This window comes from Agrobacterium sp. SORGH_AS 787, from assembly GCF_030819035.1.
Classification (GTDB): Bacteria; Pseudomonadota; Alphaproteobacteria; order Rhizobiales; family Rhizobiaceae; genus Agrobacterium; species Agrobacterium larrymoorei_B.
In genome coordinates this window covers 1,005,001-1,062,209 of sequence record NZ_JAUTBG010000002.1, presented here as the reverse complement: position 1 = coordinate 1,062,209, position 57,209 = coordinate 1,005,001, and the positions used below count along the sequence as shown (strand labels likewise).

Sequence of the window (57,209 nt, the reverse complement as noted above, 5' to 3'; positions counted from 1 at the left end):
CTTGATTTCTGTGGCTATCATCGGCGGTGCAGGCGTCATAGGCAGCAAGCTAAAGTTGACATTCGACCGCGTAGGCACGGAGCTTACGAACTCCAAAGCCGCTACTGGCGGCTGATACGCTGCGGAGACCGATTTTCACTATGCATTGGAAAGTGCCGTCCTCTGGGCGGCATTCTTCCTAAATGAGAGTTAGCTGATAACTCGGGGTAAGACATGATCACTGCTTCCATCTTCCTTGTCGTCCCGTTGTGCCTCGCGTTTGCGGCGCTTACTGATCTTTTTTCGATGACGATCCCCAACCGAGTTTCGGTCATTCTGTTAAGTGCCTTTCTTGTAGTGGGACCCGCGTCAGGTATGGATTTGCAGGTTTTCGCACTAAGTCTCGCAGCGGGGCTGACCGTTTTCCTGACTTGTTTCATCCTGTTCGCGTTTAACACCATGGGAGGTGGAGATGCCAAGCTTCTCACCTCGTGCGCCGTCTGGTTTGGCTTCAATCACTCTTTATTCGAATTTTTGATCGCGGTTGCACTCGTTGGAGGCATGTTGACGCTTTGCATCGTTATTCTACGATCGCGCGCCGAAGAGATAATGGCAACGGGGCTTCCGATTCCGGACTCGTTGTTAGTTGCCAAAAAGGTGCCTTATGGTATCGCAATTGCGATCGCAGGTTTACTGACCTACCCCGAAGCACCGATCGTACAGGCCGCAATGCGCGCCGTACTTTGAAGCGAGAGCCCAAAAGCGCTATTTAAACTTACTAATACAGCACATTAATTTCCGATTAACCCAAAACAACCACCTCTTATTAACCATAATTACACCAATGGCGGGCCATCCTCTGGGGCAGAGAATCTACCTCATAGGCCTAACATGAAGTCCTCGCGTGTCGTTATCCTTTCCGTTGCCGTTGTGGCTGCTGGTCTTGCGGGCCTTCTGGCCATGCAGATTTCTGCGCCGCAAGCGGTGGTGGAACAGGCATCAGCCATTATCCAGAAAGAGCCAACTGTCAGCGTTCTGGTATCCGCGGTCAACCTACCGGTAGGAAGCCGCTTGGATGCAAGTTCCGTACGGTGGGCGCGATGGCCACAAGGCAGCGTCAATGACAGTTATGTCACCGAGGAAAAGCGACCCGATGCGATCGCCGAGTTAACAGGGGCGATCGTTCGCCTCCCGCTTTTCGAAGGCGAGCCTCTTCGCTCCGAAAAAGTGGTTGATTCCAGCACGCGGATCATGTCGTCGCTTCTTCCCGCTGGAAAACGGGCTGTTTCTACCGAAATATCGGTTGCTACCGGTGCGGGCGGCTTCGTTCTTCCCAATGACCGCGTCGACGTCATTATGGTGCGCAAAAACGAGAGCGGCGGTTTCCTAACCGAAAACGTCCTCAACAATGTTCGCGTTCTGGCGATCGACCAGCAGATCAAGGAAGGGCCTGACGGTACGCCGTCTGTCATCGGTGCCACCGCGACACTGGAGCTGACGCCTGAACAGGCCAAGATCATCACCGTCGCACACCAGATGGCGGATCGCCTCACCTTGTCGCTCCGCTCCGTTGCGGATGTGCAGGATAGCGACACCGCATCTGCAGACTATCTACTCAACGGCGGATCCGGCCGACCGGCGATCCAGGTCATCAAGTCTGGCTCGATTGTGCGTGAAAATGAGGGAGCTGCACAATGAGCAAGACGAAATCGATCCGAGATGGCCTGAAGGCTTCGCTCATTGGAGGCATAGCCTTCAGCATAGGCTTTGCAGGCGTTCCCGGCGCATCGCCATTTGGTGTTGGCACGACAGATGCGCTGGCCCAGAGCGCCAGCATTCTTCGGATCTCTGAAAGCGGAACAGGCGTGCGCAAGCGCGTGAAGCTCGGGTTGAACAAAGCATTGGTGGTCGATCTGCCACAGGATGCGCATGACATTCTGGTGGCCGATCCGAGCATGGCAGATGCGGTAACCCGCACGTCGCGTCGTATTTATCTCTTCGGCAAGTCGGTCGGCCAGACCAACATTTTCATCTTCGGCGCCCACGGCGAGGAGATCGTCAGTCTTGATCTTGAGGTTGAGCGCGACATTACGGGCCTTGAGGCCAATCTGCGCCGCTTCATTCCGGAATCGGATATCCGGGTTGAGATCGTATCGGACAACATTGTTCTTTCAGGCAGTGTTCGTACGCCGCAGGATTCCGCACGCGCGGTTCAGCTCGCAACGGCCTTCCTCCAAGGCGGTGAAGCAACAACCCGCAACATCACAGCGAGCAGCGAAAGCAACGGCGATGGTGCCGTGGCGATCTTCGCGGAAAACCGCCAGAAATCATCTATCGTCAACATGCTGACGATCGAGGGCGAGGATCAGGTTACGCTGAAGGTGACGGTTGCGGAAGTCAGTCGCCAGGTTCTCAAGCAGCTTGGCTTCAACGGCTCTATTAGCGGCTCCGGCTCGGACTTTGGTGGCGCGGTCTCTTTCTCCAATCCGGCCAACCTCGGTAACGCGCTGGCGATCGGCGGTTCTGGAAATATCGGAGGCGCCATCGGCAAGGTCGCCTTATCCAGCTATTTCAATGCCATGGAACAGGCGGGGGTCATGCGCACGCTCGCCGAACCGAGCCTGACTGCGATTTCCGGCGAACAGGCAAAGTTCTATGTCGGCGGCGACTTCCGCCTCGCAGGGGTTCAGAACGTCACCTTCGACGACAATAATGTGCCAACCGTGACGCGGCAGACCGATACGGTGGAATATGGCATCGAGTTGAATTTCCGGCCGGTCGTGCTGTCTCCAGGCCGCATCAGCCTGAAAATCGAGACCAACGTATCCGAGCCGACCTATGAAGGCAACGTCGTGTCCGGCAACGGCAACACGTCCCGCGTTCCGGGCAGCACCTATCTCTCTATTCGCAAGCGCGAAGCGTCCACGAGCGTGGAATTGCCATCGGGCGGTTCGATCGTGATCGCAGGTCTCGTGCAGGACAATGTCCGCCAGGCGATGTCCGGCCTCCCAGGCGCGTCCAAGGTTCCAATCCTCGGCACACTATTCCGCAGCAAGGATTTCATTCGTAACGAGACTGAGTTGGTCATCATTGCCACGCCCTATCTGGTGCGGCCTGTCGCACGCAATCAGATCGCGCGGCCCGATGACAATTTCAGCCCGGAAAACGACTCCGCGACGTTTTTCATGAACCGGGTGAACAAGGTCTACGGCAACAACAGACAGCAGGTTCAGGCACAGCCGTATCAGGGCTCGGTGGGATTTATCTACAAATGACGAAAACGCACCCTATGACGAATTCTGTTTCTTACTTGCGCCTCGGTCACCTCGTCTGCGTGCTTGCTGCCGTCGCCGCACTGCAGGGATGTGCCCGCGACCCACAGACCACAGGCGCCATCCCGGACGACTATCGCACGCGCCACCCGATCACTCTGTCCGAAGCGCAGCATTCGCTGGATATTCCGGTCTCTCCGGCAGACAACAAGCTGCCCGGTGAGATGGCCGACAATGTGAAAGGCTTCGTTCAGAACTACGTGGCGAGCTCCACCAGCATCGTTCAAATGCAGGTGCCCACGGGCTCTGCCAATGCCGCTTCCGCGTCCCTGATCAAACGCCAGATTCGGTCGGTCCTGACCTCGTCAGGCATCCCTGCCAATAAGATCGTCGAAGTTCCCTATGGTGCATCGCCCTATGGGGATGCGGCACCCATACGCCTCTCCTACGTAGCCGTGACTGCCATGACAGGCCAGTGCGGCCAATGGCCTGAGGACTTGAACAGCAACACCACTTCCAACAAGAACTGGTACAATTTCGGCTGCGCGTCCCAAAGCAATCTGGCGGCACAGATTGCCAATCCCATGGATCTCGTCGGCCCCCGCGGCATGAGCCCGATCGACGCCGAAAGGCGCTCGGTGGTGCTCGGCAAGTATCGTGCCGGCAAGAACACAGCAACCACGAATGACTGAGACGCGCCTTTCAGCTTGAGCGACAGGATCTGATATGAACCCGGTGAACTACGATATTCGGCACAGTAACGCAGATGTGCCAGTCGCCGAAGACACGCTCCGTCCCGGCGAGCTGGAGAGCGTCCGTCCTCTGCCGCGCATCTCGATCCACGCCTTCTGCGAAAGCGAGGCGATGCATCGGACGATGGAGAGGCTGGCAGCCGATCGCCGGATGAATAAGGTTAGCATGCGGGTGACCAACGGGGAGATTGAAGCGGCTGCCAGAACGTTTTCGTCCACCGCCACGCCTAATCTCGTCATCCTCGAAACACACCGTGATCCATCGACGCTCCTCACAGATCTCGCACCTCTTGCAGAGGTCTGCGATCCGTCGACGCGCGTCATCATCATCGGACGCCACAACGACATCGCGCTTTACCGAGACCTGATGCGCAATGGTATTTCCGAGTACCTCGTTTCGCCGATCAAGATGTCGGACCTGATGGCGTCGATTTCTGCAATCTTCGTCGATCCGGAAGCCGAGCCGCTTGGCCGCAGCATTGCCTTCATCGGCGCGAAGGGCGGTGTTGGGTCGTCCGCCATCGCGCATAACTGCGCCTTTGGGATATCGAGCCTGTTCTCGACAGAGACTATTCTCGCGGACCTCGACCTTCCCTTTGGAACGGTCAATATCGACTTCGATCAGGATCCGGCCCAAGGGATTGCCGAGGCGGTCTTTGCACCGGATCGGCTCGACGAGGTCTTTCTCGATCGTCTACTGACGAAATGCTCCGAAAACCTCTCGATTCTGGCAGCACCCTCGCTTCTCGATCGCGCCTATGATTTTGATAGAGCCGCTTTCCAGCCGCTGTTGGAACTGCTGCGGAGGAGCGCGCCGATTGCCGTATTGGACATGCCGCATGTCTGGTCTGACTGGACGCAGGCAGTGCTGGCGGAGGCAGATGAGGTGGTGATCACCGCTGTTCCGGACCTAGCCAACCTCAGGAACACCAAGAACCTTCTTGACGCGTTGAAGAAACTGCGACCGAACGACAAGGTGCCACACCTGCTTCTCAACCAAGTGGGTATGGCCAAGCGTCCCGAGATCGAGCCTTCCGACTTTTTCGGACCGTTGGAAATTGAACCTCTTGCCATCATTCCGTTCGATGTCCAGCTATTTGGTTCCGCATCGAACAGCGGACGAATGATCAGTGAGATCGATGCCAAGTCGCCGATAGCAGAAACCTTCTCCCAGCTTTCGCATGTGCTGACAGGCCGATCATCGGCCCGCAAGGCGAAACGACCGGGGCTGGGCAAGTTCATGGAAATTCTCAAACGCAAATAAACGTGGATTGCTCCACGAGACGATAGACCGGAAGACAAGAGATGTTTGGAAAACGTGGCGGCGAAGGCTTCGGACGAAGCGCAAACAGTGGACGACCGGCTTTGCCGACCGCCCGTCCGGCTGTCATGAACGCGCCGCCTGTGATGGATGAACCTAGTCCATCAGAAACCATCTTGTTGCAGCCACCTGCACCGAAGCCGTCCGCGGTTCAAAAAGATACCGGCGGCCAACCACGCAAGCGCCTGCGAACGGAAGAGTACTATCAAACCAAGGCGCAAGTCTTCTCGGCCTTGATCGACACCATCGATCTGTCGCAGCTTTCCAAACTCGATGGAGAGAGCGCGCGCGAAGAAATCCGCGATATCGTCAACGATATCATCACCATCAAAAGCTTCGCAATGTCGATCTCCGAGCAGGAAGAACTGCTGGAAGATATCTGCAACGATGTGCTGGGCTATGGTCCTCTGGAGCCGCTCCTGGCCCGTGACGACATTGCCGATATCATGGTCAACGGTGCCGGGCAGACCTTTATCGAAGTCAACGGCAAGACGATCGAGTCCGATATCCGCTTTCGCGACAACGCGCAGCTTCTGTCTATCTGCCAACGCATCGTCAGCCAGGTCGGCCGTCGCGTCGATGAATCGAGTCCAATCTGCGATGCACGCCTCCCGGATGGCTCCCGTGTCAACGTGATCGCGCCACCGCTCTCCATCGATGGGCCCGCGCTGACGATCCGCAAGTTCAAGAAGGACAAGCTCACGCTTGATCAACTCGTGCGGTTCGGCGCTATCACGCCGGAAGGCGCTGTCCTTCTGCAGATCATCGGTCGCGTGCGCTGTAATGTCGTGATTTCCGGCGGTACCGGTTCAGGTAAGACGACCCTTCTCAACTGCCTCACGAGCTACATCGACCGCGACGAGCGCGTGATCACCTGCGAAGATACGGCCGAACTTCAGCTCCAGCAGCCCCATGTCGTACGTCTCGAAACCCGCCCGCCGAACATCGAAGGCGAAGGCGAGATCACCATGCGTGACCTGATCAAGAACTGCCTGCGTATGCGACCAGAACGCATCATCGTCGGCGAAGTCCGTGGACCGGAGGTCTTCGATCTCCTGCAAGCGATGAATACCGGTCACGACGGCTCGATGGGGACCATCCATGCCAACACGCCCCGCGAGTGCCTGAGCCGAATGGAATCGATGATTGCCATGGGCGGCTATACGTTGCCGGCAAAGACCGTGCGTGAAATCATCGCTTCATCCGTCGATGTCGTCATTCAGGCCGCGCGCCTTCGCGACGGCTCCAGACGAATTACCCAGGTGACGGAAGTCGTCGGTATGGAAGGTGATGTGATCATCACGCAAGACCTCTTCAAATATGAGATCGAGGGAGAGGACGCCAACGGACGCTTGATCGGCCGGCACGTGTCCACCGGCATCACCAAGCCGCATTTTCACGATCGGGTTCGCTATTTCAACGAGGAACAGCGTCTTGCTGCGGCCTTGGAGGCGATGGAGCGCAACAGCCAATGACCATGACAATGTTGCTCCTCATCGTTCTCGTCGCCATTTCGGCTGGCTCACTCGCCTATGTTTTCCTGTTTCCGCAGATCGAGACAGAGAAAAAGACTGCGACCCGCGTCAAGCGCGTGAAGGCGGCTGAAACCGACCGCGTCGACATGAAAGCTGCCCGCGATCGGCTTCAGGAAACCACCAAGCGTCGCAAGTCGACGCAGGACATGCTGAAGGAGTTGGAGAAAAAGCAGAACGAGAAGTCCAAAAAGCACAACAGCGCCAGCGTGAAGAGCCTGCTTTTTCAGGCCGATCTGTCGATCTCACCCTCCAGACTCTATCTCATCAGCGTCGGTCTTTCGGTTTTCGCGGTATTGGTTGCGCTGCTTTACGACATGCCGCTTCTCGTGGCGCTCGGCATCGGCTTTATCGGCGTTGTCGGTGCTCCGCGTTGGGTTCTACGCTTCTTGGTGAAACGTCGTCAGACCAAGTTTCTGGAGGAATTTCCAAACGCGCTCGACGTGATGTGCCGCTCGATTCGCTCAGGCCTTCCGCTCAACGAGGCGGTGCGGCTTATTGCCTCCGACGGTCAGGAGCCGGTGAAGACGGAGTTCAAGCGCATCGTCGATTCCCAGCAAGTCGGTATGTCGCTTCCAGAAGCCATCGAGCGCATGACGCTGACGATGCCGCTGCCTGAGGTGAACTTCTTTGGAATTGTTATCGCGATGCAGGCGCAGGCGGGTGGCAACCTCTCCGAGACGCTTGGTAATCTTTCGAAGGTGCTGCGCGACCGGCGGAAGATGAAAGCCAAGGTCAACGCGCTGTCGATGGAAGCCAAGGCCTCAGCCGTCATCATCGGGGCCCTTCCCTTCATCGTGTCTTTTCTGGTCTATCTCACATCGCCGGACTATCTGGTGGTGCTGTTTACCGACCCGCGGGGTCACCTCATCCTAGGCTGCTCAGCGGTGTGGATGTCGATCGGCATTGTCATAATGCGCAACATGATCAACTTCGAGATTTGAGGCCGTTCCATGTTCGATAATATCATGTCCAGCCTCCTCAATCTGCATCTGATCGTCGCCGTTCTCGTGGCCGTGGCGGCCTTCTCCACCATTTACACATTGGCGATGCCCTATCTAAACCGCGCGGATCTCAATAGGCGTACGAAAGCGGTTTCGACAGAACGTGAGCGGATGCGAACGCGCGAACGTGAGCGGATGGATGGTGCGAACAAGGCCGGCAGAGCGAGCCTTCGGGCCACCCAGAGCAAATCCGCCACGAAGATCGTAGAGCGCTTCAACCTGCGGGAAGCGCTGGTGGATGCCAATACGATGAACAAGCTGAAAGCAGCAGGTTTTCGTTCGCAGAACGCGTTGAACACATTTCTTGCAGCCCGTTTCATTCTACCCTTCATGTTTCTCACCGTCGCAGCATTCTGGGTCTATGGCCTGAACAACCTTGCTAACTACAGCGCTCTTGTCCGCCTTATGGCCGTTCTGCTGTTTGGCTATATCGGCTTCTACGCACCAAATATCTATATCTCGAACCGCATCACCAAGCGCCAAAAGTCGATCAAACGGAACTGGCCGGATGCGCTGGACCTGATGCTCATCTGCGTCGAGTCCGGTACCACCATGGAAATCGCCATGCGTCGCGTGGCAGATGAGATGACCGAGCAGTCTCCGGAGCTTGCGGAGGAAATGGTGCTGACGGTTGCCGAACTGTCCTTTCTGCAGGATCGCCGAGTCGCGCTGGAGAATCTGGGATTGCGCACCCAGTTGGATGGCGTGAAGAACGTCGTTCAAGCCCTCATCCAGGCAGAACGCTATGGTACGCCGCTCTCCCAGGCTTTGCGTGTTCTGGCGCAGGAAGGTCGTGACGAGCGCATGAACGAGGCCGAGAAAAAGGCAGCCGCCTTGCCGCCCAAGCTCACCGTGCCGATGATTCTGTTTTTCCTGCCTGTGCTGGTTGCGGTCATTCTTGGACCCGCTGGCATTCGCGTCGCAGACTCGTTCTGATCACGACTCTGCTGACGGCAGTAGATTTTCTTTTCTCGAAATCGAAGATGATAGGCAGCAATGCTGCGGAACATGGCTCCGCTGTCGCTAAGAGGATGGAAAAATCGCCGCTTAACGGACTTCCGTCTTCTTGTTCTTGTCGGAAAGCTGCGACCAGGCATTTTGCTGAGACAGCATACCGCGCAGATAGGCCAGATTGGCCTGCGCCTGCTGTGGTGACAATTCCTGCGTAGCGATGCGCTGAGCTTCGTCGAAGCGCCCCTGAAGTCCGACGACAAGCGCCAAGTTCTGGCGGATACGGCTATCGGCACCCGGCTGTGCTGCGGCGGAGCGCAGATAAGTTTCTGCAGTGCGCGGATCGTTTTGCAGGACGTAGGACATACCAAGATTCGAGAGGATACTTGGATCGTTGGGTTTCAGGTCGAGTGCCTGACGATATTTCGTTCGGGCTTCATTCGAGCGGCCTAGCTGATCCAGAACCGCACCCTCTGCAGAATAGAGGCGCCAATCCGGCCTATCAGGGGTCTGCGCACGCTGGATCGTGTTGAGCGCCTGCTCCAGTTGACCGGCGGCAGCCTGGGATTTGCCATAGGCCGCAAGAACCTCGCGATCCGCCGGATAGGCGATCGCCACCTGCTGCATGACCGCAAGCGCCTGAGTGTTCTTACCCGTCATCATCAGGATGTTGGCGTAGTTCAGGCCGGTATTGCGATCCTTGGGATTGCGGGCATAGGATGCGCCAACCGACGCTTCCGCCTGACGCAGCTGATCCATGTTCATCTGATCGTAGGAATGCGACACCGCAGGAGAAATCGAGCCCGTTGACATACGGTCAGGACGGTTCGTGGAGCAGGCCGTGAGGCTGAGTGCCAGAACCGCGGCACAGACACCCCGAAGGAGGATGCGCTTTTCGGCATGATGTGAGGAAATCGCAATCATGATATCGCCCCGGCCCTGTGATCGGATATTTCATCGACGCAGCGTGCACTACGCAACTTTCGCTCCAGCAATAATCTGTTAACCCTAACAGAGTGTTAATTTGCCCGCCTCAGCCGTTTACGAAAGCAGACCATGGTCCCCTATCAATTTATCGAGCGCGCCACTCCCTTCAGTTCAAAGCCGGGAGAAACGCTTCCCGTCTTTGCGGTGACACCCGCCCATATCGATCAGGGCGCCATCGATCCGATCGCTCTCGACTGGGCAAAGAAGGCAGGTTTCAAAGCGGACGCGGGAGCAATCCTCTTGATCCCGTCGGCGGAAGGCGCGCTGGGCGGCGCACTGCTTGGGCTCGGCACCAACCCTTCGGAGCTTCCCTTCATCACAGGAAAGCTGGCGCGTGAACTTCCAGAAGGCGACTGGCATATCGAGACAGCACCGCTCACCGTCAATCGGCTGGCGCTTGGATTCGGTCTCGGTGCCTATCGCTTCGAGAAGTACCGGGCCGCCACAAACAAGGGCCCAAAGCTTCTCATTCCCCGCGACGCTGAAGATGCCGAGATCAAGCGTGTTCTGGCCGGTGTCTATCTGGCGCGCGATCTGATCAATGTTCCCGCCAATGACATGGGACCTGATGAGCTGGAGATCGCTTTTCGCAGTCTGGCGGCCCATTATAAGGCGCAGGTCTCCGTCATCGCCGGTGACGATCTCTTGAAGGAAAACTTCCCGCTGGTGCATGCGGTTGGACGCGCCAGCGCCAGCGTGCCACGTCTGCTCGAAATGTCATGGGGCAAGGCAGGCCACCCTCGCCTGACACTCGTCGGCAAGGGTGTGTGCTTCGATACCGGCGGCCTCGATATCAAGCCCTCCTCCTCGATGGCGCTGATGAAGAAGGATATGGGCGGTGCGGCCAATGTGCTTGGTCTTGCCTTGATGATCATGGATGCGCGCCTGCCCATCGATCTGCGTGTGATCGTTCCGGCGGTGGAAAACTCCATCTCCGCCAATGCCTTCCGCCCGGGTGACATTTACAAGAGCCGCAAGGGCCTGACCGTCCAGATCGACAATACCGATGCCGAGGGTCGACTGATTCTTGCCGATGCGCTGGCCTATGCCGACGAGGACGCGCCCGACCTGATGATCGACATGGCGACACTAACGGGGGCCGCGCGCGTGGCCCTCGGGCCTGATCTTCCGCCCTTCTTTACCGATGACGAAGATCTCGCCCACAGCATCGCAGAGGCTGGCATCGACACCGACGATCCGCTCTGGCGCCTGCCGCTCTACATGGGTTACGACAAGGATATTCGTTCCCGTGCTGCCGATATCACCAACGCGCCTTCGGGCGGCATGGCTGGCTCGATCACCGCAGCACTCTTCCTCAAGCGCTTTGTTACCGCCACGAAGAAATGGGTGCATTTCGATATCTACGGATGGTCGCTCAGCGAGCGCCCGCACACCTCGATCGGCGGCGAAGCACAGGCGATCCGCGCCCTGTTCCACTATATCTCCCGCCGCTTTGTGAAGACATGAGCGGGCACAGTTTCATCCTCGCCGCTCAAGGCGAGGATGGCCGGGCCGGCTTAGACTGCGATTCTTGAACGCGCTTACACCAGGACCTTCTGATCCTTGCGGTCTTCCTGGCCAAAGAACTTCAAATAGCGTTGCACCTCGTCGGTCTCGCCGGTCGCCTTTTGCGGATTGTCGGACAGCTTGACCGCGGGGCGGCCATTGGCGTCGCTGACCTTGCAGACCACCGAGATCGGCTTCAGGCCCTCGATCGTTTTCGGCGCACAACCGGCAAAATCGTTGGTGAGGTTGGTGCCCCAGCCGAAGCTCATGCGCACCCGCCCCTCGAAATGTTTGTAGGTGTCGATAATGGCATCGACATCCAGACCGTCAGAGAAGATGAGAAGCTTTTTCTTCGGGTCGCGGCCCATCTTTTTCCACCACTCGATGATCTTTTCGCCGCCTTCGATCGGCGGCGCGCTATCCGGTCTGAAGCCCGTCCAATCCGCCACCCATTCCGGCGCATTGCGCAGGAAGGCCGCCGTGCCGAAGGCGTCCGGCAGGACGATCAAAAGATTGCCACCATAGAGCCGGTTCCAGTCCTTCATCACCTGATAGGGTGCCGCAGCCAAATCTTCGTCGTTCTGCGCCAGAGCCGCGACGACCATCGGCAGTTCATGCGCATTGGTGCCGACGGCTTCGAGATCGGAATCCATCGCCAGCAAGACATTGCTCGTTCCCGTAAAGGCCGGGCCGATGCCTTCCTTCAAGGCTTCGACGCACCAACGCTGCCACAGGAAGCTGTGCCGGCGCCGCGTGCCGAAATCGGAGATGCGCAGGCCAGGAAGTTCGCGCAAGCGCTCGACCTTCGCCCACATCTTGGCCTTGGCACGGGCATAGAGCACGTCCAGGGTGAAATAGCCGAGTGAACGCATGGCGCTTCGTGAGCGCAGTTCGTTGACGATGGCGAGTGCTGGAATTTCCCATAGCGTGGTATCCATCCAGCGACCGTGGAAGTTCAGCTCATACTGGCCGTCGCGCTTGAAGAGCTCATATTCGGGCAATTGATAGCTGGAGAGCCAGGAGAGAAACTCCGGTTCGAAAATCTGCGAGCGGCCATAGAATGTGTTACCGGCAAGCCAGATCGTTTCCTTCTTCGTCAGCCGAAGACTGCGCGCATGATCGAGCTGTTCACGCAGTTCGACCTCGTCGATCTCCTCAGCAAGCCGCACCGTCTTTGTTCGATTGATCAGGGAGAAAGTCGCGTTGACGTCCGGATAAAGCTTCCAGATCATCTGCAACATCAACAGCTTGTAGAAATCCGTGTCGATCAGGCTGCGGATGATGGGATCAAGCTTCCAGGTGTGGTTGTGAACACGGGTCGCTATGTCTGTCTTCGTCATTGCTGCTGCTATCCCCCACGCCGAACCTATGCATGAGACAGGTCCGGCATCGCCGCGCATTTTTTAAAGGTCATGAACCTTGTGGGTCAAAGACTTATCTGAAAAGCGCATGGCAAGTCCAGACCGGTTGATGCAGGTACGGTACGCGCGAAAGCTCAAGCAATTTTAGAAGTCGGTGGCGGGCGGGTTGATGCCGGGATACCAATCCTTCGATGTCGGCACTCTGGTGCCGAAGAAAGACGTGCCTGAGGAGTCGGAGCAGCGATAGCCTTGAACAGGCAGGCCATCGCTACCGAAGAGATCGCGATAAGGGCCGTTCGGGGTGCTGGATTCAACCACTGTCGAATGGCAGCGATAGCGCTCCTGCGGCCGCAGCGTCTTCGGGTCCTTCACGCCAGGCAGATTGGCATAGGCGTCGGGGGCAGGCAGATAACCGTCCTTATAGACGATTTGCGCCACGCCTGCCTGGGGCACTGTCAAGACTGCAAGGCACAAGGTCAGGCCGGCAAGGGCACGTCTCAGGCTTCTCATCATGTCGCATCCCAATGCAAGATGACGTTCATATAGGCAGAGCCTGCGTGATCCGCAGGATACCTTTTAAAACGTTTTCGTGAGCGATTACGGACGGCGGTAGGCTGTCGGCCTATCATAGAGCCAGCCAATACGCTGAATTGCCTCGTCCAGATTTTCGCGTGCGACATTCATCGTATGGCCGTTGGCGTGCAATAGCGTCCTGTCGTCCTCCATGATGCCGACATGGCCCTTCCAGAAGACGAGGTCGCCGCGACGAAGTTCGTCGCGTTCGATCTCATGTCCCAATGACCTCACCTGCATGTCCGTGTCGCGCAACGCAAATTTGCCTGTCATGGCCATGGACAGCTGAACGAGGCCGGAGCAATCGATGCCAAAGCCGGAGCGGCCACCCCAGAGATAGGGCGTTTCGAGAAAGCGCAGCGCCACCGCGACGTAATCATCGGAGACATGCTGGTCGACGGGTAGACAATGGGCGGCAATCACGCCCTCGCCTTTTGCCGTCATCAGGTAGCGCGTCCCGCGCGTCTCCTCTTCGCCGACGAATGTCACGCGGCTGCCCATGGAAAGGGCCGCAACGGGCGGCTTTCTAAGTTCAGCGGCGGGATAGAGAAAGGTGCGGGGAGCGATGACGATATGGGTTGTCGCTTCCACAGCGCCCACCGCAGCATCTGGAACGTAGCCGACATAACCATCAACCTCGGCCTGCACGAAAGCCCAACCGTCGGCGCTATCGAAAACACGGATCGGCTCGCCGAGCAGCAGTTCGGTATCGATGCTAGAGGCCATCTCCGGCCTTGGGCGAAGCCCGATGACGGGAAGGGCGACCTGCGCTGGTTCGCCAGTAATGAAACGCTGTGCCTCGACCCTGCCTTCAAGTTTCGCATCCGCGATATCGGCGCGAAAGACGTTCAGTCGGCGGTCAAGCGTTTCGGCGGATGTCATGGTCGTTCGGTCCTGTTTCAAAAGGTCTATCTGACGTTCATCGAACGGCAATGCGGCAACTTTCGAGCACTAAGCTTTTCGTGCTTCATCAATAATCAGATCGCCGAATTTTTCCAGATAAAGCGCGCCAGCGACGGTGCGTTTGATCACCACATTGCGGCGGTCCTTCTCATCGCGCTCACGATCCACCAGACCCATCACGCCCATGCTGTCGAGCGCGCGCGTGATCACAGGCTTGGTGACGCCGAGCACACTCGCCAAGCCGCGCACGGTGTGCGGCGGGGGCACCAGATAGATTTGCAGAAGAATTGCCGTCTGCCTCAGGGTCAGGTCAGGTGCATTGTCCTCTACTTGCGCCAGCGCGACGCGGTGCCACAAGCCAAGCGCCTGACTTGGCGACAATTCGACTGGCACGTTGGACCTCTCCATTCTTTGAAAAATCGCACATATCATCGCGCCAAGCGGTGAATAAAAACGAAACCGCCGCCATCGAAGTTTTTTCTTCGACATGGCGGCGGTCTGTATCTGCTCTTTTTGAGCTTTCACGTCCCCTCTGGACTTGCAGACCAAGGATGCAGGAAGCGTGCCAACTCGCGGTTTCGACAATCTGGCCGCTTTGCACCGCTGATTCGCATCTGTCCCGCGGGGCTGCGGAGGATTTTTTAAGCGCTGCGCAAAATTAAGATGCATTGACCCTCTCCCCTTCGAGGCAGAGGGTCTTGTGCTTCGTCAGACTTTGGAACCAGGCGCGGCACCGGCTTCGCGGACCTTTTCCTGCTTGTTGTAGCGGATGGAGGACCAGAGCGCGATGCCGATGAGCGTCGCGCCGCCGAGACCGGTGATGACCTCCGGAATGTGGACGAGGCTTTGCGTGTACATGATCACCGAAAGGATCAGGATCGCGTAGAACGCGCCGTGCTCGAGGTAGCGGTATTCTGCGAGCGTGCCCTTCTCCACCAGCATGATGGTCATGGAGCGCACATACATCGCGCCGATGCCAAGACCGATGGCGATGATGAAGAGGTTCGACGTCAAGGCGAAGGCGCCGATAACACCGTCAAAGGAGAAGCTGGCATCCAGAACTTCGAGGTATAGAAACGCACCGAAGCCGCCCTTCGCCGCGCCTTCCAGCATCTGCTGGCTACGATCGAGAACACCGCCTAGGACTTCGACGAGAAGGAAGGTCAAGAGACCCCAGATCGCCGAGGTGAAGAACACATTGGCTGCTTCCGGACCCAGACCGGGATTGGTGCTGTTGCTGATGATGCGGGTGAAGATCAGCATGATGATGAGCACGAAGGCGATCTCGATGCCCTTGATCGAGGAATAGGTGGCAATCTTTTCCTCGAACCAGCGGACCCAGTGAACATCCTTCTCATGATCGAAGAAGAAGCTGAGGCCAACCATCATCAGGAAGGTACCGCCAAAGGCCGCAATCGGCAGATGCGCGTCATGCATGATCTGGGCGTAGCGATCAGGCTCGGTCGCTGCCATCACCATAGCCGTCCAGGGGCCGACATTGGCGGCGATGACGACGATGAGAAGCGGGAAAACAATACGCATGCCGAAAACGGCAATCAAAATACCCCAGGTGAGGAAGCGATGCTGCCATTCCGGCGTCATGTCCTTCAACTTGTTGGCATTGACGATGGCGTTATCGAACGAAAGCGAGATTTCCAGCACGGCGAGAACCGCGCAGATGAAGAAGATCGTGGCGGTGCCACTGACAGTGCCGGTCATCTCCCAGCCGAGATAGCCGCCTAGAAGCAGGCCGACCACCGTGACGATGAAGGCCCATTTGAAATAGGACAGCGTGGATTGCGTGGTCGGGGTCATCAGAAAGCCCCCGCAACATTTTGAGAGCAGGACATGTGCATGGCGTCGCGCGTCAGCACAGAATGCGTGGTCAGATTTTTCATGGGTGTTCATCCGCCGGCGTCATAAGCAGGCGGTACCGACATCGCGAGAGCGCCGTAAAACTCTCGCCAGAGGGGCCCGGCACCAAGGTTTATCCTGCCCGATGTCAGGGGCAGCATGTCACTCTAGTCTCCCAACTTCGTGATTTCGTCAAGGTTAAAGTTGTTTTTTAGCCTGTAGTTGGCCCCTCGCCGGCTCGACTCTCCCTGCTTTATATCTCCCAGGTTGTATCTGGGCGCGAAGCCATCGATACAGCGTGCGCCGAAGGATCAGACCAGATCTTCGATGGGCTGAACTGCGGTCTTTGCCTGTTTACGCTTCACGGCATTTTCGCGGAAGAAGATGTAGAGCCCTGAGAGAACGATCAATCCGGCGCCAATGACGATGCTGAGCTGCGGCACATCGCCGAAGATCAGCCAGCCGAAGATGACGGCCCATAGCAGCAACGTATATTGTAAAGGCGCGACGGTCGCCGCGTCGGCGAGTTTGAGCGCGCGGTTGACGAGCACATGTGCGGTCATTGCCACGATGCCGAGAAGAGCAAGCAGCGACAGGTCAAAGCCTGATTGTATCGGGATCCAGCCGGACGGCGCCACGAGAATGGCAACAATACCCGCAAGACCCGCCCCGATGATCTGCCAGAAGGCCAGCACGGTGTCGGGCGTGTTGCGAAGCTGCCGGCCGGACAGCATCATGAAGGCGAAGGCGGCACTTCCAAGGATCGAAAAGAAGGCTGCACTGGTCAACGAGGCCGAGCTCGGCTTCAATGCGATTAGGACACCGACGAAGCCGATGCCGATCGCCGTCCACCGCCGCCACCCGACTTTCTCACCGAGAAGAAAGGGCGAGAGTGCGGCCACATAGATTGGTGCTGCCAGCCAATACGTCATGACGTCGGCAAGGGGGAGTGCTGCGACGGCGAAGTAGAAGCAGAAAAGTTCTGCTGTGGAGAAGAAGACGCGCGCCGCCTGCAGACCGGGGCGCTCGACATTCACCAGCTTCGATAGCCCTGCCTTCCAGACGATCGGCAGCAGGATCACGACAGCCGCGATGCTACGCACGGCGATGACCTGACCGAGGCTGTAGGTAGAGACGAGAAACTTGCCCATCGCATCGTTGAGCGCGAAGAGCAGCATGCCGAAAAGCATGACCGCGACGCCGAGACCCGTCGGCGAAAGCTGGCGAAGAAAATGTGGCATGTGTCTGAACTCCCTGACCGCAATGACTCGGCGAGCTTGTTCTCCGAGTCAAGGTCGTCCGGCGTCTATATTAGCTTCATCTATGTGCGTCAGACGGACAAAAGCTGCCGCATCGTGTGCTGGAAGCGACCTGCGATTTCATCACGGCGGATATGTGCGCCGTCGCGCACCACCGGCTTGCCGCCGATCCACACGTCACACGGCTTGACGAGGTTGCCGAAAATCCAACCATCGAGAATGTCGTCACCTTGGAGATAGGGAGCCGCATCTACGTTCAAGGACGCAAAATCCGCAGCCTTGCCTGCTGCAATCCCCGCCTTCACACCCAAAGCCTTCGCGCCACCCGTCAAGGCACCATCGAACAAGGTGCGGCCCGTGGAGCCATTGGACGGAGCAATCACATTGCGCGCTCTGTGGGCCAGACGTTGGGAATATTCAAGTTGACGCAGTTCTTCGCCGACGCCGATCAGCACGTTGCTGTCGGAGCCGATGCCGAAGGTGCCGCCGTGCTTGAGGAATTCAACGGCGGAAAAGGTACCATCCCCGAGATTGGCTTCCGTGATCGGGCAGAGACCGGCAATCGCGCCCTTTTCGGCAATGCCGCGCGTTTCCGCTTCCGTCATATGCGTTGCATGGATGAGGCACCAGCGATCCGTAACCTCCGCATTCTCCAGCAGCCATTCCACGGGACGCCTTCCCGACCAGGCCACGCAGTCTTCGACCTCCTTCACCTGCTCGGCAATGTGGATGTGAAGCGGCGCATCGGGCGCCAGTTGCGCGGCAAAGCTCAGCTCTTCGGGCGTGACAGCGCGCAAGCTGTGCGGGGCGACACCCACGACGCTGTCCGGCAGACCTGAAACGGCCCGACGGCAACCATCCAAGAGACGGGCGAAACTGTCGGGCGAGTTGATGAAGCGGCGCTGGCCTTCCACGGGCTGCTGACCGCCGAAACCGGAATGGGCGTAGAGAACCGGCAGCAATGTCAGAGAAATGCTGGTTTGTGATGCGGCGGCGGCGATCCGTTCGGCCAGCTCAGCAATGTTGGCATAATGAGCGCCATCCTTGTCGTGATGGAGATAATGGAACTCACCCACACGACCGAAACCGGCCTCCAGCATTTCCATGTAAAGCTGGGCTGCCACCGCTTCCACCTGCTCCGGCGTCATCGACAGCGCGAAGCGGTACATCAGCGTGCGCCAGCTCCAGAAACTGTCTTCCGTCGCACCGCGCCGTTCCACCATGCCTGCCATGGCGCGCTGAAAAGCGTGGCTGTGAAGGTTGTGCATAGCAGGAACAATGACGGCGTGACGCTCGTCACCGGCGACCGGCTCCACACCCTGCGTGACCGACGCCACCTTGCCATCCGCGATCTCGATGCGAACATTGTTCGCCCAACCCGTCGGTAACAAAGCGGTTTCAGCATGGATGAACATGTCGGCTCCTCAATTTCATCGAACAGGCTCTTGCCTCTACCTCTATTATGTATATACATATTGATCAGAAGGGAAGGAAAAACTGATGACAAACCGGAATTCCACCTCAGACGGCAACGGCATTTCGCTCTGGCGAAACGCCCGCATTGCAACGCTTGATCCTTCCCTCGACGGCCTCGGCATTATCGAGGGCGGCGCGATTGCCGTAAGAGACGGACGAATCGCCTTTGTCGGCCCCGAGTCCGAACTTCCTTCAGACCTGACCGCCGAGGCAGAGGCCATCGATTGCGAAGGCCGCTGGATGACGCCGGCGTTGATCGACTGCCACACCCATCTGGTCTTCGGCGGCAACCGCGCCATGGAATTCGAGATGCGCCTGAACGGCGCAAGCTATGAAGAGATCGCCAAGGCCGGCGGCGGGATCGTCTCCTCCGTGCGCGACACCCGCGCCAGAAGTGAAGACGAACTGGTGGCGGAAGCCCTTCCGCGCCTCGACACGCTGCTTGCCGAAGGCATTTCCACCATCGAAATCAAATCCGGCTACGGTCTCGATATCGAGACGGAACTGAAAATGCTCCGCGTCGCGCGCAGGCTGGAGACATTGCGCCCGGTTCGCATCCTGACCAGCTATCTCGCCGCCCATGCGACACCCGCCGAGTACAAGGGGCGAAATGCGGATTACATAGCCGACGTTGTATTGCCTGGTATGGAGCGTGCGCACGGCGAAGGACTGGTCGATGCGGTCGATGGCTTCTGCGAAGGCATTGCTTTTTCCGTCGACGAGATGCGCACCGTCTTCGATAAGGCCAAAGCGCTCAGTCTGCCAATCAAGCTTCATGCAGAACAGCTTTCTAATCTCCAAGGCGCAGAACTGGCCGCCTCCTATGGCGCGCTTTCGGCCGATCATCTGGAATATCTGGATGAACAAGGCGCCAAGGCTCTTGCGGCATCCGGCACGGTTGCCGTTCTTCTGCCAGGCGCTTTTTACGCGTTGCGCGAAACAAAGCTTCCGCCGATGCAGGCTCTGCGCGACGCGGGCGCAGACATTGCGCTTGCGACAGACTGCAATCCCGGCACCTCGCCGCTGACATCGCTGTTGCTCACCATGAATATGGGAGCGACACTCTTTCGCATGACGGTGGATGAGTGCCTGACTGCCACGACCCGCAATGCCGCCAAGGCGCTCGGTGTTCTTGCCGAAACCGGCACGCTCGAAGTTGGCAAATCCGCCGATCTCGCCATCTGGAATATCGAACGCCCGGCGGAGCTCGTCTATCGCATCGGCTTCAATCCGCTTCACGCACGCATCTTCAAGGGACGGACGATCTGAACCATGACCATCACTCTTCATCCGGGCGCAGTGCCACTTGCCGATCTCGCGACAATCTATTGGGAGAATGGTGCCGCCAAGCTTCATCCCTCCTTCGATGCAGGTATCGAGAAGGCGGCGAAGCGCATCGCTGATATTGCCGCCGGCAATGCGCCGGTCTATGGCATCAATACCGGCTTCGGCAAGCTGGCCTCGATCAAGATCGATGCCGCAGATGTCGCGACCCTCCAGCGGAATCTGATCCTCTCCCATTGCTGCGGCGTCGGCGCGCCTTTGCCGGAAAATGTCGTGCGGCTGATCATGGCGCTGAAGCTGATTTCGCTCGGGCGCGGCGCGTCCGGCGTGCGGCTTGAACTGGTGCGGCTGATCGAGGCGATGCTCGAAAAAGGCGTTATTCCGCTGATCCCGGAAAAGGGCTCGGTCGGCGCGTCGGGCGATCTCGCACCGCTTGCCCATATGGCCGCAGTGATGATGGGCGAAGGCGAAGCCTTTTTCGGTGGCGAGCAGATGCCAGCCCGCGACGCGCTGGCGAAGGCCGGTTTGACGCCTGTGGTGCTGGCGGCCAAGGAAGGTCTCGCGCTGATCAATGGCACGCAGACATCGACGGCGCTGGCGCTGGCCGGCCTCTTCCGCGCTCACCGCGCGGCTCAGGCAGCGCTCATTACCGGCGCGTTGTCCACCGATGCGGCCATGGGGTCTTCGGCACCCTTCCATCCGGATATTCACACGCTTCGTGGTCACAAGGGCCAGATCGACGCCGGTGCAGCCCTTCGGCAGTTGCTGGAAGGATCGGAAATCCGTTTCAGCCACATTGAAGGCGACGAGCGCGTACAGGATCCCTATTGCATTCGCTGCCAGCCACAGGTCGATGGCGCGTGCCTCGATCTTCTGAGACAGGTGGCGAAGACGCTGGAAATCGAAGCCAATGCGGTGACGGACAATCCGCTGGTTCTTTCCGATAATTCCGTCGTCTCCGGCGGCAATTTCCATGCAGAGCCGGTGGCCTTTGCCGCCGACCAGACCGCGCTTGCCATCTGCGAAATCGGCGCGATCGCCCAGCGTCGTATCGCGCTTCTGGTCGATCCGGCCCTTTCCTATGGTCTGCCGGCTTTTCTCTCCAAGAAGCCCGGCCTGAACTCCGGCATGATGATCGCCGAAGTGACGTCGGCTGCGCTGATGAGCGAGAACAAGCAGATGTCGCATCCGGCTTCCGTTGATTCCACGCCGACCTCCGCCAATCAGGAGGACCATGTCTCCATGGCCTGCCACGGCGCGCGCCGCCTGCTTCCGATGACGGACAATCTTTTTGCCATCCTTGGCATCGAAGCGCTGTCCGCTGTGCAGGGTGTCGAGTTGCGTGGTCCGTTGAAAACGAGCCCTGAATTGCAGAAGGCCATATCGGTGCTGCGCGCCGCGATCCCATCTCTGGAAGAAGACCGCTACATGGCGCCCGATCTGAAAGCCGCATCCGATCTGATCGCCACCGGCGCGCTGGTCGATGCAATTTCGGACGGCATTCTGCCGAAGCTGGAGGCGTAAGATGTCAGTCGTCGATATCCATCAGGGTCGCTCGCCCGTCATTCTCGGTCTGCCGCACACTGGCACAGACGTTCCGGCGGACATCTGGGAGCGGCTGAACGACAATGGCCGACTGCTGGCGGACACGGACTGGCACATTCACGAGCTTTATGGCGGTCTGGTCTCCGACGCGACGACGGTGCGCGCCACCTTCCACCGCTATGTGATAGACGCCAATCGCGATCCTTCCGGCACAAGCCTTTACCCGGGCCAGAACACGACGGGTCTCGTTCCAGAAACGGATTTCGATGGCGAGGCGATCTGGAAAGAGGGTGAGGCGCCGACGGAAGAGGATATCGCTTACCGGCTTCAGCATTTCCATGCACCTTATCATGCAGCGCTTGCAGCGGAAATCGAACGGGTAAAGGCGATCCATGGCGTTGCCATTCTCTATGATTGCCATTCCATCCGCTCGCATATTCCCTTCCTCTTCGAGGGCAAGCTGCCGGATTTCAACATCGGGACGGATATGGGCAAGACCTGCGATCCGGCCGTGGAGGCGATTGCCGTCGATGTAACGACTGCGGCTCAAGGCTACACCTCGATCCTCAACGGCCGCTTCAAGGGTGGCTGGACGACACGCCATTACGGCCAGCCCGATCAGGGTATGCATGCGATCCAGATGGAACTTGCGCAGTCTACCCATCTCAAAACCGAGTCGCCGCCCTTCGCCTATGATGCTGACAAGGCCGCGACGCTCCGCACCCATCTCAAGACCATTCTGACGCGCATGGAAGATTTTGCGCTGAACTTCAGAAAATAAAGGGGAAAGATCATGACAAACCCGCGTCATAACGAACGAGAGGTCCGCGCACCGCAGGGTCCGGAACTGAATGCCAAGAGCTGGATGACCGAAGCGCCGCTGCGCATGTTGATGAACAATCTGGACCCGGATGTGGCCGAGCGCCCACATGAACTTGTGGTCTATGGCGGCATTGGCCGCGCCGCGCGCACCTGGGAAGATTTTGACCGGATCGTCGCCACGCTGAAGGACCTCAACGAAGACGAGACGCTGCTGGTCCAATCCGGCAAGCCTGTCGGCGTGTTTCGCACCCATAAGGATGCGCCGCGCGTGCTGATCGCCAACTCCAACCTCGTGCCACACTGGGCGACCTGGGAGCATTTCAACGAGCTGGACCGCAAGGGCCTTGCCATGTACGGCCAGATGACAGCGGGTTCGTGGATTTACATCGGCACGCAGGGCATCGTTCAGGGCACCTACGAAACCTTCGTGGAAGCCGGGCGCCAGCATTTCAGCGGCAACCTCACGGGCAAGTGGATCCTCACCGGTGGTCTTGGCGGCATGGGTGGCGCACAGCCGCTCGCCGCCGTCATGGCAGGCGCCTGCTGCCTTGCGGTTGAATGCGACGAGACCCGCGTCGATTTTCGCCTGCGCACCCGCTACCTCGATGCCAAGGCGCATACGCTGGATGAAGCGCTCGCGCTGATCGACCAGTGGACCAAGGCGGGCGAAGCGAAATCCGTCGGTCTGATCGGCAATGCCGCCGATATCTTCCCGGAACTCGTCAAGCGAATGAAGGCAGGCGGCGCACGTCCCGATATCGTCACCGACCAGACCTCGGCCCATGATCCGATCCACGGCTACCTGCCGTCCGGCTGGAGCGTCGCCGAGTGGCGCGCCAAGCAGGAGAGCGATCCGAAGGCTGTCGAAGTCGCAGCACGCGCTTCGATGAAGACGCAGGTTCAGGCCATGGTGGACTTCTGGAATGCCGGTGTCCCAACGCTCGACTACGGCAACAATATCCGCCAGGTCGCGAAGGAAGAAGGTTTTGAAAATGCCTTCGCCTTCCCCGGTTTCGTGCCTGCCTATATTCGCCCGCTCTTTTGCCGCGGCATCGGTCCGTTCCGCTGGGCGGCCCTTTCGGGTGATCCGGAAGACATTTACAGGACCGACGCCAAGGTGAAGGAACTGCTGCCGGACAACAAGCACCTGCACAATTGGCTGGACATGGCGCGCGAGCGCATCGCCTTCCAGGGTCTGCCGGCACGCATTTGCTGGGTTGGTCTTGGCGATCGTCATCGCCTGGCGCTTGCCTTCAACGAGATGGTGAAGAATGGCGAGCTGAAAGCCCCCGTCGTTATCGGCCGCGACCACCTCGATTCCGGTTCCGTTGCCTCACCGAACCGCGAGACCGAAGCAATGAAAGACGGATCGGATGCCGTGTCCGACTGGCCGCTGTTGAACGCGCTACTTAACACCGCATCAGGTGCCACCTGGGTGTCGCTGCACCACGGCGGCGGCGTCGGCATGGGCTTTTCCCAGCATTCGGGTGTCGTCATCTGCGCCGATGGTACCGATGACGCGGCACGCCGCCTTGAGCGCGTGCTTTGGAACGATCCGGCCACGGGCGTCATGCGTCACGCGGATGCCGGTTACGACATCGCGCTCGATTGCGCCAAGGAAAAGGGCCTTCGCCTGCCCGGCATTCTGGGCAACTGAGCGATGAAGCGGCTCGCTGCCCGCGACTACAAGCGCATGCCGTGGAAGAACGGCAAGGGAGAGACGGTGGAAATCGCCGTCTTTCCGCCGGGCGCATCCGTGGATGACTTCGAGTGGCGGATCAGCATGGCAAGTGTCGTCAATGACGGCGCTTTCTCGCTGTTTCCGGAGATTGATCGAACGCTATCCATTCTGTCCGGGCACGGCATGGCGCTCACCATCGATGCGGCGGCACCGGTTCTTTTGACGATGGAAAGCGATCCGCTTCGTTTTGCCGCCGATGTTCCTGTCGACGCAACGCTTGTGGATGGCGCGATCACCGATCTCAACGTCATGACGCGTCGCGGGCGGTTTGCGCATAGCGTTGAGCGACGCGCCAGTTCGTTCTCGGTCCGTGGCTGTGAACGTGGGGAGACGGTGTATCTTCTGGCGACGGGCCCCGTTACGTTCACCAGTGCGGGCGAGACGGTGAAGCTAGAGGCGATGGATTGCGTGCTCGTTGGGGAAGATGCCAGCGTTACGGCTGGGAATATCGCCTGCTATGAAATACGACTTCAAGGGGATGCTTAGCGCTCGACTAAGAGATGAGCTCAAGCGACACTCTGCTTGAAGATGACGGCCAACTTCCCTCTTAGCCGCCATCCTCGGCCTTGAGCCGAGGATCCATAAGCCATTAACGCCGTTGGGAAAAATGGATCCTCGGGTCAAGCCTGAGGATGACCCGAGGGAGAGTTTGGGGCCACCAAAAGAAAGGCCCCGCGCGAACGGGGCCTCCATCTTTCACACTAAAAACCGCATCACTTCATCGTCGGCATGACGAATTCAGCACCCGACTTGATGCCCGACGGCCAGCGGGCGGTGATCGTCTTGGTCTTGGTCCAGAACTTGATCGAATCCGTGCCATGCTGGTTGAGGTCGCCGAAGCTGGACGCTTTCCAGCCGCCGAAGGAGTGGTAAGCGAGCGGAACCGGGATCGGAACGTTGACGCCGATCATGCCGATATTGATGCGCGAGGCAAAGTCGCGGGCGGCATCGCCGTCGCGGGTGAAGATGGCGACACCGTTGCCGTATTCGTGCTTCATCGGCAGGTCGAGCGCTTCTTCATAATTCTGGGCGCGGACGACGGAGAGGACCGGTCCGAAGATTTCCTGCCTGTAGATATCCATATCCGGCGTGACGTGGTCGAACAGGCAACCGCCGACGAAGTAACCATTCTCATAGCCCTGAAGCTTGAAATCGCGACCGTCGACCAGAAGCTTTGCGCCCTGCTCCACACCACTGTCGATCAAGCCCTTCACGCGCGTTTGCGCTTCCTTGGTGACGAGCGGGCCCATGTCAGCCTTGTCATCGGTGTAAGGACCAATCTTCAAGGCTTCGATCTGCGGGATGAGCTTTTCAACCAAGCGATTGGCAGTCTCTTCACCCACCGGTACAGCAACCGAAACGGCCATGCAGCGCTCGCCAGCCGAGCCGTAACCGGCACCCATCAGCGCGTTGACGGCCTGATCGAGATCGGCATCCGGCATGATGATCATGTGGTTCTTCGCGCCGCCGAAGCACTGGGCGCGCTTACCGTTCATGGCAGCGGTTCCATAGACGTAGCGGGCGATCGGCGTGGAACCGACGAAGGAGACGGCGCCGATATCCGGGTTGGTCAAAAGACCATCAACCGCGCTCTTGTCACCATTGATGACGTTGAGGATGCCGGCGGGTAGACCTGCTTCGATCATCAATTCGGCAAGACGGATCGGCAAAGATGGATCACGCTCGGAGGGCTTGAGGATGAAGGCGTTGCCGCAGGCGATGGCGGGAGCGAACATCCACATGGGGATCATGGCAGGGAAGTTGAACGGCGTGATGCCCGCGCCAATGCCGACAGGCTGGCGGATGGAATACATGTCGATCGCCGGGCCTGCACCTTCGGTAAACTCGCCCTTTGCGAGATGCGGAATGCCGCAAACGAACTCGCAGACTTCCAGACCGCGAATGATGTCGCCCTTGGAATCCTCGACCGTCTTGCCGTGCTCGCTGGAAAGAAGCACCGCCAGTTCATCCATGTGCTTGTTGAGCAGTTCAACGAACTTGAAGAACACGCGGGCGCGGCGCTGGGGATTGGTCGCTGCCCATTTCGGCTGCGCGGCCTTGGCGCTCTGCACCGCTGCGAGAATTTCCGCGTCGCTTGCCAGAGCCACCGTTGCCTGCACTTCGCCGGTTGCCGGGTTGAAGACATTCGATGTGCGGCCACTCGTGCCTGCCACGCGCTTGCCGTCAATGAAATGGCCGATCTCGTTCATGGTGTCCTCCAAAGATCTTTTAGATGCTGCACCATCCTGTTTTGAGTTGCACAAATCAATGGTCAGGAATACGCATCCGTTGTGCATAAATAGACACAAGGCGCAGCGATGGACTGGGACGATGTGCGAATTTTTCTCAGTGTGGCGCGGAGCGGGCAGTTCCTCGCAGCTGCGAAACTGCTCGGCGTCAATCATGCGACGCTAAGCCGCCGGGTCACCGCGCTGGAGGCAGCGCTTGGGTGTCAGCTGTTTCTTCGAACCACCACGGGATGTGTGTTGACCGAAGACGGTAGCCGCTTTCTGGTGGCTGCCGAGCGGATGGAGACGGAAATGCTTTCGGTGCAGGCAGCGCTTGGCCAGGGTGTCGCGTCGATTAGCGGCACCGTGCGCATCGGCGCGCCGGATGGCTTTGGGGTTTCCTTCCTCGCGCCGCGGCTCGGAGAACTGACGGCGCGGCATCCCGAACTCAAAATCGAGCTTGTACCCATCCCGCGCTCCTTTTCACTCTCCCAACGCGAGGCCGACATTGCGATCACGATCGAGCGACCCGAACAGGGGCGGCTGGTCTTTTCCAAACTGACGGATTACTCGCTCGGGCTCTATGCGGCGAAGAGCTATCTGGAGCAGCACCCATTTCCTGACAGCGTCGAGGCGCTGAGGCAGCACCGGCGTATTGGCTATGTCGAGGATCTGATTTTCTCCCCGTCGCTCAATTTTACCGAAGAGATCATGCGGGACTGGGATCCGAGCTTTGCGGTCTCGAGTGCAATCGGGCAGACGGAGGCCGTCCGCTCCGGCGCGGGCATCGGCATCCTGCACGATTACATCGCCCGAGACGATCCTGCTCTGGTTCGTCTTCTTCCGCACATGTCCATTCGACGCTCCTACTGGACGGCTTATCACGAAAATGCCCGGCAGCTAGCGCGCGTCAGAACGGTGGTGCAGTTTCTCCAGGATATCGTGGCGAAGGAGCGCCGTAGCTTTTTGTGACCGCGGTGTTATCGAGCAGGCAGGTAATCCTGAACGAGGGCGAGCAAAGCAGAGCCCGCCTCTTCGATCTCGCCACTATTGTCGATTGTCGTCACATCGACATCGTCGCAGAGCACTTCAACCTTACGATCGAGCCGGCCCATGATTTCGGCCATGCTCTCACGCCCACGGTTGGCGAGCCTCGCAGAGAGGATTTCCGGCCGGGCCGTGACCACAACCACCTTCAATGACGGGAAAGCACTTCTGAAATGCGGCAGCGCCGAGCGCGAGCCGTTGGCGACCGCCACGCCACCGTGCTTCAAATGCTCTTTGACTGAGGTGGGAATGCCGTAATGGAGGCCATGGGCACTCCATGACACACAAAATTCGCCGGCTAGCTTTTTCCGCTCAAAAGCGTCTTCGGTACAGCCCTGATGGTTCTCACCACCCGCATCGCTGTCTCGGGTGATGACACGGCGAACGAAATGCACATCGGGATTATCCCGCAGGTGTTCTGCTGCATAATCGATGAGCGTATCCTTGCCGGCGCCACTCGGGCCGACGACGACGATCATCGTTCCGAGCAGGTTAAGGCCTGGTGACGGTGCGTCAGACGATGTGAGGCTCATGCGACACGTTTTCCCTGTCGCCAGACGCTACGCACCACCGGCACGCCGCTTTCGCGACGAACCCGCACGAGATCGGCGCGCAGGCCCTCGGCAATGGAACCGCGATCCGTCAGGCCCACCGTCTTTGCGGGCGTTGCCGTGACCATGGACAGAGCCTTGGGAAGGGTGATGCCTTCCACCTGATCGGCCAGCAGGAAGGGCGCATAGAGCAGGCTGAAGGGTACGTAGTCCGACGACAGCACATCGAGAACGCCGAGTTCGGCGAGATCGCGTGCAGCAATATTGCCGGAATGGGATTTTCCGCGAACGATGTTCGGGGCGCCCATCAGCACGCTCATGCCAGCGGTGTGGGACGCCTTGGCGGCTTCGACGCTGGTCGGGAATTCGGCAAGACGCACGCCGTGGACGATGGCCTCCTCAACATGGGCTTCCGTCGCATCGTCATGGCTGGCAACGGTGATGCCGCGTTCGGCGCAGCGGGCCGACAGATAATCACGGTGCTTGCCGGAGAATTTTTGCGAGGCGGAAACGCGTCGATCGACAAAGGCCTTGAAGGCTTCGTCGCTCAAGCCACGCTTCTTTTGATAGAACATGACGTACTGATCCATCGTCTGGAACTGACGCTGGCCCGGGGAATGGTCCATCAGCGAGATCAGCCGCACATGCGGATCGTTTTCGAAGTCTTCGAAATGCTCCAGCACGTCGGCGGAGGCGACTTCGCAGCGCAGATGCAGCAGGTGATCGGAGCGAAGACGATCTTCACCCTTGGCTTTTTCGATGGCATTGGCCATGTCGCGCATTTCGCCGCGCGCAAAGCCGCCATCCTCGTCCGAGCCAAGACGCAGGCAATCGAAAACGGTTGTGATGCCTGACGATGCGACCTGCGCATCATGCGCCTGAATGGCGGCGATCTTGTCCCAGGTCACACCCGGGCGCGGGGAATAATGCTGCTCCAGATGGTCGGTGTGCAGTTCGACGAGGCCGGGAATCAGATAGTCGCCGCCGAAATCTTCGCCCGTTTTCGATTCACCCTCGCTGATATCGGCAATCACGCCATCGCGGATCAGGACGGAGCCTTGGACGACATCGTCGGACAGCACGATGCGCGCATTGGATAGGACATGTTCAGCCATTTCGGACATCTTTCGTATTGGGAGCAGCCAGTGGCTGCCAGCTATGAACGGTGAAGGCCTCACCCCGCTGCTTTTCAACGAAAAGGCCAAGGCCGGAAATCGTCAGCGGGCGATGAATGAAGCCGGTAAATGTCTTGGTGAGAATATCCGCCATCTCTTGCCTGCGCCCTTCACTCACCGGCCCAGTCAGGGTCATGTGGAAGCGAAAATCGTCCATGACGTAAGGATAGCCCCACCGATGAAGATTGGCGCGCTGGCTTTCGCTCAGCGTTTCGGGCTTGCGACGGGCGATGTCGCGCTCGGAAAGCGGCGCGCGGAAAGGTTCGAAATGCGTCACCACCTCGGCGGTGAAATCCTGAAGCGGTTGATGGAGTGTGGCAGGAACCAAGGCGAAGAATGGCCCGAGAGAACCGATGACGATTTCGGGAATATCGAAGGCGACTTGTGAGGCTGCGAAAGCTGAAAATGCCTCCAACAGTTCTGCTTCGCTTCTGTCTTCGGCAAGTTCGAAGGGCGCTTTCAGCGTGGCGTGAAAACCATAGCGCCTTGGATCTTCGGTGACACCTGCGAAGTCGGCATAGTCGTCTAACACCTCGTCAGAAAAGGCGTTGCGCCCCAGCCACCGCGATGCCGTCTCAGTGAGCGGATCGGTGGCGGGAGGCGTAAAATAGATTGCGTAGCGCACGGGGTCGCACTTTCAAACGTCATGAAAACAGCGGAAGCGCCATTTGAGACGACTCGTCTCGGCCCCGCAAGGTCAGATGTGCGGGGTAGACCTTTTCCATGACAGAATGATGATATCGGGAGAGAAATTCGCCGGATATCAGTCTCATATTTAATGGTGCGTTTTACCGATGAGGCGAGAGCGGATCGCATTCGACATATTGTCGAACAGGAAGACGACGATGAGGATCAGCAGCACCATATAGGCGACCTTGTCCCAGTCCTGATTGGTGCGCATGGCCTCCAGCAATTTGAGACCGATACCGCCTGCGCCGACCGCACCGATAACGGTGGCCGAGCGCGTGTTGCTTTCCCAGAAATAGAGAGACTGCGAGATGAATACCGGCAGCACCTGCGGAATGACGCCGTAGCGATTGACGATGACCGGCGAGGCGCCGACCGACTTCACGCCCTCACGCTGCTTATCATCAACATTCTCCAGCGCCTCGGCATAAACCTTTCCGAGCGCGCCTGTATCGGTGAAGAAGATCGCCGCGATGCCGGGGATCGGTCCGGGACCAAAGCTCCGGGTAAAGAACAGCGCCCAGATCAGCATGTCGATGGAGCGCAGGAAATCGAAGAGCCGCTTCATGCCCCAATTCGCCGCCTTATTGGCAGTGATGTTACGAGCGGCGATAAATGCCAGAGGGAAAGCGAAGAGCGTTCCGAGAAGTGTGCCAAGGAAGGCCATGACGAGCGTCTGCAACAGCTTGGAGAGAATATCCTCATGCTGCCAGGCATCGTTGCCCAGGAAGTCATCGACCATTTTGGAGATGTTGGACTGCGCTGGATCGACGCGGGGTTGCCAGAGGGCGAGCGAGGCGAGTTCCCCCCAGCTCTTACCCCAGAACTGCGAGCGTGTGTCGAAGAAGAAATTGGCCCAACCGAGGAAGCGGCGCTGGACGTAAAGTTGCGAGGTGCGGATTTCCGCCTGACCGGCAAACCCATATTCGACAACAACCTTGTTTTCGTCCTGACGGATCTGCACGGGCGATCCCGCGGGGGCTGTGACGCGGTCTGCGCCTATTGTCACCGGATAGAGCTTGCCGTCGATATAAACATCGGCCTGCGTTGGCGTGATATCGATTCGGTTCTGCTGGCCGCCATAGATCACGCTATATCCGCCATCCGGCAGCGGCTGCAACCAGCTGATACTGGCGTTAGCGGGATACTGTCCGCGGCTCGTCCATTGCGGCACGACCTTGCCATCCGCGAAACGAAGGCGCGGCTGGGCGCGCCAGGAATACCAGTCCTGAATGTAGCTGGAAGCGCGGTCCCATCGGCCATTCATCAAGGCCGGACCGACATTGAAGGCGAAGAAGCAGATGATGAGATAGGCGACGGCTGCGACAAGGCCGAGAAACAGTCCGTAGCGGCGCAAAAAGCTCTGCTGGAAGACCTGCGGATATTGCGAAAGAAGACGTTCGCGATCGGCACCATTGATGACAATGCTGGTGGACATCAGGCCGCTCCCCGTCCGAATTCAAAGGATTGATGGCCGATCAGCCTGCGGCGCAGCCAGCCGGAAAACTGGTCAACGGCGATGATGGTGATCAGCAGCATGATGATGATGGCATAGGTTTTTGCGGCGTGATCGTTGCCGATCGCCAGGCGGAAGACCTCGCCGATGCCACCGCCACCGACAGCACCGATGATGGTGGAAGCGCGCACATTGATTTCGGCGCGCAGCAACGCATAGGAGACGAAATTCGGCAGAACCTGTGGCACGATGGCAAAGCGCACGCGCTCCAGCCAGTTGGCACCCGATGCCCGCAACCCCTCATCCGGCTTCATATCGGCATTTTCGACGACTTCAAAGAAAAGCTTTCCGAGCGCGCCAACGGTGTGGATGGTGATGGCAACGATGGCGGCAATAGGGCCGAGCGAAAGAATGGCGGTCAGCAATCCGGCGACGACGATCTCGGGAAAGGCGCGCATCACTTCCATCAGGCGTCTCACGACAAAACGCACGGCACCGGCGCCAACGAGATTGGTGGAGGCGAAAAAGCACAGCATGAAGGCGAAGGCGGTACCGATCAGCGTCGAAACCAGCGCGATGTTCAGCGTGATCATCAGCTGATAGAAAAAATGCGGAATATAAAACCCGTCGCCGATATAGACCCGCTCCGAGACATAGTCGTATTTCAGCGAGCCATCGGCATAGGGTGACGGCAGGTCGAACATGGCGCGAACGACTTCCATCGGACTGTTCGGCAGGAAGGTCTTCATAAAATCGAAGAAATAGGGCAGCCGCTCGAAAAACTTGCCGGAATTGGCGCTGTTGGCGAAATCGAGCGAAGCAAAAAGCAGCGCGAGAAAGACGACAATGGCGATGCCGGTGTAGATACGCCGCGTGACCAGCTGTTGCTGGTAGTGCTGCATGACCTTCTTCGAGGCCTCGCTCAACGTATCTGGCGTGATTGGCGTGCTGGCCATATCTTTGTGTTCCTTGCCAGAGCATGTGGGTGACGATGCGTTCACCGCTGCTCTCATTCACCGTTTCAGCGGCATCGCTCAGGAAGCGTGCGGCTTTCCCGGACATGCGCTTTAAAAAACGGCGGCGTCTTTCTGACGCCGCCGTCCCTTGCGATTGCTGGCAATCAGCCGCCGATCACGGCCTTACGGGCGTCAACGATCGTCTGGTAGAAGGACGGATCGACCTTGATGTATTCCTTGTTCTTGCCCTGCGTGAAGCCCTGGAAGCAGGCTAGGTCCTTCTTGGGCAGGTCGAGGAAGAAAGCTTCGATCTTCTGCTTCATCGGCTCACCAACCTTGTTGGCAACCATCAGCGGGCCGTTCGGGATCAGCGGCGACTTCCAGACTTCGACGATATCGTCCATATCGAGGTTGCCCTTGGCGACCATCTGGTGAAGATTGCCGGAGCTGTAGCCTTCTTCCCACTTGCCAACGCCGGAGCCGAAGGTGGTGCCGACATCGAACTTCTTGTCGAGGACGGCGAGAACGAGGTTCTCGTGACCGCCACCAAAGCCGGTTTCAGAGAAGTATTCCTTGACCGGCTTGCCGGTTTCCTTCGGCAGGGCGACGTTCGGGATGAGGTAGCCGGAGGTGGAGTCCGGATCGGCAAAGCCGAGCTTCTTGCCCTTGGCATCTGCGAGCGTCTTGATGCCGGAATCCTTGCGGGCAACCATGATCGTGTAATAGCCGCTGGAGCCGTCAGCGCCGGTATAGGTCAGGATCGGATCGACAGCCTTCGGGTCCTGAATAGCGATCTTGGCGTAGGACGACGCGCCCATGGAAGCGATATCGATGGTGCCGCCGAGCAGACCCTGGATGACGCCGTTATAGTCCGGCGACGGGAAGAGCTGAACCTGCTCAACACCGGTTGCAGCCTTCAGACCATCGGCGACGCACTGTGCGTTGCGCAGCTGGTCGTTGGAGTTTTCGCCGCCATCGAGGCCGATACGCAGAACCTTGACGTCCTGAGCCAGAGCCGAACCGGCCAGAAGGCCAAGTGCGACCGCCGAAAGAAGAGCTTTCTTCAACATGGATTTATCTCCGTTTTTCCGGCGAGCCGGAGTTTGATACGACATGGAATGTGGTATTGGGCGCCCCTGACGCGGGCGGATCGATGCTGTGCAGTCCTTACAGTCCAGCCATGGAAAGAGGCTTGGGAGCAGAAGCTTCAGGACCGGCAGATGGGTGTTGGGCGCGCGCAGTCAGCTCCGCGCCTTCAATGGTGATGCTGGTCGACGTCATGGTTTCGTCGATGCCGGCACCTTGAGAATCGGTGCCGTAGATTTCCTTGACCGCGCGGGCATCGAGCTCGGCGGGTGTGCCGTCGAAGACGACGCGACCGGCTGCCATGCCGATGATGCGCTCACAATAATTGCGCGCCGTATCGAGCGTATGAAGGTTGGTGATGACGGTAATGCCTTCGCGCTCATTGATATCGCGCAGCGCGTCCATGACGATCTTGGCATTGAGCGGATCGAGCGAAGCAATGGGCTCGTCGGCAAGCAGCATGCGCGGCGATTGCATCAGCGCACGTGCGATCGCCACACGCTGCTGCTGGCCACCCGACAGCGTGCCCGCGGGCTGCATCGCCACATGCTCGATCCCCAGACGCTCAAGCGCTGAAATCGCCATCAACCGCTCTTCGGTGGTGAAGATGCTGAGCAGGCTCAAGACCGTGGAGCGGTGATTGAGACGGCCGAGCATGACATTGGTCAAAACGTCGAGACGGGGAACGAGGTTGAACTGCTGGAAGATCATGGCGCAATCGCGCTGCCAGCGGCGCAAGGCGGCGCCACGAAGCGAGGAAACCTCGAGATCGCCGAAATGAATGGAGCCGGATGTCGGATCGACCAGACGGTTGATCATCCGCAGCAGGGTGGATTTGCCCGCACCCGAACGTCCAATGACGCCGACCATCTGGCCCTGGGGAATGTCGAGCGTCACGCTGTCCACGGCGGTCGATTTGCCGAAGCGGCGCGTTACCTGCTTGAGTTGAAAAGTCATAGGCCAAATCCAGTCTCGTTATTTCGGATTCGGCCTATCAGGGATGCGTGAAGCACGAATGTCAGTTTGATGAAGAAATTGTTACAAGGCTGACGTTAGGGAGATCCGCGCCCTTATCCGTCATACTTGGCGAGAAACGCGTCCGCTTCGAGCGACCGGAAATCATCGAGAGCGGCGCGAAGCCTCGCGTGATCCCAATCCCACCAGGCCAGCCGGTCCATGCGCTCGCCGACCTCTTCCGAAAAGCGGCGACGGATCAGCTTTGCAGGGACGCCGCCGACAATGGTGTAGGGCGCGACGTCCTTCGAAACCACGGCACCGGCCCCGACGACGGCGCCATTGCCGATGGTGACGCCGGGCAGGATGGTCGCGCCGTGTCCGATCCAGACATCGTGGCCGATGACGACGCGTCTGGCGCGTCTTGCCGCGAAAAACTCCGTCTCGTCCTCCGCATCGTCCCAATAATTATGGGCGCGATAGGTGAAGTGGTGCAGCGTTGCCCGCGACATGGGATGATTGGTGGCGTTGATGCGCACCGAGGCGGCGATGTTGACGAACTTGCCGATGGTGGCGCACCAGACGGCACCGTCCTGCATGATGTAGGAGTAATCGTCCATCTCCACCTCTTCGATACGGCAGCGCTCCGACACTTCGGTGTAACGGCCGAGCTTGGAGTTTGTGACGCGGGCGGTTTCGTGGATGACGGGTTCAAGGCCGACTTTGACACTCATGCTGCAATCTTTCTGGGCGAGAACTGCGAAACGTCGAGAATGCGGTCGGCGACGGCCTCACGCACTTCCTCATCGTGGAAAATGCCGAGCAGCGCTGTCCCTTCGGCTTTCTTTTGCCGGATCATTTCCACCACCACCTTGCGGTTGGCGGCATCGAGCGACGCCGTCGGTTCGTCCAGCAGCAGGATGGCATGGTCGGTGATGAAGCCGCGCGCGATGTTGACGCGCTGCTGTTCGCCGCCGGAAAAGGTCGCGGGCGGAAGAGACCATAATTCACGCGGCAGGTTGAGCTTCGACAGCAACTCCCCTGCCCGTTCGCGTGCTTCTTCAACCGGTACTTTGCGGGCGAGCAGCGGTTCGGCGACGACATCGACAGCGGCGACGCGCGGAACGGTGCGCAGGAACTGGCTGACATAGCCAAGGCTGCGGTGACGGACTTCCAGAACGGTGCGGGGTGCGGCGCTGCCGATATCGACCATCTGCCCCTCATGCTTGATGAGGATCTGGCCGCTGTCGATGGCATAGTTGCCGTAGAGCATCTTGAGGATCGAACTTTTGCCGATCCCCGAAGGCCCACCAAGCACGACGCATTCGCCCGCCTGGACGGAGAAGTTCACATTGCGCACGACGGGCAGTTCGATCCCGTCACGCAGATGCATGGTGAAGCTTTTGAAGACTTCCGAAACGATGAGAGGGGTCGGCATGTCACACCTGCAGGATCGAGGAAACGAGGAGCTGGGTATAGGGCTCGCGCGGGTCATCCAGCACGCGGTCGGTCAAGCCATGCTCGATGACGTTGCCACCCTTCATCACCATCATGCGGTGCGACAGGAGGCGCGCCACCGCGAGGTCGTGGGTGACGACGATGACGGAAAGGCCGAGATCGTTGACGAGACCGCGAACGAGATCGAGAAGCCTCGCCTGGACCGAGACATCCAGACCGCCGGTCGGCTCGTCCATGAAGACGAGGCGCGGCGAGGTGACGAGATTGCGGGCGATCTGCAGGCGCTGGCGCATGCCGCCGGAAAAGGCGCGCGGCTGGTCATCGATGCGATCGGTGCCGATCTCGACCCGCTCCAGCCATTCGCTGGCGGTGTTGCGGATATTGCCGTAATGCCGGTTGCCCACCGCCATCAGCCGTTCACCGACATTGGCACCGGCAGACACCGTCATGCGCAGGCCATCAGCCGGATTCTGGTGAACGAAGCCCCAGTCGGTACGCATCAGGAAACGGCGTTCGGCTTCTCCCATATGGTAGAGATCGCGCAAAGAACCATCGCGCATGCGGTATTCGACGCTGCCTGTGGTCGGCATCAGCCGGGTGGAGATGCAGTTCAGCAGCGTGGTCTTGCCGGAGCCGGATTCACCGACGATCGCAAGAACCTCTCCCGGCCAAAGATCGAAGGAGACGTTGCGGCACCCGGCACGGTCGCCATAATATTTGGAAACATCACGGACTTTCAACAGGGGTTGGTCGCTCATTCTGCGGCCTCCTTCACTTCATCGGCCAGCAGATGGCCACGATGGCCATGGGCGCGGCGGTCTTCGCAATGATCGGTATCCGAGCAGACGAACATGCGCCCGCCCCGATCGTCTAGGATGACTTCATCGAGATAGACGTTGTCTGCGCCGCAAAGCGCACAGGGCTTGTCAAAGGCCTGGATCTCGAAGGGGTGATCGTCGAAATCGAGGCTGACGACTTCGGTATAGGGCGGCACCGCATAGATGCGCTTTTCGCGTCCGGCCCCGAAAAGCTGCAGGGCTTCCGACATGTGCATTTTCGGATTGTCGAATTTCGGCGTGGGCGACGGGTCCATGACGTATCGGCCTGCGACCTTCACCGGATAGGCATAGGTCTTGGAAATGCGACCATTATGGGCAATGTCCTCATAGAGCCGCACATGCATCAGGCCATATTCTTCCAGCGCGTGCATGACGCGGGTCTCGGTCTCGCGCGGCTCGAGGAAGCGCAGAGGCTCAGGGATCGGCACCTGGTAGACCAGGACCTGACCTTCCGTCAGCGTTTCTTCTGGAACGCGGTGACGGGTCTGGATGACGGTGGCATCCTTGGTATGGGTGGTGACGGCGACGTTGGCGACCTTCTGGAAGAAGGCGCGGATGGAGACGGCATTGGTCGTATCATCCGCCCCCTGGTCGATGACTTTCAGCACATCATCAGGCCCGAGGATCGACGCTGTCACCTGCACACCGCCCGTTCCCCAGCCATAGGGCATGGGCATTTCGCGTGAGGCGAACGGCACCTGGTATCCAGGTATGGCAATGGCCTTCAGAATGGCGCGGCGGATCATCTGCTTGGTCTGTTCGTCCAGATAGGCGAAATTGTACGTTGCGAGACCTTCATCGCCAAAGTTCTCTTCAAATGAAACTTCTTCAAGCATCGTGCGTTGTCCTTCCGTAAGTCACAACGGATGTCAGGAGTAAATGATCATGGAGATCGGAATCCTCATTGCGCTGTTCTTCACTGTATTTGCAGCTTCCAGCGTATTTTGCGCTTACTGGTTCAACGAGCAGCGCTAAAACCACGTCTTTATTCAGCCGCATCGTTCAACCAACTTTCATCTGAGCTTTGCGCAGCCTCGAAATCGGCGCGCATCTTTCGGACAAGACCAAGTTCAGCTTGGAAATCGACATAGTGCGGGAGTTTCAGATGCTCCACGAAGCCCGTCGCCTGAACATTGTCCGCATGGGAAATCACGAATTCTTCGTCTTGCGCCGGTGCGGTTCTATCCTCACCGAATTCATCTGCGCGTAACGCACGGTCCACCAGCGACATCGCCATGGCTTTCCGCTCGCTTTGGCCGAAAATGAGACCGTAACCGCGGGTGAACTGCGGCGGTGCCTTGGCCGAACCCTTGAACTGGTTGACCATCTGGCATTCGGTGACCTGGATATCGCCGATGGAGACGGCGAAACCCAGTTCCGGGATATCCAGCTCGACTTCAACCTCGCCAATTCTCACTTCGCCGACAAAGGGGTGGTTGCGACCGTAACCACGTTGCGTTGAATAGGCTAATGCGAGGAGGAAGCCTTCATCGCCACGGGCGAGCGACTGCAGCCGCAGATCCCGCGCCATGGGAAACTCCATTGGCTCGCGCGTCAGATCGCCGGGGATATGGTCTTCCGGCATCTCGCCATCGCTCTCGATCAGGCCTTCTTCGGCCAGAATTTCCGAAACGCGCATGACATGTTCAGGTTCTGAATCGCGAAGAACGGGTTCCTCAACCTCTCCATCTTCGAGAAGCGATGGATCGAGGAGGCGGTGCGTGTAGTCGAAGGTCGGGCCCAGCAACTGTCCGCCGGGCAAATCCTTGTAGGTCGCAGACACACGACGCTCGACCAGCATTTGGCCCGTTTCCACCGGCTTGGAATAACCGAACCGTGGCAGGGTGGTGCGGTAGGCGCGCAGCAGAAAGATCGCTTCTATCATGTCGCCACGCGATTGCTTCACCGCCAGCGCGGCAAGTGCGCGATCGTAAAGTGACGCTTCGGCCATCACACGATCCACGGCCAGTCCAAGCTGTTCGACGATTTGGCCAACAGTCATGGCCGGCAGGTTGCGGTCTCCACGACGACGATCTGCAAGTAAGCGATGCGCATTGGCAATGGCGGTTTCCCCACCCTTTACGGCAACATACATGGCTCAGGCCTCCGTCTCAATGCGGGTGGAGCGCGGCAGGCAGATGAAGTGGCTGCCGCACGTGAGGATGACGTCAACGCCGCGGGGGAAGACCGCCCGGTTCTCGCTCCACAGGCGTACGAAGATATCTGGCAGGCCCGTGGGCTCTATGGTCTCGGTCTCGCGGATGCCGGGGCCGGAGAGGCGCAATCTCGGACCGCCTGCCAGATCCGGCACTTCGATGATCACCGTTGCGGAGCGATCGGGATATTCCTGGCTGCCCTGAGCAAAAAGATCGAAGGAGGAGAGCTGGCTTCCGGCATCAAGCACCGCAAAACGAGCCTCGGCCTTGCTGGCCGCCATCTGCGCGCCCGTATGAAAGCTCAGCCAGCTTGGAGCGACCGATTTTGAGAAGGCACCATTCATCCAGACAGGCGTCTCGTAATCGCAGAGCGTCAGGAGAATGCCGCCGGCGGCTTTGCCAAGCGGGCTTGGCGGCTGGATCGGCAGATTGAATGACTGCAGTTTCCCTGGACGCGCCATGCCGTCCATAACGGCCTTGAAGATGTGCTGGGAATCGAAGACCGGATCGGAAAATCCACCCGTTACGATATTTGCTTTGGCGGACATTAGTCGTCTCCCCGAACCATGGTGAAGAAATCGACGCGGGTTGCGGCGGTTTGCTGGATAGCGTTTGCTTTGCGCTTCTCGATACGGGACGCGACCACAGAAAGAACCTCACGCTCGACGAGAGGGCGGGTGGCCTCTTCTTGCCAAAGGGCATCGGCGATTGCCGCGTACCATGCCTGCTTGCGGCTGGTGCCGAGCGCATGGGCATGGCCGATCGTGCCGGAGGCGAGCTTGACCGTCGCGCGCGTCACCGTCGCTTCTCCGAGATTGAAGGGCGAACCGCCGCCGCCGATCTTTCCGCGCACCATGACGAGCCCGGTTTCCGGGCCACGGACCTTTTCGACGGTTGGCTTGGCGTCGAGAGCATTCCAGCACAGGAGAAGCTCTTCAACCGTCGCACGGGCCAAGAGCCCTGCGGCCCGCTTTCTCGCCTCTTGAATTTCGGTCGGTTCGTTCATTTTATCCTCAAACGTCTATTGATATAGACAACCATACAAGATAGCTTAGATGTAAGCCCTAAGGATGACAAGCGTGTGACATGACCCTGACGAACAATATGCGAAAGAAGAACGGCGTCGCGCTGTGGCGCCAGATCGCCGACCGGATCAGGACGGCAATTGCTGCGGGGGAATATGATGGAACCGGCATGTTGCCATCAGAGATGGTGCTGGCCGAACGCTTCGGCGTTAACCGTCATACCGTTAGAGGCGCTATTGCAGCGCTTGCGGATGAAGGCATCGTTCAGGCGCTGCAAGGACGCGGCACGCTTATCACCCGCAAAGACCGCCTCAGTTTCCCGATCTCGAAACGTACACGCTTTACCACTGGTCTCGGCGATCAGGCACGGGAGATGGAAGGACTGCTTCTGGCCCATTCTCTGGAAGGAGCGACCACGGCGCTCGCCGAGAAGCTGAATGTCGCACCGGGCGCGCCACTCATCCGGCTGGAGTTGCTGCGCAAGGTCGATCAGAAGCCGGTGTCGCGCTCCACATCCTGGTTCCCGGCGGATCGGTTCGGTGGCATTGCCACTGATTACGAGGAAACGCGCTCTATCACCGAAGCGCTGAAACGATCCGGCGTTGCCGATTATGTCCGGGCATCAACCACCGTGTCCGCCCGCCACGCGGAGGCCGACGATCTGGCCGATCTCGAATTGTCACCAGGGGCCATTCTTCTTGTCTCCGACTCCTTGAATATCGACATGGACGGCCAGCCGATCCAGTTCGGCACCAGCCGCTTTCCGGCGGATGTGGTGCAATTCACCGTGGAGAATTGACGGTAATGGAAGCGGTCGCCTTGCAAGCGACCGTTATCTGATCTGGACGGGGACCACAAAGGACGTCTGCGCACCTGGCGGCGGCGTTGAGACCGATGCCCTGCCGATCGACGACTTGATTTTCGCATCAACGGCCTCATCGCCCGTGGATTTGACCACGCTGAGCCGACCAATCGAGCCATCGTTTTGCACGACGAAGGACACAGTGACTGTCATGCCAGAACGCCCCGCGCCGCGTACGATACGGCGCGCAACAGCGCTTTGAACCTTCGATGCCCAATCAGCGGGAGAGATGGAAGACGATGAGGACCCAGCGCTATTGCGTGAAGCAGCCGTTCTGTCGGACTGGGCCGCCTCTGCTTTAGCGATATCCCGACGCTGTGATTGCTGTTGCGCCTGTGTCGGCTTCTGCACGCGCTTCTTTTCTGGCTCTTTGTCCTTCTCCACCTTCTTTTGCACCGGTGGCGGCGGTGGGCGAAGCACCGGAAGCGGAACCTCGACATTCTCGAGTTCTGCCACCTGCTGCTGCTCGATGGGATCGATCTCCTGCACCGGTTCCGGCGGAGGCTCCTGCTCGACGGGTTGCGCTATCTCTGGCTGCACCTCAGGTGTGGGCTCAGGCTCCGGTGGCGGTTGCTCGACGACAGGCTCTGGAACGGGTTCCGGCGGCGGCTCGACTGGTGGAGGTTCGTCTACCGGTTCGGCAACGTTGCTCTTGACTTCTTCTGTTTCGATCTCGTCATTGGCTTCAACCGTCTGCTCGGTATTGACGGCCTCCGGCAGAGCCGCAAGCTCGATCATGATTGCAGCTTGAGGCGCGTTATCGCCCAGCTCAACAGGCTTCTCGTGCATGAGATAATAGGCCCCGGCAGCATGCACCGAGACCATCACCAGCGCCGCCGCCGACCAGAGCGCGACCTCTCCCAAACGAGATTGTCCCGAACGAGGGTAGACGGGGTCCGTCACTGCGTCCCTCCATTCGGACCAGGCGCAGGCTGGCCGGGTTGCGGCTGGCTGGAGTGAGAGGCTGGTGCGGCATTTGTTGCTGGGGCTGCAATACCCTCCAGCCCGACAAGCGCGATCTTCAGATATCCGCTGTCACGCAGCAGGTTCATGATCTCCATGAAGTGGCCGTAATCCACCGCCTTGTCAGCGCGCAGGAAGATACGCGTGTCCTTCTTGCCGCCGGTCTTGGCATCGAGGCTCGTCGCAAGGGCTTCACGCGCCACCGCATCATTGCCGATATTGAGCGATAGATCATCCTTCACCGTCAGGTATAGCGGCTCGTCAGGGCGTTCGGCCGGCTTTGCCGTCGAGGCCGGAAGGTCGACATTGACATCCACGGTCGCAAGTGGTGCCGCCACCATGAAGATGATGAGCAGCACCAGCATCACGTCGATGAACGGCGTGACGTTGATTTCATGGTTTTCGGGAAGTTCTTCCCCGTGACTTTCTCGAATACCGCCCGCCATGATCTTATCGTCCTACCAGCGAGACCTGGGGCTTGGACGCGCTGCCAGGCGGGATGCGGCGGAAATCAAGGTCGCGGCTGACGAGACGCTCGACGCCCGCAGCAACATCGGCCAGCAGATGGCGATAGCCAGTAATGGAGCGGGCGAAGACGTTGTAGATCACCACCGCCGGAATGGCGGCCACGAGGCCGATTGCCGTTGCCAGCAGCGCTTCAGCGATGCCAGGCGCGACGATCGCCAGGTTGGTCGTCTGCGATTCGGAAATACCGATAAAGGCGTTCATGATGCCCCAGACGGTCCCGAAGAGACCGACGAAGGGCGAAACGGAACCGATGGAAGCCAGAACACCGGTGCCGCGCGACATGCGACGGCCTGCATGGGTTTCGATGCGCGACAGGATGGAGGAGACGCGTTCTTTGATGCCACCGCCATCGGTGTGCGCCACAACAGCGTCGGAAAGCTGCATCTCATAGGAGGCCATGCGCAACATCAAGGCCGCAGGACCGCCCTTGTTCTCGACGGCATCAGTGGCTTCGGCCAGCGTCTTCGCCTTGTGAACGATTTTCAGCGTCGAGCCTGCGCGCAACCGTGCGGCAGCAAGCTCGATCGACTTCGCCAGCCAGACCGTCCAGGTGGCGAGCGAGGCCAGAGCAAGGCCGATCATGACGCTTTTGACGACCCAGTCTGCCGCCATGAACATGCCCCAAGGAGACAGATTGTGCGGAATGTCGGAGCGTTCATCAGCGCTCACCTCCACAGGAGAAAGAGCCTCACCGGCGGGGCTTGGCTCTGCTGCTGATGGTGTCTGTACGCCGGATGGTTGATCGGGGGCTTCGCCTGTTGGGGAAGGAGCCGTCGTTGCAGGCGCTTGCTGATCCTGTGGCGCTTGCGATGGCTGAACGGGAGCGGGCGGGGTGGAATTCGTAGCCGGCGAAGGAGCCTGCTGAGGCTCGATCTGCGTCGCGGCGGGCACGTTTTCAGTCGGTGCTGCCGTCTGGGCAACGGCCTGGACAGAAGAGACGCAGAGCATGACGGTCATTGCCAGCGCTACGTGTCGGTGCCGCATCCATGGCGCCATGACAGGATTGGACGAAGAAAGCGAGAATGTGGAGGTCATCAGATGGTCCCGGGTTTCTGTACTGCACGACGACCAGACGCATCGGCATAGCCCCTACCCGCACCGAAGCAGCGGACATGCAAGCCCGCCCCGCTATAAGTGGAGTAAGATTAGCAACTAATACATCGCAGAAACCGGAGCTGTAAACTCATCTTTTGGAAAAACCTGCGTGATGAAGCGATGTTTTTACGCTCGCTTGCCAGGAATCACTGCTGCTGCATGGGCAGGAACTGCGCTACCAGCTCATGACGATCACCCGGATATGTCACCGTGACATGGGTGACATAGGTCTGGCCGTGCCAGGTTCGCCGCTCAACGACCAGACAGGCGGTGCCGGTAGGAATGGCCAGCGCATCGGCGATCCGCCGATCTGCGGAGATGGCGCGGATCCGATGCTCGGCAGCACTCCAGGGTACCATCTGCAAAAGCCATGACCCCGGACCGACGGAAGAGAAATCCGCTTCCCTTGCCTCCGGCACGGCGGAGACATTGATGATGCGGTCTTCAAGACAGAATGGAATGTCACCGGTGAAATGCCGGCAGGTCAGCGAGAGAATGCTGGCACCCGCCTTGACCTCCAGTGCTGCTCGATCCTGAGACGTCGCCTTGCGCAACTCGCGATCATCCAGCCGGTAGCCATAGGTGAGTCCCATCTGCTGGACTTCACGCTGGATATCGTGAATTTCCAGAACCGCCGATTGCGCATGCGGACGGGTGACAAAGCTGCCGGAGCGACGGCGGCGCTCGATCAGGCCTTTCTTGACCAGCTCGGTCAGTGCCTTGTTCACCGTCATGCGGGAACAATCATACTCTTTCGTCAGCTCGTGCTCGAAGGGAATACGATAACCGGGCGGCCATTCGCCCGACAGAATCCGGCCTTCCACGTCGCTCATGATGCGTTCGTGCAAGGACTTTTCCTGCGGTGCCGCCGCTTCAGCCATAGTTCATGTTCCGTTTACACATCGGCCCGAAAATCGGAAATCGCTTTTCGGAAAAGCACGATGCGTATCTTCCAAAAGGTAAAGCGTCCTTTGTGCATCCAACAGGACGCACGGCGCTTTGATAGCCCGCCTGATATCACCGTCACCAAAGCTTAGCCATGGGTGGCCGCCACAATTGCCTCTCCGCGGATTTCCTCGGTCAGCCGCGCACGCAGCTCCGAGAATTCCGGGCTGGCCTTGACGGTGTAATGACGCGGATGCGGAAGATCGACAGGAGTGATGGACTTGATGCGGCCTGGACGCGCCGACATCGTCACCACACGGTTGGCCATGAAGACCGCCTCCTCGATATCATGCGTCACGAAGATGACCGTCTTCTGCTCCCGCTCCCATATGCCGAGCAGCAATTCCTGCATGAGGCCGCGCGTCTGGTTGTCCAGCGCGCCGAAGGGTTCATCGAGCAGCAGAATGCGTGGGCCGTTGGCAAGCGCCCTGGCAATCGCCGTTCTCTGCTGCATGCCGCCGGACAGTTGCTTGGGCCAGTGATTCTCGAAGCCCCGCAAGCCCACCTTGTCGATGTAGCTGTCGACGACGTCCCACTTTTCCTTTTCCGCCACCCCGCGCTCGCGCAGGCCAAAGGCAACGTTCTCGCGCACAGTGAGCCAGGGAAACAGCGTATAGGACTGGAAGACCATGCCACGGTCAGCCCCCGGTCCCTTCACTTCCTGACCGGCCAGCAGAACCTTGCCGGTGGTCGGGCGATCGAGACCGGCGATGATGCGAAGCAGAGTGGACTTACCACACCCCGATGGCCCGAGAATGGTGACGAAGTCGTTCTTGGGGATTTCGAGGTCGGTCGGCTGCAGCGCGAGCGTCGGCGTACCGCCGCGCACGCCGGGAAAGGTGCGGCTGACACCCTGGATGACGAGTTCGTTCATCAGGCAAGCCTCCAGGCGAACAGTTTGCGATTGAGAGACTTGAAGGCAAAGTCCGAGATGAGGCCGATAACGCCGATGACGATGATGCCGAAAATGATCTGGCCTGTTGCCATCAGCGCCTGGCTGTTGATGATCATGTAGCCGATGCCGGACGACGCGCCGATCAGTTCCGCCACGATGACATAGGTCCAGGCCCAGCCGAGAACCAGACGCAGGATTTCGGCAATATCCGGCGCGTTGGCCGGGATGAGAACCCGGCGCACCACGCCGCGATCTTTGGCACCGAGCGTATAGGCAGCCTCGACGAGATCGCGTCTGGTTCCAGCAACGGCGACGGCAACCATGAGGATGATCTGAAACACTGCGCCGATGAAAATCACCAGCAGCTTCTGCATTTCACCGATCCCGGCCCAGAGGATCAGCAGCGGCACGAAGGCCGAGGCGGGAAGATAGCGGGCAAAGGAGACGAAGGGTTCCAGCAATGCCTCGATCGGCTTGTAAGCGCCCATGGCGATGCCGAGCGGTACGGCGATGATCGCCGCCAAGACGAAACCGCCCACCACGCGCCAGATGGTCATGCCGATATCATAGGCAAAGCCCTGCGCGGTGATCAGATAGATCCCGTCATTCAACATAGTGATGGGGTCTGCGAGGAAGGTCGGCGAAACGAATCCACCCAGTGTGGCGATGCCCCAGGCGAGGAAGAACAGCACGAAGAACAGGATGCCGAGCGCAATCCGCGTGCTGTGTTTGATAGGCTGTAGTGGCTGCATGTCGATCCCGACAGTCATGAGGCAGGGCGCGGCGGCAAGCCGCGCCCGATTGTGTTACGTGATGGCCGATTACTTGATGAAGGAGGTATCGGCGAGCGTCGAAAGATCTGGCTTCGACTTGATGACGCCGATTTCGAGGAGCAGATCGGCGGCCTTCTCCGAGAAGGTCTTGAACTCACCTTCGAAGAACTTCTGGTTGGCCGCCTTGTCCTGCCATTCGAGGAACTTGGCGGAATTGCCGAAGGCTTCGCCCGATTGTTTCACATCCGCGCCCATGGTGGCATAGGCCTTCTCAGGATCGGCCTTGATAGCGTCGAGCGCTTCGAAGTAGCTCGTCGCCAGCGCCTTGGCCGCATCCGGGTGGGCCTTGAGGAATTCCGGCGTGCAGCCGAAGGTGTCCATGACGGCCGGATAATCCAGCGTGGTGGCGATGATCTTGCCCTTGTCGGGTGCGGCACGAACCGTGGAGAGATAGGGTTCATAGGTCATGGCGGCGTCGTTCTGGCCGGCGACAAAGGCTTGTGCTGCCGGGCCGGGCTCAAGGTTGACTACCTTCACGTCTTTCAGCGTCAGGCCATTTTCCTTGAGGATCCAGGCGAGGAAGAAGTATGGCGAGGTGCCCGGTGCCGATGCGGCAATCGTCTTACCCTTCAAGTCGGCAATCTTGGCAATATCAGTGCGAACCGCCATGCCATCCGCGCCATGAGACTTGTCCATCTGGAAGATCTGGGTGGATTTCACGCCGTTGGCATTCCAGGCCACCCATGTCTCGACGGTGGTTGCCGCGCATTGAATGTCACCAGAGGCCAGCGCCAGATGGCGGCTTGCCTGCGGGATTTTCTTGATCTCGACCTCGAGGCCGTTCTTTTCAAAAATGCCCGTTTCCTTGGCGAGTGTCAGCGGCGCAAAGCCCGTCCAGCCGGACATTCCGATGGTGACGGGTGTTTCAGCGTGGGCCGCGGTGGAAAAGAGTGCGGCGGCGAGAAGGGTAAAACCCAGTGTCTTTCTCATGATCGTTCCCCTGTTGCTCTATTTTTGAGCGGCGATGTCCACCGCTTCTTTAAGGAGCATTAATTCACAGGGAAAATAATTTGTCTAGACAAAATGCGTTACCGACCGGCACGACGTGCGGCCCTGGCTTCCAGCATCGAAAAGACACTATGGATCAGCACCGCTAGTGCCGCCACGATCAAACCGCCCTGCAGGATGAAAGCGAGATTGTTGGATTGCAGACCGGCAATAATGACTTCACCCAGCGTGCGTGCTGCCACGGTCGAGCCGATCGTCGCGGTGGAGAGACTGATGACGGCGGATAGTCGAATGCCGGCAAGGATCGCGGGCATGGCAAGCGGGATATCGATCTTCCACAAGCGTTGCCAGCCGGTCATGCCGGCACCACGGGCTGCCTCGGTGATGGATGCGGGGACCGTCATCAGGCCCGTGAGTGTGTTTTCAAAGACCGGAAGCAAGGCATAGAGGAATAGCGCCACCAGCGTCGGCTTCTGCCCGAACCCCATGGTCGGAACGGCAAGCGCCAGCACGGCAACGGGCGGAAATGTCTGGCCGATATTGACGATGCTGCGGGACAGCGGCAGGAATTCCCGACCAAATGGACGGCTGACAAGGACGGCAAGTGTGGCCGCTACCAGTGTGGCGGCCGCCGTTGCCATCCCCACGATTGCCAGATGGGAGAGCGTCAGGGACAGAAGGTCGGCCTGCTGATAGATGGCGGGCGCATTGGTCTGGACAAGCGGCGAGAAGATCGGGGAAAAGATGCTTGGTTTCGCCAGGAAGACGACAAGCAGCAGCGCAAGTCCCAACAGAAGGACCGGCCCCAACAGTGCTTTATAGCGAGGACTTGTCATGAACGGCCCACAGCTTGCTGCAAGAGTGTTTCGCGCCGGATGCGGCCAATCTTCTGCCCATCGGTGCCGACAACCGGGAGACTGTCTCGTCCCGCCCAGAGCATGGCGGACAGTGCGTCGCGTTGGCTGAGGCTGCCGTTAAGCGGTTCGCCTTCCGCCTCTCCGGGTTCGACGATCTCGGAGACGGTTGCCACGGAAAGCAGCCGTAAAGGCCTTTCCCGCTCGCCGATCAGCGTTTTGACGAAAGGCGTTGCCGGGTTGAGGACCAGTTCCGCCGATGGTCCATATTGCACGATCTTTCCCTTATCCATGACGGCAATCCGATCCGCCAGGAAGAAGGCCTCATCCATATCGTGTGTGACCAGCACGATGGTGACACCGAGTTTTTTCTGGATCGTCAGAAGATCTTCCTGCGCCTTGGCGCGGATGATTGGATCGAGCGCGCCGAAGGGCTCGTCCATCAAAAGAATATTCGGTTCGGCTGCCAATGCCCGTGCCACGCCAACGCGCTGTTGCTGACCACCTGAGAGTTCGCTGGGGAAGCGGTCAGCATAGAGTTTTGGATCGAGTTGAAAGAGCGTGAGCAGTTCGTGGACTTTGGCGGAAACCCGCTGGCGATCCCAGCCAAGCAGTTCCGGCACGGTCGCAATGTTCTGCGAGACTGTTCTGTGCGGAAAAAGCCCATGCCCCTGGATGGCATAACCGATACTGCGGCGGAGTTCGAAACCGGGCAGATCGAGAACGTTTCGCCCATCGATACGAATGAGGCCCGATGTCGGCTCGACCAGTCGATTGATCATGCGCAGAAGCGTCGTCTTTCCCGAGCCGGACGTGCCGACGATGACGGTAACGCTTCTGGGTTGGACGGTGAGGGTCACAGTATCGACCACCGTCGCTTCGCCATATCGCTTGGTGAGGCCTTCGACTTCGATCATGCGGCTTTTCCTCGTGACAGGAGTTTGCTGTCGATCAGGGCATCCAGCAGAATTGCCGCAGCAAATCCCAGGATGACGGTCGGGATGGTTCCGAGAAGAACGAGGTCCATGGCCGTTTGGCCAATCCCCTGGAAGACGAAGACACCAAAGCCCCCGCCACCGATGAGCGCCGCAATCGTCGCAAGTCCGATATTCTGCACCAGCACGATGCGGATGCCAGTCAAGATGATGGGAAGCGCCAGCGGAAACTCGATCTTGAGCAGGCTTTGCCGACCGGTCATGCCGATGCCGCGCGCCGCATCGCGCACAGCGGGGGATACGCCCGCAAGCCCGACGGCGGTGTTGGAAACGATCGGAAGCAGGGAATAAAGAAACAGCGCAACGAAGGCCGGGGCGGCGCCGATGCCGCGAATACCGATGTCCGACGCGCCCGGGACATGGGTTCCGATCCAGCCGAGTGGCGCAATCAGCAGGCCGAAGAGCGCGATGGACGGTATGGTCTGGATGATGTTGAGGCTGTTCAGCATGGCGGCGCGGATGCGCTCTTCCTTGAAACACAGCACTCCCAAAGGAATGCCAGCCAGCATAGCGGCGATGACAGAGCCCAGAGCCAGCTGAAGGTGGCGCTGCGCTTCCGTCCAGAAGATATCGGCGCGGCTCTGGTACTCCTTGATGACGGAAAGATCCTTCCAAAGGCCGGAGAGCAGAAAGGCGCTGAGAAGCAGCAGTGAGAGAGCAAGCAGGATGAGACGTGTCAAAGGCTTGGGACGAAGTCTTGCAATCGCATCCGTTGCCAGGACCACCAGCCCGGCAAGCAACAACCAGAAACCGCTGGCCGCCGACACGCGGGCATAGGTATTTTCAGGCGGAATCAGAGATGAAGCGGAAAGGCCGACAGCAACGGCGAGCGCGATCAGTGCAGCAAAGGCGGTTGCTAAACGGATCTTTGTATTAGCGGCGAAGAGCGCGACCGCGGCGGCTAAAAGGATGATGCCGATCAGGCCGTAACCAACGGGAGGCGGCATGCTGTCCAGCAGAAGGCGCCCTTCCCCTTGCACGATACGGTTTGCGCGGAAGCTGACAAAAGGGGGAACGACCGCAGCATAGAAAAGCAGGCCGCAGATCAGCACGCCGACCTTATCGACATGTCGTGTGACGCTCTGCGGCTTTGAAATGGCGTTCTCGCTCCGCAACGACACCTCTTACTTTACGAAGCCGTTCTTGGTGAGGAAGTCGAGCGCGACCGCCTTTGCCTGCTCTCCACCCACCTGCACCCGGCCGTTCAGCTCCTGCAGTGTCGTGAGGTCGAGCTTTTCGAAGACCGGCTTCAGGACCTTCTCGATGTCAGGATGCTTCTTCAGCACCTCCTCGCGGATAATCGGCGCAGGCTGATAGACCGGCTGCACGTTCTTGTCATCCATGAGGACGACGAGGCCAGACGGCGCAATACCGCCATCGGTGCCATAGACCATGGCAGCATTGGCATTGTTGGTCTGGTTGGCGGCCGCAGCAATCGTCGCTGCCGTGTCGCCGCCGGAGAGCGTGATCAGCTGCTCCGGCTTCAGCGTGAAGCCATAGGTCTTCTGGAAGGCGGGTAGAGCGGCTGCGGAGTTCACGAATTCCGAGGATGCGGCAAGCACGATCTGGCCGCCACCTGCAACATATTTGCCGAGATCGCTCAGTGTCTTGAGATTGTTCTTCTCCGCCACATCCTTGCGAACCGCGATACCCCAGGTGTTGTTGGCCGGAGAAGGCGACAACCAGACGATCTTGTTGGCATCGTAATCCAGCGTCTTGGCTTCTTCATAAGCCTTGGCGGCATCCTTCCAGAGGGGATCGTCTGCTTTCTCGAAGAAGAAGGCGGCGTTGCCGGTATATTCGGGATAAATATCGATTTCGCCTGCGATGATCGCCTTTCGCACGACAGGCGTCGCGCCCAACTGGATCCGGTCGGTGGTGGCAATATTGTTGACGTTCAAAACCGACTGGATGATGTTGCCGAGAACGCTGCCTTCCGTGTCGATCTTGGATGAGACGACAACCTGCGCTTGGGCAATCGAGGCGTAGAGAGCAAGCGCGAATCCAGCGCCGGCCAGCTTCATCAGACGATTCATGGGCAATCTCCACTCGGAAAGGTTACTCGGGCAGGACAATGCCTCGTCTTTCTGACCAACACTGATGAGCGACTGTCCCCGGTTCAGCACGAGGTAACGAGGTAAGCGACAAAAAAGTTGCAGCGAAAAATGCGGGCGAGGGAAAATCCGAAGTGTCTTGCCTGACGCTCAACGCCCGCGCGCTTGTTTGCCGATCACGAACGGCATGAGCACCGACAGAAACAGCAGGCGCAGCACATGGTGCGAGCCGACATAGGCCGTATCGGCATGCATCATCACCGCCATGGCTGCCATCGTCTCAAGGCCACCGGGCGCGAAAGCGATCATCACGGCGTTCAGCGGAACACCCGTCAGACTTGAGACGAGAACGGCGACCGAACAGGCGAGGACGACAACCGCGACGGTCACGACGGCACCAGCCAAAAACGCTTTCCGCATGTCTTTCAGCGAGGAGCGCGAGAAGCGCGTGCCGATCAGGCTTCCCAGAACGATATAGGTGGGGATCGCTAGCCAATCCGGCACCCCGCCGCTGGAGAAGCCTGTGACGTGTGAGCCGATGGAAACAGCAACACCACCGAGAAGCAGTGCCGCCGGAAAGCGCCATCGCATGAAGAGGAGCCCAACGATCAGGGACGCCAGCAGTGTCAGGCCAAGTTCCAGCGCTGGCATGGGTGGCGGCAGGATGGAGGGCTCGACGCTGACGAGATCGAGATATTTGACAATCAGCGGCACGGTGAGTGTGAGCGCCAGAACACGGACACTCTGGATGACGCTGACGGTTGCGAGATCGCTCTTGGTCTCCGCCGTGAGGCTGATAATGTAGCTGAGGTGGCCAGGAGACGCACCTAGCATCGCGGTCGTGTGGTCATAACGGAAGAGGAAGCGCAGGATCCAATAGGCTGTATAAAGAAGCGCTACAACCGTTAACAGCACTGCGATGAAGCTCAAGGGCCAGGTTCTGGCAGCTTGGAAGACGTTTGGCGTTATGTTCGTTCCCATCGATACGCCGACAATGACGAAGGTGGCGTTACGAAGGTTCTTCGGCACGGAGAGCGTCAGGCCGAGAAGACTTGCGGCGGTAACGGCGAGTGCCGGGCCGCAGAGAAAGGGAGCCGGCAGACCGACGAGCACCCCGAACAGCGCGCCAAGACTGCCGATGAAGACGGTCAGGGCAAGGCGAGAAAGCTCGGATATGGAGATCATGGCACCGGTGGGAATCAGAACGCAAACAGTAGACGTCCACTTGCGCCGTCATCGCTGCTGAAATCAAGCTCTTCCAAAAGAAAAGCCTGCCGGCAGTTTTGCGGGCAGGCTTTTGGAAACAGGCTCGACGCTCTGATCAGGCGGCTGCGACCGGGGTCGGATGGACGCGCGGCGCCAGTTGATCGAGACCGAGCAGGAAGTTGATCTGCGGACGGGCTTTGACGAGATCGTCGATCGAATATTCGGTCAGGACGTCGAAGAACGCGTTCAGCGCCTTGCGAAGTGCGGAGTTAAGGCCGCAGCTATCGACAAGCGGACATTCGACAGCGCCATCCTCGAAGCATTCCGCCATGGCAAAGCTGTCTTCTGTGACTTTGACCACGTCGAACAAGCTGATCTTGTCGGCAGGCTTGCCAAGCTTCACGCCACCGTTGCGACCGCGCACGGTCTCGACGAGACCAGCCTTGGTCAGCGGCTGGAGGATCTTGAAAAGGAAAAGTTCCGAAACGCCATAAGCCTTGGCAATCTCAGGAATGCGGCTCAGATTGCCGTCATTGGCGGCGCAATACATCAACATGCGGACTGCATAGTTGGTCTGTTTGGTCAAACGCATGCTGATCTCCTAGTCGGTAATGTGGAGTTATATAGTTTGTTTTTCAGTTTAGAACAATTCCAGACATGAAAAAAACTTCCTTACCCGTTCGATCTCCCGCGGTTGACCGTTGACCGGCCTGCCGATTCATGAACAAACAACTCCACTATTCAATCCTAGCGGAGACCTGTGGCATGGCAAGCTTGAAAACCAGCTTTCTGACGCTTGGTACGGTGTTATCTGTCGCCTGTGGCAGCGCGTCATCAGCATTCGCCGGTGGTGAGGTGAATGTCTACTCCTACCGCCAGCCCGAATTGATCCAGCCGCTGCTTGACGCTTTTACCAAGGAAACCGGAATCGAGACCAATGTCCTGTTCCTGGATAAGGGTCTGGTCGAGCGCATCCAAGCGGAGGGTGTCAATTCTCCGGCCGATATTCTGCTGACCGTGGATATCGCGCGGCTGGTGGAAGCGAAGGAAGGCGGCGTGACGCAACCGGTCCTCAACGACCCTGTCATAGAAAAGGACATTCCCGCCAATCTTCGCGATCCTGAAGGCGAGTGGTTTGGACTGACGACCCGCGGGCGCGTCGTCTATGCCTCCAAGGAGCGCGTGACGCAGCAGGCGATCACCTATGAGGAGCTTGCCGACCCCAAATGGAAGGGCAAGATCTGCATTCGTGACGGACAGCATTCCTATAACATCGCACTCTTCGCCTCGATGATTGCCCATCACGGGTTGGACTACACCCGCACATGGTTGACAGGCTTGAAGAACAATCTGGCACGCAAGCCGGATGGCACGGATCGCAGCCAGGCGAAATCCATCTATTCCGGCGAATGCGATATTGCGCTGGGCAACACCTATTATGTCGGTCTGATGCTGACCAATGAGCAGGAACCAGAGGAAAAAGTCTGGGCCAACAGCGTCAAGGTCATCTTCCCCAATGCCGAAGATCGCGGCACCCACGTCAACATTTCCGGCGTTGCCATGACGAAATACGCGCCCAACAAAGAAAACGCCTTGAAGCTGATGGAATTCCTGGCTTCGGGAGAAGCGCAGGAAATCTACACCAAGCAGGTGTTCGAGTATCCGGTGCTTCCCGGCGCGCAGCCGTCCGATGTCGTGAAAGGATTTGGGCCGATCAAGCCTGACACATTGTCGCTGACCGAGATCGCAGCGCACCGGAAAGAGGCGTCCGAGCTGGTCGATGAAGTCGGCTTTAATGACGGTCCGTCGCAATAAGTCGCGCGGCTCGGCAAGCGTTATCGGTTGACGCAGAAGAAAGCGCCCGCGACAAAATCGCGGGCGCTTCTTATTGATCTGGTTCAACGGAAGCGGTCATGCCGCCTTGATCAGATCACCATGCGGATCGAGAACGAACTTGGTTGCCGCCCCCTGGTCGAAGCTTTCATACCCCTGCACCGCATCGTCCAGCCCAATGATCTTGGCGTTGACGATATCGGCGATCGGTAGCCGATCATGCAGGATAGCCTGCATCAGCTGACGGTTATATTTCAGGACCGGGGTCTGTCCGGTGTGGAAGGACTGCGCCTTTGCCCAGCCGAGACCGAAGCGCAGCGACAGGCTTCCCTGCTTCGCCGCATCATCCACAGCGCCCGGATCCTCCGTGACATAAAGACCCGGAATACCGATGTTGCCGGCGGCACGGGTGATCTCCATCATCTGATTGAGAACGATAGCAGGCTGTTCACCACCGGCATGTCCGCGAGCTTCAAATCCAACGGCGTCGATCGCACTATCGACTTCGTTGGTGCCGACGATCTCGGCAATCATGTCGCCCAAGCGATCGCCTTTGGACAGATCCACAGGCTCGAAGCCGACCTTCGCCGCATGCGCCAGACGATCTTTATTGAAGTCGCCGATCATCACGACGGCTGCACCGAGAATGCGAGCAGAGGCTGCGGCGGCCAGACCGACCGGACCGGCGCCCGCCACATAGACAGTAGATCCGACGCCAACGCCCGCTTTTACCGCACCGTGGAAACCAGTCGGCAGGATATCCGAAAGCATGGTCAAATCGCGGATTTTCGACATTGCCTTATCGCGATCGGGAAATTTCAGAAGATTGAAGTCGGCATAGGGAATGGTGACGTATTTCGCCTGGCCCCCGATCCAGCCACCCATGTCGACATAACCATAGGCGCCACCTGCGCGGGATGGATTGACGGTGAGGCAGACGCCTGTATCCTGCGACTTGCAGCACCGGCAACGACCACAGGCAACATTGAAGGGCACGGAGACGATATCGCCGACCTCGAGCATCTCGACATCAATGCCCTTTTCGATGACTTCTCCGGTGATCTCGTGACCTAGTACAAGACCTGGCATGGCGGTCGTGCGACCGCGCACCATATGCTGATCCGAACCGCAAATATTGGTCGAAATGACTTTCAGGATCACGCCATGCTCGATCCTGCGCCCATCCGGCGCCTCCAGCTTCGGATCGTCAATATCACGAACCTCCACCTGACCTGGCCGTAAATAGACAACGCCTCGGTTCCTGCTCATATCCATCTCCTCCATGGTTTGAACATCAATGTCGAAGCCGTCAGGGCAGCGACATTCTTCACTATAGGACAATCAATGGATAATCCGGTGAAGAGTGGGACTACCTGTTCCTCACCAATGCATCCTCCAGAATGATCGCCCTTCTGACCGGTTGAACCCGGTCATCGACGCAAGTAACGCCACCTCCTCAAGTGACGTTTCGATGCTGACAGGAGACCACGCAAGGCCGAGGTAAACGTTCTGGATTACGACACGCCTTGTGTGTTCAACGACACTGAGGTCCAGGTTCCAAGGATGCGGTCGAGACATCGACCTCCTGCGAATGTCGCGGAGCAAGATTCATGCTGGATGTTGGGGGTGGGCGCCTTCACGGTTATGGCGAGACGTGAAGCCAGTAAGTTCTCGATCTGAGCTTTTGCGCTGACTAATTATTTCAATTGCCCGTCGCTCAGTACCGGGTCATTACATTTCCGTCCTTACAGAATGCGACCTACGCTTTGTTTTTCCGCATGGCCTACTGAGGATCACTAGGAGAGAGCACCGTGCCAGCGCCAAAACGCAAGAAAGCCATCCACAACGGGAGGGCTTTCGTGTTGAATTTCTTCGTTTTTTTGGTTGCGGGGGCAGGATTTGAACCTGCGGCCTTCAGGTTATGAGCCTGACGAGCTACCGGGCTGCTCCACCCCGCGTTGACTGCGATCGACTTGGATGTCGAGTAATCTTTAGAACTGCAAAAGGCCGCTTTGGATGCGGCCTTTGGTATCGGCCTTGGCCGGAGGAGTGTGATTTGAGAAGATTTTTTTGTTGCGTTTAGCAGACCTGGCAGCGACCTACTCTCCCGCGTCTTAAGACGAAGTACCATTGGCGCTGGGGCGTTTCACGGCCGTGTTCGGAATGGGAACGGGTGCAGCCGCCCCGCGATAACCACCAGGTCGGCGAAACGCAACTGACACATGCTTTTGCATGTGCTGTTGTATCGAGAAGCTGGAGAGCGTTTTGCTCTATTTGATTTGAACACGTCTTTCTCCGACCTGTCTGTGTGTTGCCTTTCTCGAGTTTGAGTTGGGCAGCCATACAGACCAGCGGTCGTCGCGCCTTGTGGCGCGGCCCGTCCGGAGCGCTAAGCGCGTCAGGACAGAAGAGATGATGCTCATCTTCGATGAGCATGAACAATGGGAACGAAGAAGTCGCTCGAGCTATTAGTAACGGTAAGCTTCATGCATTACTGCACTTCCACACCCGTCCTATCGACGTGGTCGTCTTCCACGGCTCTGATAGGGAACACTCGTTTTCAGGTTGGTTTCCCGCTTAGATGCCTTCAGCGGTTATCCATTCCGTATATAGCTACTCTGCTATGCCCTTGGCAGGACAACAGATCCACCAGAGATACGTCCATCCCGGTCCTCTCGTACTAGGGACAGATCCTGTCAATATTCCTACACCCACGGCAGATAGGGACCGAACTGTCTCACGACGTTCTGAACCCAACTCACGTACCGCTTTAAATGGCGAACAGCCATACCCTTGGGACCTGCTCCAGCCCCAGGATGCGATGAGTCGACATCGAGGTGCCAAACAACCCCGTCGATATGGACTCTTGGGGGTCATCAGCCTGTTATCCCCGGCGTACCTTTTATCCGTTGAGCGATGGCCCTTCCACACGGGACCACCGGATCACTATGACCGACTTTCGTCTCTGCTCGACTTGTCAGTCTCGCAGTCAGGCTAGCTTATGCCATTGCACTCGACGACCGATTTCCGACCGGTCTGAGCTAACCATCGCGCGCCTCCGTTACTCTTTCGGAGGCGACCGCCCCAGTCAAACTACCCACCATACACTGTCCCGGATCCGGATAACGGACCGCGGTTAGACATCCACGAAGATAAGGGTGGTATTTCAAGGATGGCTCCACAGGAACTGGCGTCCCTGCTTCAAAGCCTACCACCTATCCTACACATGCCTTGGCGAATGCCAGTGTAAAGCTATAGTAAAGGTGCACGGGGTCTTTCCGTCTGACCGCAGGAACCCCGCATCTTCACGGGGAATTCAATTTCACTGAGTCTATGTTGGAGACAGCGGGGAAGTCGTTACGCCATTCGTGCAGGTCGGAACTTACCCGACAAGGAATTTCGCTACCTTAGGACCGTTATAGTTACGGCCGCCGTTTACTGGGGCTTCAGTTCAAAGC

At 58.7% G+C, this 57,209-nt stretch carries 55 protein-coding genes, 1 tRNA gene and 2 rRNA genes (2 of these 58 only partly in view); 18 read left to right on the top strand and 40 right to left on the bottom strand.

The annotated features are described in order from the left end of the window. The 9 genes from QE435_RS14400 to QE435_RS14360 all read left to right on the top strand — a co-directional run. Positions 1-115 carry the 3' portion of a Flp family type IVb pilin gene (locus QE435_RS14400; RefSeq protein ID WP_349041795.1) on the top strand. 74 nt of this gene lie to the left of the window's left edge, so the window shows 115 of its 189 coding nt (coding positions 75-189); its start codon lies beyond the left edge, outside the window; its stop codon occupies positions 113-115. A gap of 98 nt (positions 116-213) precedes the next feature. After that, the gene (locus QE435_RS14395) at positions 214-726 is read left to right on the top strand and encodes a prepilin peptidase (RefSeq protein ID WP_349041794.1); all 513 of its coding nucleotides are present in this window, start codon (positions 214-216) and stop codon (positions 724-726) included. A 144-nt stretch (positions 727-870) separates the two neighbouring features. Continuing rightward, complete coding sequence (gene cpaB, locus QE435_RS14390; protein ID WP_349041793.1) at positions 871-1,677, top strand: Flp pilus assembly protein CpaB; 807 nt, start codon at positions 871-873, stop codon at positions 1,675-1,677. Next, a complete protein-coding gene (locus QE435_RS14385) occupies positions 1,674-3,254 on the top strand; it encodes a type II and III secretion system protein family protein (protein WP_309772141.1) in 1,581 nt (526 codons plus the stop codon). Before cpaB ends, QE435_RS14385 begins: the two co-directional genes overlap by 4 nt. Positions 3,255-3,268: 14 nt before the next feature. After that, positions 3,269-3,943: a CpaD family pilus assembly protein gene (locus QE435_RS14380; protein ID WP_349041792.1), complete on the top strand. Its 675-nt coding sequence runs from the start codon at positions 3,269-3,271 to the stop codon at positions 3,941-3,943. Positions 3,944-3,977: 34 nt separating this feature from the next. Next, entirely contained in the window at positions 3,978-5,267 is a 1,290-nt protein-coding gene (locus QE435_RS14375; protein WP_349041791.1) for a CpaE family protein, read from the top strand. 41 nt (positions 5,268-5,308) lie between these two features. Further along, a complete protein-coding gene (locus QE435_RS14370; protein ID WP_349041790.1) occupies positions 5,309-6,799 on the top strand; it encodes a CpaF family protein in 1,491 nt (496 codons plus the stop codon). Continuing rightward, the gene (locus tag QE435_RS14365; RefSeq protein WP_349041789.1) at positions 6,796-7,800 is read left to right on the top strand and encodes a type II secretion system F family protein; all 1,005 of its coding nucleotides are present in this window, start codon (positions 6,796-6,798) and stop codon (positions 7,798-7,800) included. Before QE435_RS14370 ends, QE435_RS14365 begins: the two co-directional genes overlap by 4 nt. A 9-nt stretch (positions 7,801-7,809) precedes the next feature. Beyond that, positions 7,810-8,796 carry a type II secretion system F family protein gene (locus tag QE435_RS14360; protein ID WP_309772137.1) on the top strand — a complete coding sequence of 329 codons (987 nt, stop codon included), beginning with the start codon at positions 7,810-7,812 and terminating at the stop codon, positions 8,794-8,796. Between the two features lie 111 nt (positions 8,797-8,907). Here QE435_RS14360 and QE435_RS14355 read toward each other — a convergent pair whose 3' ends face one another. Beyond that, positions 8,908-9,624, bottom strand: coding sequence for a tetratricopeptide repeat protein (locus tag QE435_RS14355; protein ID WP_306934738.1), 717 nt, complete (start codon positions 9,622-9,624; stop codon positions 8,908-8,910). Positions 9,625-9,867: 243 nt separating this feature from the next. Here QE435_RS14355 and QE435_RS14350 point away from each other — a divergent pair, with 243 nt between their 5' ends. Next, on the top strand, positions 9,868-11,265 hold the full coding sequence (locus QE435_RS14350; protein WP_349041788.1) for a M17 family metallopeptidase: 1,398 nt from the start codon (positions 9,868-9,870) through the stop codon (positions 11,263-11,265). A 74-nt stretch (positions 11,266-11,339) separates the two neighbouring features. On the opposite strand, the gene pncB is transcribed toward QE435_RS14350, so the two are convergent. From pncB to QE435_RS14315, 7 genes are all read right to left on the bottom strand, one after another. Then, positions 11,340-12,644: a nicotinate phosphoribosyltransferase gene (gene pncB / locus QE435_RS14345; protein WP_306930377.1), complete on the bottom strand. Its 1,305-nt coding sequence runs from the start codon at positions 12,642-12,644 to the stop codon at positions 11,340-11,342. 165 nt (positions 12,645-12,809) lie between these two features. Beyond that, the gene (locus QE435_RS14340) at positions 12,810-13,178 is read right to left on the bottom strand and encodes a hypothetical protein (RefSeq protein WP_349041787.1); all 369 of its coding nucleotides are present in this window, start codon (positions 13,176-13,178) and stop codon (positions 12,810-12,812) included. 84 nt (positions 13,179-13,262) lie between these two features. Beyond that, complete coding sequence (locus tag QE435_RS14335) at positions 13,263-14,120, bottom strand: NlpC/P60 family protein (RefSeq protein ID WP_349041786.1); 858 nt, start codon at positions 14,118-14,120, stop codon at positions 13,263-13,265. A 69-nt stretch (positions 14,121-14,189) separates the two neighbouring features. Next, positions 14,190-14,534: a MarR family winged helix-turn-helix transcriptional regulator gene (locus QE435_RS14330; RefSeq protein WP_306930372.1), complete on the bottom strand. Its 345-nt coding sequence runs from the start codon at positions 14,532-14,534 to the stop codon at positions 14,190-14,192. A 315-nt stretch (positions 14,535-14,849) separates the two neighbouring features. Next, positions 14,850-15,956: a DUF475 domain-containing protein gene (locus tag QE435_RS14325; RefSeq protein ID WP_349041785.1), complete on the bottom strand. Its 1,107-nt coding sequence runs from the start codon at positions 15,954-15,956 to the stop codon at positions 14,850-14,852. Between the two features lie 350 nt (positions 15,957-16,306). Beyond that, positions 16,307-17,236, bottom strand: a complete 930-nt coding sequence (locus tag QE435_RS14320) for a DMT family transporter (protein ID WP_349041784.1) — start codon at positions 17,234-17,236, stop codon at positions 16,307-16,309. Between the two features lie 89 nt (positions 17,237-17,325). Then, entirely contained in the window at positions 17,326-18,669 is a 1,344-nt protein-coding gene (locus QE435_RS14315; RefSeq protein WP_349041783.1) for a formimidoylglutamate deiminase, read from the bottom strand. An 85-nt stretch (positions 18,670-18,754) separates the two neighbouring features. Here QE435_RS14315 and hutI point away from each other — a divergent pair, with 85 nt between their 5' ends. From hutI to QE435_RS14290, 5 genes are read left to right on the top strand one after another with little or no spacing between them, the layout of a single operon-like run. Beyond that, complete coding sequence (gene hutI / locus QE435_RS14310; protein ID WP_349041782.1) at positions 18,755-19,999, top strand: imidazolonepropionase; 1,245 nt, start codon at positions 18,755-18,757, stop codon at positions 19,997-19,999. A 3-nt stretch (positions 20,000-20,002) separates the two neighbouring features. Next, on the top strand, positions 20,003-21,538 hold the full coding sequence (gene hutH / locus QE435_RS14305; protein ID WP_349041781.1) for a histidine ammonia-lyase: 1,536 nt from the start codon (positions 20,003-20,005) through the stop codon (positions 21,536-21,538). Between the two features lies 1 nt (position 21,539). Beyond that, positions 21,540-22,340: an N-formylglutamate deformylase gene (gene hutG / locus QE435_RS14300; protein WP_349041780.1), complete on the top strand. Its 801-nt coding sequence runs from the start codon at positions 21,540-21,542 to the stop codon at positions 22,338-22,340. 12 nt (positions 22,341-22,352) lie between these two features. Next, a complete protein-coding gene (hutU, locus tag QE435_RS14295) occupies positions 22,353-24,038 on the top strand; it encodes a urocanate hydratase (protein ID WP_349041779.1) in 1,686 nt (561 codons plus the stop codon). A 3-nt stretch (positions 24,039-24,041) separates the two neighbouring features. Beyond that, complete coding sequence (locus QE435_RS14290; protein WP_349041778.1) at positions 24,042-24,608, top strand: HutD family protein; 567 nt, start codon at positions 24,042-24,044, stop codon at positions 24,606-24,608. A 227-nt stretch (positions 24,609-24,835) separates the two neighbouring features. On the opposite strand, the gene QE435_RS14285 is transcribed toward QE435_RS14290, so the two are convergent. Beyond that, entirely contained in the window at positions 24,836-26,332 is a 1,497-nt protein-coding gene (locus QE435_RS14285) for a CoA-acylating methylmalonate-semialdehyde dehydrogenase (protein ID WP_349041777.1), read from the bottom strand. Between the two features lie 108 nt (positions 26,333-26,440). Here QE435_RS14285 and QE435_RS14280 point away from each other — a divergent pair, with 108 nt between their 5' ends. Next, positions 26,441-27,322 (top strand): LysR family transcriptional regulator, encoded by an 882-nt coding sequence (locus QE435_RS14280; RefSeq protein WP_349041776.1) that lies wholly within the window; start codon positions 26,441-26,443, stop codon positions 27,320-27,322. 8 nt (positions 27,323-27,330) lie between these two features. On the opposite strand, the gene phnN is transcribed toward QE435_RS14280, so the two are convergent. The 14 genes from phnN to phnG form a co-directional block, all read right to left on the bottom strand. Next, positions 27,331-27,930 carry a phosphonate metabolism protein/1,5-bisphosphokinase (PRPP-forming) PhnN gene (phnN, locus tag QE435_RS14275; RefSeq protein ID WP_349041775.1) on the bottom strand — a complete coding sequence of 200 codons (600 nt, stop codon included), beginning with the start codon at positions 27,928-27,930 and terminating at the stop codon, positions 27,331-27,333. After that, entirely contained in the window at positions 27,927-29,063 is a 1,137-nt protein-coding gene (locus QE435_RS14270) for an alpha-D-ribose 1-methylphosphonate 5-triphosphate diphosphatase (RefSeq protein ID WP_349041774.1), read from the bottom strand. The genes phnN and QE435_RS14270 overlap by 4 nt, the downstream gene beginning before the upstream one ends. Beyond that, positions 29,056-29,748 (bottom strand): DUF1045 domain-containing protein, encoded by a 693-nt coding sequence (locus QE435_RS14265; RefSeq protein WP_349041773.1) that lies wholly within the window; start codon positions 29,746-29,748, stop codon positions 29,056-29,058. The genes QE435_RS14270 and QE435_RS14265 overlap by 8 nt, the downstream gene beginning before the upstream one ends. 150 nt (positions 29,749-29,898) lie before the next feature. Next, positions 29,899-31,248: a phosphonate ABC transporter, permease protein PhnE gene (gene phnE / locus QE435_RS14260; RefSeq protein ID WP_306930343.1), complete on the bottom strand. Its 1,350-nt coding sequence runs from the start codon at positions 31,246-31,248 to the stop codon at positions 29,899-29,901. Then, positions 31,248-32,222, bottom strand: a complete 975-nt coding sequence (gene phnE, locus QE435_RS14255; protein ID WP_309772118.1) for a phosphonate ABC transporter, permease protein PhnE — start codon at positions 32,220-32,222, stop codon at positions 31,248-31,250. Before phnE (QE435_RS14255) ends, phnE (QE435_RS14260) begins: the two co-directional genes overlap by 1 nt. A 164-nt stretch (positions 32,223-32,386) precedes the next feature. After that, a complete protein-coding gene (gene phnD / locus QE435_RS14250; RefSeq protein ID WP_306930341.1) occupies positions 32,387-33,292 on the bottom strand; it encodes a phosphonate ABC transporter substrate-binding protein in 906 nt (301 codons plus the stop codon). Between the two features lie 97 nt (positions 33,293-33,389). Beyond that, positions 33,390-34,265, bottom strand: a complete 876-nt coding sequence (gene phnC / locus QE435_RS14245; protein WP_349041772.1) for a phosphonate ABC transporter ATP-binding protein — start codon at positions 34,263-34,265, stop codon at positions 33,390-33,392. Between the two features lie 113 nt (positions 34,266-34,378). After that, the gene (locus QE435_RS14240; protein ID WP_349041771.1) at positions 34,379-34,996 is read right to left on the bottom strand and encodes a DapH/DapD/GlmU-related protein; all 618 of its coding nucleotides are present in this window, start codon (positions 34,994-34,996) and stop codon (positions 34,379-34,381) included. Further along, entirely contained in the window at positions 34,993-35,700 is a 708-nt protein-coding gene (phnL, locus tag QE435_RS14235; RefSeq protein ID WP_062427271.1) for a phosphonate C-P lyase system protein PhnL, read from the bottom strand. The genes QE435_RS14240 and phnL overlap by 4 nt, the downstream gene beginning before the upstream one ends. 1 nt (position 35,701) lies before the next feature. Continuing rightward, positions 35,702-36,478 carry a phosphonate C-P lyase system protein PhnK gene (gene phnK / locus QE435_RS14230; protein WP_062427272.1) on the bottom strand — a complete coding sequence of 259 codons (777 nt, stop codon included), beginning with the start codon at positions 36,476-36,478 and terminating at the stop codon, positions 35,702-35,704. Beyond that, the gene (locus tag QE435_RS14225; protein ID WP_349041770.1) at positions 36,475-37,395 is read right to left on the bottom strand and encodes an alpha-D-ribose 1-methylphosphonate 5-phosphate C-P-lyase PhnJ; all 921 of its coding nucleotides are present in this window, start codon (positions 37,393-37,395) and stop codon (positions 36,475-36,477) included. The genes phnK and QE435_RS14225 overlap by 4 nt, the downstream gene beginning before the upstream one ends. Positions 37,396-37,544: 149 nt before the next feature. Then, positions 37,545-38,654 carry a carbon-phosphorus lyase complex subunit PhnI gene (locus QE435_RS14220; protein WP_349041769.1) on the bottom strand — a complete coding sequence of 370 codons (1,110 nt, stop codon included), beginning with the start codon at positions 38,652-38,654 and terminating at the stop codon, positions 37,545-37,547. A 3-nt stretch (positions 38,655-38,657) separates the two neighbouring features. Beyond that, positions 38,658-39,263: a phosphonate C-P lyase system protein PhnH gene (gene phnH, locus QE435_RS14215; protein ID WP_349041768.1), complete on the bottom strand. Its 606-nt coding sequence runs from the start codon at positions 39,261-39,263 to the stop codon at positions 38,658-38,660. Then, positions 39,263-39,721 carry a phosphonate C-P lyase system protein PhnG gene (phnG, locus tag QE435_RS14210; RefSeq protein ID WP_309772108.1) on the bottom strand — a complete coding sequence of 153 codons (459 nt, stop codon included), beginning with the start codon at positions 39,719-39,721 and terminating at the stop codon, positions 39,263-39,265. The genes phnH and phnG overlap by 1 nt, the downstream gene beginning before the upstream one ends. An 80-nt stretch (positions 39,722-39,801) precedes the next feature. Between phnG and phnF the strand changes: the two genes are divergently transcribed. Further along, positions 39,802-40,539, top strand: coding sequence for a phosphonate metabolism transcriptional regulator PhnF (phnF, locus tag QE435_RS14205; protein ID WP_349041767.1), 738 nt, complete (start codon positions 39,802-39,804; stop codon positions 40,537-40,539). Between the two features lie 33 nt (positions 40,540-40,572). Here phnF and QE435_RS14200 read toward each other — a convergent pair whose 3' ends face one another. The 13 genes from QE435_RS14200 to rirA form a co-directional block, all read right to left on the bottom strand. Further along, positions 40,573-41,505, bottom strand: a complete 933-nt coding sequence (locus QE435_RS14200) for a TonB family protein (protein WP_349041766.1) — start codon at positions 41,503-41,505, stop codon at positions 40,573-40,575. Continuing rightward, entirely contained in the window at positions 41,502-42,011 is a 510-nt protein-coding gene (gene exbD, locus QE435_RS14195) for a TonB system transport protein ExbD (RefSeq protein ID WP_349041765.1), read from the bottom strand. Before exbD ends, QE435_RS14200 begins: the two co-directional genes overlap by 4 nt. Positions 42,012-42,015: 4 nt before the next feature. After that, positions 42,016-43,128, bottom strand: a complete 1,113-nt coding sequence (gene exbB / locus QE435_RS14190; RefSeq protein WP_349041764.1) for a tonB-system energizer ExbB — start codon at positions 43,126-43,128, stop codon at positions 42,016-42,018. 206 nt (positions 43,129-43,334) lie between these two features. After that, positions 43,335-44,069: a histidine utilization repressor gene (gene hutC / locus QE435_RS14185; RefSeq protein WP_349041763.1), complete on the bottom strand. Its 735-nt coding sequence runs from the start codon at positions 44,067-44,069 to the stop codon at positions 43,335-43,337. Between the two features lie 152 nt (positions 44,070-44,221). Then, entirely contained in the window at positions 44,222-45,007 is a 786-nt protein-coding gene (locus QE435_RS14180) for an ABC transporter ATP-binding protein (RefSeq protein WP_349041762.1), read from the bottom strand. Then, positions 45,007-45,780, bottom strand: a complete 774-nt coding sequence (locus QE435_RS14175; RefSeq protein WP_306930317.1) for an ABC transporter permease — start codon at positions 45,778-45,780, stop codon at positions 45,007-45,009. The genes QE435_RS14180 and QE435_RS14175 overlap by 1 nt, the downstream gene beginning before the upstream one ends. 69 nt (positions 45,781-45,849) lie before the next feature. Then, the gene (locus QE435_RS14170; RefSeq protein ID WP_349041761.1) at positions 45,850-46,791 is read right to left on the bottom strand and encodes an ABC transporter substrate-binding protein; all 942 of its coding nucleotides are present in this window, start codon (positions 46,789-46,791) and stop codon (positions 45,850-45,852) included. Positions 46,792-46,889: 98 nt separating this feature from the next. Next, positions 46,890-47,645, bottom strand: coding sequence for an ABC transporter permease (locus QE435_RS14165; RefSeq protein ID WP_349041760.1), 756 nt, complete (start codon positions 47,643-47,645; stop codon positions 46,890-46,892). Further along, on the bottom strand, positions 47,642-48,580 hold the full coding sequence (locus QE435_RS14160; RefSeq protein ID WP_349041759.1) for an ABC transporter ATP-binding protein: 939 nt from the start codon (positions 48,578-48,580) through the stop codon (positions 47,642-47,644). Before QE435_RS14160 ends, QE435_RS14165 begins: the two co-directional genes overlap by 4 nt. Continuing rightward, positions 48,577-49,773, bottom strand: coding sequence for an ABC transporter permease (locus QE435_RS14155; RefSeq protein ID WP_349041758.1), 1,197 nt, complete (start codon positions 49,771-49,773; stop codon positions 48,577-48,579). The genes QE435_RS14160 and QE435_RS14155 overlap by 4 nt, the downstream gene beginning before the upstream one ends. A 9-nt stretch (positions 49,774-49,782) precedes the next feature. Continuing rightward, positions 49,783-50,694 carry an ABC transporter substrate-binding protein gene (locus QE435_RS14150; protein ID WP_349041757.1) on the bottom strand — a complete coding sequence of 304 codons (912 nt, stop codon included), beginning with the start codon at positions 50,692-50,694 and terminating at the stop codon, positions 49,783-49,785. A gap of 168 nt (positions 50,695-50,862) precedes the next feature. Next, a complete protein-coding gene (locus QE435_RS14145; protein WP_309772092.1) occupies positions 50,863-51,897 on the bottom strand; it encodes an AbrB family transcriptional regulator in 1,035 nt (344 codons plus the stop codon). Between the two features lie 136 nt (positions 51,898-52,033). After that, positions 52,034-52,510, bottom strand: a complete 477-nt coding sequence (rirA, locus tag QE435_RS14140) for an iron-responsive transcriptional regulator RirA (RefSeq protein ID WP_062427286.1) — start codon at positions 52,508-52,510, stop codon at positions 52,034-52,036. A 173-nt stretch (positions 52,511-52,683) separates the two neighbouring features. On the opposite strand from rirA, the gene QE435_RS14135 reads away from it, so the two are divergent. Beyond that, positions 52,684-53,733, top strand: coding sequence for a Fe(3+) ABC transporter substrate-binding protein (locus tag QE435_RS14135; protein ID WP_349041756.1), 1,050 nt, complete (start codon positions 52,684-52,686; stop codon positions 53,731-53,733). A 96-nt stretch (positions 53,734-53,829) separates the two neighbouring features. Here the strand turns inward: QE435_RS14135 and fdhA are convergent, their stop codons facing one another. The 4 genes from fdhA to QE435_RS14115 all read right to left on the bottom strand — a co-directional run. Next, positions 53,830-55,020, bottom strand: coding sequence for a formaldehyde dehydrogenase, glutathione-independent (gene fdhA, locus QE435_RS14130; protein ID WP_349041755.1), 1,191 nt, complete (start codon positions 55,018-55,020; stop codon positions 53,830-53,832). Positions 55,021-55,632: 612 nt separating this feature from the next. Then, a tRNA-Met gene (locus tag QE435_RS14125) sits at positions 55,633-55,709 on the bottom strand. Between the two features lie 128 nt (positions 55,710-55,837). After that, a 5S ribosomal RNA gene (gene rrf / locus QE435_RS14120) occupies positions 55,838-55,952 on the bottom strand. 246 nt (positions 55,953-56,198) lie between these two features. Next, a 23S ribosomal RNA gene (locus tag QE435_RS14115) occupies positions 56,199-57,209 on the bottom strand; it runs 1,922 nt beyond the window's last position.

Bases quoted from the DNA above. Each gene is read 5' to 3' on its own strand.
- hutI (WP_349041782.1), top strand. From the start codon at position 18,755: ATGACAAACCGGAATTCCACCTCAGACGGCAACGGCATTTCGCTCTGG.
- QE435_RS14135 (WP_349041756.1), top strand. From the start codon at position 52,684: ATGGCAAGCTTGAAAACCAGCTTTCTGACGCTTGGTACGGTGTTATCT.
- phnF (WP_349041767.1), top strand. From the start codon at position 39,802: ATGACCCTGACGAACAATATGCGAAAGAAGAACGGCGTCGCGCTGTGG.
- QE435_RS14350 (WP_349041788.1), top strand. From the start codon at position 9,868: ATGGTCCCCTATCAATTTATCGAGCGCGCCACTCCCTTCAGTTCAAAG.
- hutU (WP_349041779.1), top strand. From the start codon at position 22,353: ATGACAAACCCGCGTCATAACGAACGAGAGGTCCGCGCACCGCAGGGT.
- QE435_RS14285 (WP_349041777.1), bottom strand. From the start codon at position 26,332: ATGAACGAGATCGGCCATTTCATTGACGGCAAGCGCGTGGCAGGCACG.
- QE435_RS14385 (WP_309772141.1), top strand. From the start codon at position 1,674: ATGAGCAAGACGAAATCGATCCGAGATGGCCTGAAGGCTTCGCTCATT.
- hutC (WP_349041763.1), bottom strand. From the start codon at position 44,069: ATGGCTGAAGCGGCGGCACCGCAGGAAAAGTCCTTGCACGAACGCATC.
- QE435_RS14280 (WP_349041776.1), top strand. From the start codon at position 26,441: ATGGACTGGGACGATGTGCGAATTTTTCTCAGTGTGGCGCGGAGCGGG.
- QE435_RS14150 (WP_349041757.1), bottom strand. From the start codon at position 50,694: ATGAATCGTCTGATGAAGCTGGCCGGCGCTGGATTCGCGCTTGCTCTC.
- exbB (WP_349041764.1), bottom strand. From the start codon at position 43,128: ATGACCTCCACATTCTCGCTTTCTTCGTCCAATCCTGTCATGGCGCCA.
- hutH (WP_349041781.1), top strand. From the start codon at position 20,003: ATGACCATCACTCTTCATCCGGGCGCAGTGCCACTTGCCGATCTCGCG.
- QE435_RS14175 (WP_306930317.1), bottom strand. From the start codon at position 45,780: ATGCAGCCACTACAGCCTATCAAACACAGCACGCGGATTGCGCTCGGC.
- QE435_RS14375 (WP_349041791.1), top strand. From the start codon at position 3,978: ATGAACCCGGTGAACTACGATATTCGGCACAGTAACGCAGATGTGCCA.
- QE435_RS14170 (WP_349041761.1), bottom strand. From the start codon at position 46,791: ATGAGAAAGACACTGGGTTTTACCCTTCTCGCCGCCGCACTCTTTTCC.
- QE435_RS14380 (WP_349041792.1), top strand. From the start codon at position 3,269: ATGACGAATTCTGTTTCTTACTTGCGCCTCGGTCACCTCGTCTGCGTG.
- QE435_RS14360 (WP_309772137.1), top strand. From the start codon at position 7,810: ATGTTCGATAATATCATGTCCAGCCTCCTCAATCTGCATCTGATCGTC.
- QE435_RS14320 (WP_349041784.1), bottom strand. From the start codon at position 17,236: ATGCCACATTTTCTTCGCCAGCTTTCGCCGACGGGTCTCGGCGTCGCG.
- QE435_RS14240 (WP_349041771.1), bottom strand. From the start codon at position 34,996: ATGAGTGTCAAAGTCGGCCTTGAACCCGTCATCCACGAAACCGCCCGC.
- QE435_RS14220 (WP_349041769.1), bottom strand. From the start codon at position 38,654: ATGTATGTTGCCGTAAAGGGTGGGGAAACCGCCATTGCCAATGCGCAT.
- QE435_RS14355 (WP_306934738.1), bottom strand. From the start codon at position 9,624: ATGTCAACGGGCTCGATTTCTCCTGCGGTGTCGCATTCCTACGATCAG.
- phnK (WP_062427272.1), bottom strand. From the start codon at position 36,478: ATGAGCGACCAACCCCTGTTGAAAGTCCGTGATGTTTCCAAATATTAT.
- QE435_RS14290 (WP_349041778.1), top strand. From the start codon at position 24,042: ATGAAGCGGCTCGCTGCCCGCGACTACAAGCGCATGCCGTGGAAGAAC.
- QE435_RS14225 (WP_349041770.1), bottom strand. From the start codon at position 37,395: ATGCTTGAAGAAGTTTCATTTGAAGAGAACTTTGGCGATGAAGGTCTC.
- phnE (WP_309772118.1), bottom strand. From the start codon at position 32,222: ATGGCCAGCACGCCAATCACGCCAGATACGTTGAGCGAGGCCTCGAAG.
- QE435_RS14335 (WP_349041786.1), bottom strand. From the start codon at position 14,120: ATGACATCCGCCGAAACGCTTGACCGCCGACTGAACGTCTTTCGCGCC.
- QE435_RS14180 (WP_349041762.1), bottom strand. From the start codon at position 45,007: ATGAACGAACTCGTCATCCAGGGTGTCAGCCGCACCTTTCCCGGCGTG.
- QE435_RS14315 (WP_349041783.1), bottom strand. From the start codon at position 18,669: ATGTTCATCCATGCTGAAACCGCTTTGTTACCGACGGGTTGGGCGAAC.
- cpaB (WP_349041793.1), top strand. From the start codon at position 871: ATGAAGTCCTCGCGTGTCGTTATCCTTTCCGTTGCCGTTGTGGCTGCT.
- phnC (WP_349041772.1), bottom strand. From the start codon at position 34,265: ATGACTTTTCAACTCAAGCAGGTAACGCGCCGCTTCGGCAAATCGACC.
- QE435_RS14365 (WP_349041789.1), top strand. From the start codon at position 6,796: ATGACCATGACAATGTTGCTCCTCATCGTTCTCGTCGCCATTTCGGCT.
- exbD (WP_349041765.1), bottom strand. From the start codon at position 42,011: ATGGCGGGCGGTATTCGAGAAAGTCACGGGGAAGAACTTCCCGAAAAC.
- rirA (WP_062427286.1), bottom strand. From the start codon at position 52,510: ATGCGTTTGACCAAACAGACCAACTATGCAGTCCGCATGTTGATGTAT.
- phnH (WP_349041768.1), bottom strand. From the start codon at position 39,263: ATGTCCGCCAAAGCAAATATCGTAACGGGTGGATTTTCCGATCCGGTC.
- fdhA (WP_349041755.1), bottom strand. From the start codon at position 55,020: ATGAGCAGGAACCGAGGCGTTGTCTATTTACGGCCAGGTCAGGTGGAG.
- phnE (WP_306930343.1), bottom strand. From the start codon at position 31,248: ATGTCCACCAGCATTGTCATCAATGGTGCCGATCGCGAACGTCTTCTT.
- phnD (WP_306930341.1), bottom strand. From the start codon at position 33,292: ATGTTGAAGAAAGCTCTTCTTTCGGCGGTCGCACTTGGCCTTCTGGCC.
- QE435_RS14270 (WP_349041774.1), bottom strand. From the start codon at position 29,063: ATGGCTGAACATGTCCTATCCAATGCGCGCATCGTGCTGTCCGACGAT.
- QE435_RS14145 (WP_309772092.1), bottom strand. From the start codon at position 51,897: ATGATCTCCATATCCGAGCTTTCTCGCCTTGCCCTGACCGTCTTCATC.
- hutG (WP_349041780.1), top strand. From the start codon at position 21,540: ATGTCAGTCGTCGATATCCATCAGGGTCGCTCGCCCGTCATTCTCGGT.
- QE435_RS14340 (WP_349041787.1), bottom strand. From the start codon at position 13,178: ATGATGAGAAGCCTGAGACGTGCCCTTGCCGGCCTGACCTTGTGCCTT.
- QE435_RS14160 (WP_349041759.1), bottom strand. From the start codon at position 48,580: ATGATCGAAGTCGAAGGCCTCACCAAGCGATATGGCGAAGCGACGGTG.
- phnN (WP_349041775.1), bottom strand. From the start codon at position 27,930: ATGAGCCTCACATCGTCTGACGCACCGTCACCAGGCCTTAACCTGCTC.
- QE435_RS14370 (WP_349041790.1), top strand. From the start codon at position 5,309: ATGTTTGGAAAACGTGGCGGCGAAGGCTTCGGACGAAGCGCAAACAGT.
- QE435_RS14395 (WP_349041794.1), top strand. From the start codon at position 214: ATGATCACTGCTTCCATCTTCCTTGTCGTCCCGTTGTGCCTCGCGTTT.
- pncB (WP_306930377.1), bottom strand. From the start codon at position 12,644: ATGACGAAGACAGACATAGCGACCCGTGTTCACAACCACACCTGGAAG.
- QE435_RS14325 (WP_349041785.1), bottom strand. From the start codon at position 15,956: ATGACCCCGACCACGCAATCCACGCTGTCCTATTTCAAATGGGCCTTC.
- phnG (WP_309772108.1), bottom strand. From the start codon at position 39,721: ATGAACGAACCGACCGAAATTCAAGAGGCGAGAAAGCGGGCCGCAGGG.
- phnL (WP_062427271.1), bottom strand. From the start codon at position 35,700: ATGCCGACCCCTCTCATCGTTTCGGAAGTCTTCAAAAGCTTCACCATG.
- QE435_RS14165 (WP_349041760.1), bottom strand. From the start codon at position 47,645: ATGACAAGTCCTCGCTATAAAGCACTGTTGGGGCCGGTCCTTCTGTTG.